Raw genomic sequence first — 57,671 nt, forward strand, 5'->3', positions numbered from 1 at the left:
CATCCCGAACTCAGCAGTGAAACGATGCATCGCCGATGGTAGTGTGGGGTTTCCCCATGTGAGAGTAGGTCATCGTCAAGATTAAATTCCGAAACCCCAATTGCGAAAGCAGTTGGGGTTTTGTTTTGCCCGCGGGAAAGTTCTTACAGCATTCGCGGACGCCGTCTGGCTGTCACAGCCTGCCGACAATGCTAAGGTTCTGCCTTGGCTTTTGTACTTTTCCAAGGAAACCTTTATGCCGGACGCCCAGTCCCTCAATGCTGCATTCATGGTGGTTCAGAGCAATAGCCTGGATGAACTGCGCAGCCTTGTGATCAGCATCATGCGGCGCTATCCATTGGCACCCTTGGAGAATGAAATAGCGCTGGTACAGAGCAACGGTATCGCCCAGTGGCTCAAGCTGGCCTTGGCTGAAGATCCTCAGGAAGACGACCTCGGAGGCTGCGGTATCGCTGCGGCAATCGATGTGCAATTACCTGGCAGTTTCATGTGGCAGCTCTATCGCATGGTCTTGGGACGCGATGAAATTCCAGCCAAATCCCTGCTTGATAAAGCCCCGCTGACCTGGCGCCTTATGCGTCTGTTACCCCAAGTCATCGACCTCCCACATTTTGAGCCGTTGCAGCGCTTTCTCACTCACGACACAGACTTGCGCAAGCGCTATCAACTCTCCGAGCGCTTGGCGGATCTGTTTGATCAATACCAGGTATATCGGGCGGACTGGCTTGAAGATTGGGCAGAAGGGCGACACCAACTGCGCAATGTCAGAGGCGAAGTAAAACCCCTCTCTCTCACCAGTTGCTGGCAAGCCGAATTGTGGCGTGCGCTGCTGGACGACGTAGGCGAACAAGGCATGGCACAAAGTCGTGCAGGTGTTCATCAGCGGTTTATCGAACGCATCAACACCCTTGATCAATCCCCAGCCGGGCTGCCTTCCCGAGTGATCGTTTTCGGGATTTCATCCTTGCCCGCCCAGGTGCTTGAAGCGCTCGCGGGTCTTGCCCGTTTCAGTCAGGTTTTGCTGTGCGTACACAATCCGTGTCGTCATCACTGGGCTGACATCGTCGCTGACAAGGATCTGCTGCGCCATCAATACAAACGCCAATCTCGCAAGAACGGCATGCCCGTAGTACTCGATCCCGATGCGCTGCACCAGCACGCCCACCCGCTCCTGGCGGCATGGGGTAAACAGGGGCGGGACTATATCAACCTGCTCGACAGCTACGATGAACCCACTAGCTATCGTGCAGCATTCCGCGACGGTCGAATCGACCTGTTCAGCGACACTCATCCAGAGAATCTGCTCAATCAACTGCAGGACGACATTCTGGAGTTGCGTCCACTCAAAGAGACGCGAGAGCACTGGCCGGCTGTAGATCTGGCAAAGGATCAATCGATCCGTTTTCACATTGCCCACAGTGCCCAGCGCGAAGTTGAGATTCTGCATGACCAGTTATTGGCGCGCTTCAGCGCCAATCCGGATCTACGCCCCCGCGATGTGATCGTCATGGTGCCGGATGTCGACAGCTATGCGCCGCATATCCGCGCAGTATTCGGTCAGTTTGATCGGCATGACCCGCGCTTCATTCCCTTCACATTGGCGGACCAAGGCCAACGCGGTCGCGACCCATTGCTGATCGCGGTCGAACACCTGCTCAAGCTGCCGGACAGCCGATTCCCGGTCAGTGAAATTCTTGACCTGCTCGACGTTCCAGCGCTGCGTGCCCGCTTCGGCGTGGAGGAGCGCGACCTGCCGACACTGCACCGCTGGATCGAAGGCGCTGGTGTGCGTTGGGGCATGAGTGCCGAGCAACGTGCCGGACTGGGGTTGCCGGATGAGATGGAACAGAACAGTTGGCATTTCGGCCTGCGCCGAATGCTGCTGGGTTACGCGGTCGGAAGCGCAAACGCTTGTGCCGGCATCGAACCCTACGATGAAATCGGCGGGCTCGACGCCGCATTGATCGGCCCCTTGGTGGCCCTGCTCGATGCTCTGGAACTCGCCCACCAGGAACTTATGCAACCGGCCCAGCCGAAAGAATGGGGACATCGTCTGCAAGCATTGATGCAGCTGTTCTTCAAGGCCAGCAATGAGCACGACGACTACTTGCTGACGCAACTTGAAGAGCTTCGTGAAACCTGGCTGGAGACTTGCGAAACCGTAGAGCTGATCGATGAGTTGCCACTGACGGTCGTTCGGGAAGCCTGGCTCGCCGGGTTGGATCAGGGCCGCCTGTCCCAACGTTTCCTCGCCGGAGCAGTCAACTTTTGTACTCTGATGCCCATGCGGGCGATCCCTTTCAAACTGGTCTGTCTGCTGGGGATGAACGATGGTGATTATCCGCGCGCCCAGCCACCGCTGGACTTCGACCTGATGGGTAGCGACTACCGCCCCGGCGACCGTTCCCGGCGTGAGGACGACCGGTATCTGTTGCTTGAAGCACTGCTGTCAGCGCGCAATCAGCTCTATATCAGTTGGGTCGGCCGGAGCATTCGCGACAACAGCGAGCGTCCCGCTTCGGTGCTGATTGGCCAGTTGCGCGATCACCTCGCCAGCGGCTGGCGATTGCTCGATGAGAGCCAGAATCTGCTGAACTCGATGACCGAGGAACATCCGTTGCAGCCGTTCAGCTCGCGCTATTTTCATGAAGGCGATCAGTTGTTCAGCTATGCCAGCGAATGGCAGGTATTGCACCAACAGCAGGTTGTGCAAAGCGCCGCTGAGTTACTCGCTCCCCATGTTCCTGAAGAACCCCTGAGTCTGGCGTTGCTCCAGGATTTTCTGCGCAACCCGGTTCGACACTTTTTTACCCAGCGACTCAAGGTTTATTTCGAAGCCGCCGACGCTCCGTTGGCCGATGAAGAACCTTTCGTGCTGGATGTCCTTCAGCGCTACGCCCTCAGTAGCAGTTTGCTCGAAGCCGCTCTCCGGCAGCCGGACAACATTGAACAGGCGCTTGAGGTGCAGGCTCGACGTTTGCAGAATAGCGGCCTGCTGCCAATGGCCGGGTTCGGGGAGTGTCTGCAACGTGAGTTGATCGAGCCGCTCCCGGACCTGGTGCAACGTTATCAACAGCTCTTGACGCTATGGCCAACACCGCTGACCAGTGCAATCCCGATCAATCTGGAACTGCAGGAGTTACGCGTCGAAGGGTGGCTCTCGGGTTTGCACCAGCGCGCCGATGGGGGCGTCTTGTCGGTCACCACCATTCCCAATAGCATCGGCTCGATCAAAAGCCGGAAATGGCATCGTCTGATCAAGCCTTGGGTCAACCATCTGGTGGCATGCGCAAGTGGAATTACGCTGACCACAGCATTGGTTGCCAGTGACGACACATTGCTGCTCGAACCCTTGAATCATGACCGCGCTATGCGTTTCCTCGATGACCTGCTTCTCGCCTGGCAGGCGGGCATGCGCCAGCCACTGCCCGTTGCAGTAAAAACCGCATTTGCCTGGTTGTCCCAGACTGACCCGCTCAAGGCCGAAGCCGCCGCTCGCAAAACCTATGACGGCGATGGGCAGACCAACGAAGGCGAGCGCCGTGAAAGCCCTGCACTGTCCCGGCAATATGGCGACTTCGATGCACTGCTCGCGGACGAGACTTTCAGTGGTTGGTGCGACGCCTTGTATCGCCCTCTGTTCGAAGCCCCATGGCGTTCGTTGACCACTGAAGGGGCGCGCTCATGACTTCGAAGACACCGCTCGCACTGGCATTCCCGCTGCGTGGCAGCCAGTTGATCGAGGCCAGTGCCGGCACCGGTAAAACCTTTACGATTTCCGCACTGTACCTGCGATTGATCCTCGGCCATGGCGGCGAATCAAGCGGATTTGCCCGTGAACTGTTGCCGCCACAAATCCTTGTGGTGACATTCACCGACGCAGCGACCAAAGAACTACGCGAGCGAATTCGCACACGACTGGCCGAAGCTGCGCGATTCTTTCGCGATGAAACGCCGGCCCCCGACAGTTTGATTGCCGAGCTGCGCGACCTGTTCACTCCTCAGCAGTGGCCTGGCTGCGCCAATCGCCTGGACATCGCCGCGCAATGGATGGACGAAGCGGCCGTTTCGACCATTCACAGTTGGTGCCAACGCATGCTGCGCGAGCACGCATTCGATAGCGGCAGTCTGTTTACCCAATCTCTGGAAACCGATCACAGTGAATTGCTCGGCGAAGTGCTGCGCGATTACTGGCGATTGTTTTGCTACCCGATGCAGGGCGATGCACTGAACTGGGTTCGCAACCATTGGGGTGGGCCTGCAGCGTTGCTGCCAAGGGTGCGGGGCCTGTTCGCCAGTGAGCGTGACAGCGATGAAGGCAAGACGCCGGCGGAGTTGATCGAGGCGTGTCTGCAAGAGCGCCGCACGGCGTTGATCGAACTGAAAATGCCGTGGCGGCAGTGGGCGGACGAGTTACTCGCCATCTGCCATGAAGGCGTTGCGAGTAAAGCGGTCGATGGCCGAAAAATGCAGGCGCGCTATTTCGAACCGTGGTTCGAAAAACTCAAAGCCTGGGCCGAAGACGAATCACTGGAACAACTGGATATCGGCACCGGTTTCACTCGACTGACCCCCGACGGAATGGCTGAAGCCTGGAAAGGTCAGGCCCCGAGCCACCCGGGGCTGGAGGCCATGTCGGGGCTCAAATCGAGTCTCGATGCGCTGCCGACCCCCGATGCTGCGGTGCTGCAACACGCCGCCAAATGGGTGGGTACCCGTTTTGAAGAGGAGAAGCGCCGTCGTGCCGAGATGGGTTTCGATGACATGCTGTTGCGCCTGGATGCCGCGCTGCAGTCCGAGGGCGGCGAACGTCTGGCAACGCTGATCCGCGAGCAATTTCCGGTTGCGCTGATCGATGAGTTCCAGGATACCGACCCGGTGCAGTACCGGATTTTCGAGAGCATCTACCGCATCGAGGACAACTGTCCGGACACCGGCCTGTTTCTGATCGGCGACCCCAAACAGGCGATCTACGCCTTTCGTGGTGCGGACATCTACACCTACTTGCGCGCTCGTCAGGCGACCACTGGCCGCCTGCACACGCTGGGTACCAACTTCCGTTCCAGTCACGGCATGGTCAAAGCGGTCAACCATGTATTCGAGCGTGCCGAGTCCCGCGAGCAAGGACGCGGCGCGTTTTTGTTCCGGGCGAGAAACGGTGATAACCCGGTGCCGTTCCAAGCGGTGGAATCCCAGGGACGCAAAGAACAATTGCTGATTGATGGCCAGGTTGCTGCGGCGCTGAACGTCTGGCAACTCTCCACCGATCAGCCACTGTCCGGGACGGTGTATCGCCTGCAGATGGCGGCCGCCTGCGCCAGTGAAATCACCCGATTGCTCAATGGCGGGCAAACCGATCAGGCGGGGTTTGTTCAGGAGGGCAAGGATTTCAGAGGCCTGCGGCCATCGGATATCGCAATTCTTGTCCGCGATGGCAAGGAAGCACAGGCTGTACGCGGTGAGTTGGCCGCTCGTGGCGTGCGCAGTGTCTATCTGTCGGACAAGGATTCGGTCTTCGCGTCTCAGGAAGCTCGCGACCTGCTGTCCTGGCTCAAGGCCTGCGCCGAGCCGGATGTCGAGCGTTCGCTCAAAGCCGCGCTGGCCTGCGTCACGCTGAATTTGCCTTTGGCCGAGCTGGAGCGTTTGAACCAGGATGAGCTGATCTGGGAAACCCGGGTCATGCAGTTCCGTGGCTATCGTGAGCTATGGCGCAAGCAGGGTGTGCTGCCGATGTTGCGACGTCTGCTGCATGACTTCCATCTGCCGCAAGCCTTGATGACGCGCAGTGATGGCGAGCGGGTGCTGACCAATTTGTTGCACCTCTGTGAATTGATGCAGCAGGCCGCCGCTGAACTCGATGGCGAACAAGCGCTGATTCGTCATTTGGCGGAGCTTCTGGCGTTGTCCGGGCAGGCCGGTGAAGAGCAGATTCTTCGCCTGGAAAGCGATGAGCAACTGGTCAAGGTCGTGACCATCCACAAGTCGAAAGGCCTTGAGTATCCGTTGGTATTCCTGCCCTTCATCTGCTCGGCAAAACCGGTGGACGGTAGTCGTCTTCCGCTGAACTACCACGATGCCTGTGGCAAGGCTCAAATCAGTCTGAAACCGACTCCCGAGTTGATTGCCCAAGCGGACGATGAGCGTCTGGCCGAGGATTTACGCCTTCTCTATGTCGCCCTGACCCGCGCGCAACACGCTTGCTGGTTGGGCGTTACCGATCTCAAACGCGGCAATAACAACAACTCGGTGCTGCACCTTTCTGCGCTCGGCTACTTGTTGGGCGGCGGTAGCTCGCTTGGCGAGTCCTCCGGGCTGAGCCGTTGGTTGCAAGATCTGCGACAGAATTGTCCGGCGATCGATGTCGGTGAGATGCCCGAGGCCACCACCGAACATTACCTGCCGCCGAAAAATGAGGCGGTACTCAGCGCCACGCTGCTGCCCAAGCGCAAGGCCAGTGAAAACTGGTGGATCGCCTCCTACAGTGCTTTGCGCATCAGCGATGTGTTGAGCGCAGGCAGTGATGAAGCGCCGGACAGCCCGCAAGCGCAGAAGCTGTTCGATGACGAACGACTCGACCCTGATGCGCCGCGAGAAAACATTGCCGGCGGTGCCGATATCCATCGCTTCCCGCGTGGACCCAACCCGGGAACCTTTCTCCACGGATTGCTGGAGTGGGCGGGTGATGATGGTTTTGCCGTTTCCCGCGAGCAACTTGAAGATGCGATTGGCCGACGCTGCAACCTGCGTGGCTGGGAGGGCTGGATCGTGACCCTTAGCGACTGGCTGCAGCATCTGCTGAAATCCCCCTTGCCGATTGGCAACGGGCAACCGCCGGTCATCCTTGAGCAACTGAAACAGTACCGTGTCGAAATGGAGTTCTGGTTCGCCAGTCATAAAGTCGATGTGCTCAAGCTCGATCAACTGGTGTGCCAATACACCCACAACGGGGTGGCGCGGGTGGCAGCCGAGCCGGTGCAACTCAACGGCATGTTCAAAGGCTTTATCGACCTGACCTTTGAGCACAATGGCCGTTATTACGTGGCGGACTACAAATCCAACTGGCTGGGCGTGGATGATCTGGCTTACACGGAACAAGCCATGGAGCAGTCGATCCTCGCGAGCCGCTACGACTTGCAATACGTGTTGTACCTGGTGGCCCTGCATCGTCAGCTCAAGGCGCGGTTACCGGGTTACGACTACGACCGGCATGTCGGCGGCGCGCTGTATCTGTTCCTGCGTGGCACCCGGGCCGACAGTCGCGGTGTGTACTTCGCCCGTCCGCCACGGGAATTGATCGAACGTCTGGACCGCCTGTTTCAGGGCAAGCCCGAGCCCAAGGCCGAACCCGCATGGGAACAGGGAGTCTTGCTGTGAACCGTACTTTCGCCGATCTGCTGCCGACTCCGTTGGCCGCCGACAGTCTGTCGCGGCTGTCACCCCTGACCCGTGCCGATGACCTGCTGCTGTTGCTGACCCGCTGGGTCGAGCGTGGCTGGCTACGTGCGCTGGACAAGGCATTCGTCGCGTTCCTTTACGAACTGCAACCGGATACTGACCCGCTGGTGTTGCTGGCTGCCGCGTTGACCAGTCATCAACTCGGCCACGGTCACGTCTGCCTGGATGTGTTCGAAACCCTCAAAGCCCCGGATTTCGCCCTGTCGCTTCCGCCCGAGGGCGATGTGCAGGGCGGAGTGCTGCTGTTACCCTCGCAACTGCTGGAGGCGCTCGACGGCGTTCATTGGTGTAAGGCACTGGCGTGCAGCGACCTGGTCGCCCTGGCTGCCGATAACCATGACTCCGCTCAGGAACGCCCGCTGGTGTTGTCCGGAAAGCGTTTGTATCTGCGGCGCTATTGGGCTTACGAGCGGCGCATCGACTCAGCTTTGCGCCAGCGACTCGCTCAGGTCGAAGTGGCACCGGATGATCTGCCGCAACGACTGAACGAACTGTTTGGATCGGCCAAGGCAGATGAGCTGATCGATTGGCAGAAACTCGCCTGTGCCCTGGCAACGCGCGGCGCGTTCAGCATCGTCACCGGAGGCCCTGGCACTGGTAAAACCACCACGGTGGTGCGGCTGTTGGCATTGCTTCAAGCCCCGGCAATAGAGGCGGGCCACCCGCTGCGAATTCGTTTGGCCGCACCCACCGGCAAGGCCGCTGCGCGTCTGACCGAGTCGATCAGCCAGCAGGTGCAATCGCTGAAAGTCGCCGAAGACGTGCGAGCCAAAATTCCTTGCGACGTCACCACCGTGCACCGCTTGCTCGGCAGTCGTCCTGGCACTCGGCATTTCCGCCACCATGCCGGCAATCGCTTGCCGCTGGATGTGCTGGTGGTCGACGAAGCATCAATGATCGACCTGGAAATGATGGCCAATCTGCTGGATGCCCTGCCGCCTCATGCACGTCTGGTGTTGCTGGGCGACAAGGATCAACTGGCCTCCGTGGAGGCCGGCGCGGTTCTGGGTGATTTGTGTCGCGACGCCGAACAGGGCTGGTATAGCGTGCGGACCCGGCACTGGCTGGAGTCTGTCAGCGGTGAATCGCTGCAGGACAGCGGCCTGCACGAGGACGTCGATGGCACCCACCCACTGGCGCAACAGGTGGTGATGCTGCGCCATTCACGGCGCTTCGGCGAAGGCAGCGGTATCGGGCAGCTCGCACGACGGGTCAATCAGCAGTTGCCGGAAGAGGCGCGGCAACTGTTGGCTGCCGGGCACTATGCTGACGTGTATTCGCTGCCGCTCAAGGGCGAGCACGATCACAAACTGGAACGACTGCTGCTCGATGGCCACGGCGACGACCCTCATGGCTATCGCCATTATCTGAACGTGTTGCGTGATCGGCGCCCACCGCCGGGAAGACCGCTTGAGCATCCGGACTGGATCGATTGGGCCCGCGAAGTCTTGCAGGCCTTTGATACCTTCCAGCTACTGTGTGCCGTGCGCAAGGGGCCGTGGGGCGTTGAGGGGCTGAACCAGCGCATCACGGCGGCGCTGCTCAAGGCACGCCTGATCGAGAACGACCAGCAATGGTACGAAGGTCGGCCCGTGCTGATGACCCGCAATGATTACGGTCTGGGCTTGATGAACGGCGACATCGGTATCGCCCTGAAACTGCCCGAGCGCGAAGGGCCTGAGGCCGGTAAACCGGTTTTGCGAGTGGCGTTCCCGCGCAACGACGGTCGGGGCGGTGTGCGCTTCGTCCTCCCGAGCCGCCTCAATGACGTCGAAACCGTTTACGCCATGACCGTGCACAAATCTCAGGGATCGGAGTTTGCCCACACCGCGTTGATCCTGCCGGATGCCTTGAATCCCGTGCTGACCAAGGAGTTGATCTACACCGGCATCACTCGGGCGAAACACTGGTTCACCCTGATCGAGCCCCGCGCGGGAGTGTTCGAGGAGGCGGTGCAACGCAAGGTCAAACGCTTGAGCGGCCTGATGCTGGAACTGGAGGAGGGCGCCGAGCCTGGGGAATGAAAAATTGATCTCCGGCGGCGATTGTTGACCAGTCAATCAGACCTCGCTGTATCGCTGGTGTTTCAGTGCTGTGCTATCGTTGCGGCATCATTTCGCTACGATCCAAGAGAATCCCCGCATGAAGGTGTCTGTCTGGGCGACAGAGCGCGCAATTGGCTGCAAGCACGCGTTGCTGGTGGGGCTGCTATGGTTATGGACGGGTGTGGCCATCGCGCAGCCGCAAGCGCCTGCGGGCATGGCCGAGCAACGGGCCAGATCGGTCACGCAGGTGGTTCTTGGCATTCTCAGCTATGCCCGCTGGCCGGTGGAGCCCGCGCAATTGCGCCTGTGCATCGTCGGCCCCACCGAATACACCGATAACCTGGTCAAAGGCACCACGCAGGCGACCGGGCGACCGGTCATTGTGCAGCGTCTATTGGCTGACAACCCGGCCATCGTCAGTGAATGCGATGCGGTGTACATCGGCAAGCTCACCCCTGACGAACGCAGCCGTCTATTCGCCTCATTGATCGGCCATCCCGTGCTGAGCATCAGTGAAGGTGGCGATCAGTGCACCGTCGGCAGCCTGTTCTGTCTGCGCGTTGGAAACGATCAGGTGTCCTTCGAGGTTAATCTCGACTCGGTTGCCCGCAGTGGTGTGCGGATTCACCCAAGCGTCCTGCAATTGTCCCGTCGTAAACCGGCGGCGCCATGAAACTGTTCAAATCGCATACCCGCCCAACCCTGGGCTCGGTGCTTGGCCGGGGGCATCTGGCGGTCGCGCTGGTGGCGGTGGCGATGGCCAGTATCTCGCTGACCCTGCTCGGTGTTTTGGCGCTGCGTGTCTATGCCGACCACAACCTGCACCTGATCGCCCGTTCGATCAGCTACACCGTGGAAGCCGCCGTAGTGTTCAACGACAAGGCAGCCGCCACCGAAGCACTGGCGTTGATCGCCTCCACCGAAGAAGTGGCGGATGCCTTGGTACTGGATGCTCAGGGGCAGGTGGTTGCGCATTGGCAGCGGCCTGAAAACGGGTTGTTCTCCGAACTGGAAATGCAGGTGACCCGCGCGCTTCTGGAGCGCCCCATCAGTCTGCCCATCGAGCATCAGGATCGTGAAATCGGTCGCCTCCTGCTCACCGGTCATGGCGGGAGCCTGATGCGGTTTCTGCTGAGCGGTCTGGCCGGGATCATCCTCTGCACCGCCATCAGCGCCTGCGTGGCGATCTATCTGGCGCGCCGACAATTGCGCGAAATCATCGGTCCGCTGCGCAGCCTCGCCAGTGTGGCCCACGCCGCTCGCAGCGAGCGCGCGCTGGACCGGCGCGTGCCGCCGGCGCAGATCGCCGAACTGGATAATCTCGGCAACGACTTCAACGCGTTGCTCGACGAACTCGAGTCCTGGCAAAACCATCTGCAAAGCGAAAACGAAACCCTCGCTCACCAGGCCAGCCACGACAGCCTCACCGGTCTGCCGAATCGGGCCTTTTTCGAAGGCCGGCTGATTCGGGCGTTGCGCAACGGCGGCAAACTCAACGAGCGCGTTGCAGTGCTGTTTCTCGACAGTGACCGCTTCAAAGGCATCAATGACAACTTCGGCCACGCAGCCGGTGACGCGGTGCTGGTGGCCATCGCCAATCGCGTTCGCGCGCAACTGCGCGAGGAAGATCTGGTAGCCCGGCTCGGCGGGGACGAGTTTGCCGTCCTGCTCACACCGCTGCACAAAATCGAAGACGCCGAGCGCATTGCCGACAAGATCCTCACCAGCATGGATATGCCCATTGCACTGCCGGGCGACACCACCGTTGTGACCTCGCTCAGTATCGGCATTGCGGTTTTCCCCGATCATGGCGCCACCCCCGGTACGTTGCTCAACGCTGCCGACGCGGCGATGTACCAGGCCAAACGCTTGTCGCGCGGCGCTCAATTCACGGCTGGGTCGGAGCACCCGGTTGATTCCGTTAAAACCAGGAGCTAATTCCGTGTTCACACTCCCTGTTCGACTGTTTTCCGCTGTGCTGTTGATGGCCGCGCTGGCCCTGACCGGTTGCCAGAGCGCACCGCAAAAAGGCCTGACCCCGGCGCAAGTCGCGGTGCTCAAACAACAAGGCTTCGAGTTGACTGACGAGGGCTGGGAGTTTGGCCTGTCGGGCAAAGTGCTGTTTGGCAGCGACGTCGAAAGCCTCAACCCGAAAAGCACCGAGATCGTCGAGCGTATCGGTAAGGCACTGCTCGGTGTTGGCATCGAACGAGTGCGGGTCGATGGCCACACCGATGCGTCGGGCAAGGAAACCTACAACCAGCAACTCTCCCTGCGTCGCGCCAAAAGTGTCGCTCAAGTGCTCGGGACGGTGGGCATGAAGCAAGAAAACATCCAGCTTCAAGGCCTCGGCAGCAAAGAACCCGTGGCTTCCAACGACACGGCAGCGGGTCGCACCGAGAACCGCCGGGTATCAATAGTGGTCAGCGCCGACTAATCGGCGAACTGCATCGCACGAGTCTCCCCCATCAACAGCCCCTGATTGCGCTCGGTCACTTCACGGATGTAGTCCCACAACAGGGTAATCCGCTTCAACTTGCGCAGATCCTCCCGGCAGTACATCCAGAACTGCCGGGTGATGTTGATTTCTTCCGGCAGCACCGGCAGCAGGCGCGGGTCTTGCGCGGCGAGGAAACACGGCAGGATCGCCAGCGAGCGTCCTTGCTGGGCGGCGACAAACTGCGCGATCACACTGGTGCTGCGCAGATTTGCGCTGGCGCCGGGCAGCACGTTCGCCAGGTACAGCAGCTCCGAGCTGAACGCCAGGTCATCCACATAACTGATGAATTGATGCTTGCCCAGGTCTGCCGGATGGCGGATCGGCGGGTGTTGGTCGAGGTAGTCCTGGGTCGCGTAAAGCTGCAAGCGATAGTCGCAGAGTTTGCAGCACACATACGGACCGTGTTCTGGGCGTTCCAGGGCAATGACGATGTCGGCCTCGCGCTTGGACAGGCTGATGAAGTGCGGCAGCGGCAGGATGTCAACGGAGATCGCCGGGTAGGCGTCGACGAAATGGCTCAACTGCGGCGTGATGAAAAAACTGCCGAAGCCTTCCGTGCAACCCATGCGCACGTGCCCGGACAGCGCCACGCCTGAGCCCGAGACCTGCTCGCAGGCCATGTGCAAAGTGCTTTCGATCGATTCGGCGTAACCCAGCAAACGCTGGCCTTCGGTCGTCAGGACGAAGCCGCTGGTGCGCGACTTCTCGAACAGCAACGTCCCCAATGCCGCTTCCAGCGAACTGATCCGCCGCGACACCGTGGTGTAATCCACGGCCAGGCGTTTGGCAGCAGTGCTGGCCTTGCGGGTACGGGCGACTTCGAGGAAAAACTTGAGGTCGTCCCAGTTCAGCGAGCCTAGAGAGGTGATGTTTTTTTGCATGATGGACGGGCTTATATGTGCGTTCTTATTGGAAGTTTGCACATCTATACTCCAAAAACAGTCCGACAACCAATTCGTGACACACGCCTCATCGCAAGGCGAACCCTTCGCCTTGGCTCCTACGATAAAAACAAGTTCCGGAGACCAGCATGAACGCATCGCTTACGCCCAACGAAACCACGGTCCAGAAGGTCAAACTGCTGATCGACGGCGAATGGGTCGAGTCGCAGACCACCGAGTGGCACGACATCGTCAACCCGGCGACCCAGCAAGTGCTGGCCAAGGTTCCGTTCGCCACCGCCGCTGAGGTCGACGCCGCCGTCGGCGCCGCCCAGCGCGCCTTCCAGACCTGGAAACTGACCCCGATTGGTGCGCGCATGCGCATCATGCTCAAGCTGCAAGCCTTGATCCGCGAACACTCCAAACGCATCGCCGTGGTGCTCAGCGCGGAGCAGGGCAAGACCATTGCCGACGCCGAGGGTGACATTTTCCGTGGCCTGGAAGTGGTCGAGCACGCCTGCTCCATCGGCTCCCTGCAAATGGGCGAATTCGCCGAAAACGTCGCGGGTGGCGTTGATACTTACACCCTGCGCCAGCCGATCGGCGTGTGTGCGGGCATCACCCCGTTCAACTTTCCGGCGATGATTCCGCTGTGGATGTTCCCGATGGCCATCGCCTGCGGCAACACCTTCGTCCTCAAGCCTTCCGAGCAAGACCCTTTGTCGACCATGCTGCTGGTGGAGCTGGCGCTTGAGGCCGGTGTGCCGGCGGGCGTGTTGAACGTGGTTCATGGCGGCAAAGACGTGGTCGACGGTCTGTGCACCCACAAGGACATCAAAGCCGTGTCCTTCGTCGGTTCGACCGCCGTCGGCACCCACGTTTACGACCTGGCCGGCAAGCACGGCAAACGCGTGCAATCGATGATGGGCGCGAAGAACCACGCTGTGGTTCTTCCCGACGCCAACCGCGAGCAAGCGCTGAATGCACTGGTCGGCGCCGGTTTCGGTGCGGCCGGGCAACGCTGCATGGCCACCTCTGTGGTGGTGCTGGTTGGCGCGGCGAAACAATGGCTGCCGGATCTGAAAGCACTGGCACAGAAACTCACCGTCAACGCAGGCAACGAGCCGGGCACGGACGTTGGCCCGGTGATTTCGAAGAAAGCCAAGGCGCGTATTCTCGACCTGATCGAAAGCGGCATCAGGGAAGGCGCCAAGCTTGAGCTGGACGGTCGCGACATCAAGGTGCCGGGCTACGAGCAAGGCAACTTCGTCGGCCCGACCCTGTTCTCGGGCGTGACCACCGACATGCAGATCTACACCCAGGAAATCTTCGGGCCGGTGCTGGTGGTGCTGGAAGTCGACACCCTCGATCAGGCCATCGCGCTGGTCAACGCCAACCCGTTCGGCAACGGCACGGGCTTGTTCACCCAGAGCGGTGCAGCGGCGCGTAAATTCCAGACGGAAATCGACGTCGGCCAGGTCGGCATCAACATCCCTATCCCGGTACCCGTGCCGTTCTTCAGCTTCACCGGCTCGCGCGGTTCGAAACTCGGTGACCTCGGCCCGTATGGCAAGCAAGTGGTGCAGTTCTACACGCAGACCAAAACGGTCACGGCGCGCTGGTTCGATGACGACAGCGTCAACGACGGCGTGAACACCACCATCAACCTGCGCTGAGGAATGGCCATGAAAATCGCATTTATCGGTCTGGGCAACATGGGCGCGCCAATGGCGCGCAACCTGATCAAGGCCGGCCACTCGCTGAACCTGGTCGACCTGAACAAAACCGTGCTGGCGGAACTGGAGCAACTGGGCGGCACCATTCGCGCTTGTGCGCGTGAGGCGGCTGAAGATGCTGAACTGGTGATCACCATGCTGCCCGCCGCTGTGCACGTGCGCAGCGTCTGGCTCGGTGAGGACGGCGTGCTGGCTGGCATTCGTAAAGGCGTGCCGGCGGTGGATTGCAGCACCATCGATCCGCAGACGGCCCGCGATGTGGCCGCGGCGGCGGCCAGGCAAGGTGTGACCATGGCCGATGCGCCAGTTTCCGGCGGCACCGGCGGTGCGACCGCCGGGACGCTGACCTTCATGGTTGGCGCCACCCCGGAACTGTTCGCCACCCTGCAACCGGTGCTGGCGCAGATGGGGCGTAACATCGTCCATTGCGGTGAAGTCGGCACCGGGCAGATCGCCAAGATCTGCAACAACCTGCTGTTGGCGATTTCGATGGTCGGTGTCAGTGAAGCGATGGCGCTGGGCGATGCGCTTGGGATTGATACGTCGGTGCTGGCCGGGATCATCAACAGCTCGACCGGGCGTTGCTGGAGTTCGGAAATGTACAACCCGTGGCCGGGCATCGTCGAAACGGCGCCGGCCTCGCGCGGTTATACCGGTGGTTTCGGTGCGGAACTGATGCTCAAGGATCTGGGCTTGGCGACGGAAGCCGCGCGGCAGGCGCACCAACCGGTGGTGCTCGGCGCCGTGGCGCAGCAGTTGTATCAGGCGATGAGCCAGCGTGGCGATGGCGCTAAAGACTTCTCGGCGATCATCAACAGCTATCGCAAGCCTGCGATAGAAGGACAGCGCTGAACGAACTGCGGGAGCTGATCTGCAAGCGATGGCTGGGGGTGAGGCAATTTTTCTGTGCCAGATCCACCGCAATCACTAGCGGGCTAGCTCTACAGGGCTTTGATTGAACCCGAGACATTTGCCGGGAAATCACGTCGGGTGGTTTCCCGGCTTTTTTGCATCAGGCAAACACGAAGTATTTGCGCACGGTCTCGACCACTTCCCACGTGCCTTTCATGCCCGGCTCAACCACGAAGATATCGCCGGCACGCAGGTGGATCGGCGCCATGCCGTCCGGGGTGATCACGCAGTAGCCCTCCTGGAAATGGCAATATTCCCACTTCACGTATTCAACGCGCCACTTGCCCGGCGTGCAGATCCACGTGCCCATGATTTTGCTGCCGTCTTCGCTGGTGTAGGCGTTGAGGTTGACGGTGTGCGGGTCGCCTTCGAGTTTTTCCCATTTACAGGCATCTAGGACCGGCAGCGGGTGGGTGTCGCGCAGAACGGTGATAGGGGCGGTCGCGGTCATGAGGACTCCGGGCAGTGGACTTGAGAAAGGAACTCGCACCCTATAGCGCCCGGTCGGTGCTCAGTTGTCTGGGGTCGACATCAAACTGCTCAGAAACGCGCGGACCCGTGAGCGTATGCAACAAGGCTTTGGCATAACCCGGCAGTGCGCCGAAATCCCTGGCGCACAGTTTCAGCGTGCGGCGCGCCCACGGTTCGTTGAGCGTTACGCTAATGAAACCGCGTGGCGCTGCGCGTTCGACGGCAGCCAGCGGTACGATGGCGAGCCCCGCGCCGCGGCCGACCATGCGCATCACGCCATCGAAGCCGTCTGCGCGGATTCGCACCTGCATGCGCGCGCCGCTGTGCAGGGCTTGTTCTTCAAGATAGATCGCCAGCGCGCTGTCGGCGCTGAGTCCGACAAAGTCGTGGCGCAACGCGTCGCTGAAACTGATGTCGACAGCGTCAGACAAAGGGTGATCGAGCGGCAGGATCAGCACCAGTGGATCATCGCGAAACGCTTGCGTCTGCAGGTCGGTGGTATCCACCGCGTCGGAAACAATGCCGAGGTCTGCCGCACCTTGGCGCAGGGCGTGGGTGATGCGTGCGCTAGGCAATTCCTGCAGGTCGATGTCGAGGTTGGGGTGACCTCGCAGGAAATCCGCCAGCACCTCCGGCAGGTATTCGGTAATCGCCGTAGTGTTGCACAGCAGTCGCACCTGACCTTTGACGCCTTGGGCGTAGTCGGCGAGATCCTGCTGCATGCGTTCGGCCTGTTGCAGGAGGATGCGGGCGTGGTGGGCGAGGGCTTTGCCGGCGGGTGTCGGCGTGACGCCCCGGCGACCGCGCTCGAGAAAATCAGTGCCCAGTGAAGCTTCCATCGCTCGGATTCTGGCACTGGCTGCAGCGAGGGATAAATGGCTGCGGGCGGCGCCGGCGGTGATGTTGCCGGTGTCGAGGATGTGCAGGTAGAGGCGCAGGTCGGTGAGGTCGAAGTGCATGGGGTGCCCCGGGTTTTGTGGTGGCTGGTCTAGCCTCTTCGCGCGCAAGCCCGCTCCCACAGGTTTCAGTGTTGATCTCAAAATGTTTGAACAACAAAAATTCCGTGGGAGCTGACTTGCCAGCGTTGGGGCCAGAAGCTCCAAAGAAAGTATTAGCCTCTTGTCCAGTGAGAGGCTGCCTCAGTATATGGCAGATTTTCAGCCAACCCCGGCTGGGGCACAGTAACGCCATGCACACACTCACCGACTTCTACCAACACCTCGGTCTGGCCCTGTCTTTGCTGGTCATCGCCACTTTCATCCTCGCCGGCCTGATCAAAGGCGTGATCGGTCTCGGCCTGCCCACCGTTGCCATGGGGTTGCTCGGTCTGGCTATGGCACCGTCGCAGGCTGCCGCTTTACTGATCATCCCTGCCACGTTGACCAATGTCTGGCAGCTGGCATTCGGTGGCTACCTTAAAGGACTGATCAAACGCCTCTGGCCCATGTTGTTGATGATCTTCCTGGGCACCGGCATCGGCACGCTGTGGATCGGCATGGCAGGCGGGCATTGGGTGGTGCGCGGGCTCGGCGCGGCATTGTTGCTGTATGCGTTCAGCGGATTATTGCTGCCGACGCTGAAGGTCAAACCCCGCCACGAAACCTGGCTCGGTCCGGTGTGCGGTTTGATCACCGGTGTCATCACCTCTGCTACGGGCGTCTTCGTGATTCCAGCGGTGCCTTATCTGCAAGCGCTGGGATTGAACCGTGATGAAGGGGTGCAGGCACTCGGTCTGTCCTTCACCGTTTCGACCCTGGCGCTGGCGGGCGGTCTGCTTTGGCGCGGTGCACTCGGCGGCGGTGAACTGAGTGCCTCACTGCTGGCGCTGGTCCCCGCCGTCCTTGGCATGCTGCTCGGCCAATGGCTGCGGCAGCGCATCAGCGCGGTACTGTTCAAGCGGGTGTTCTTCATCGGTCTGGGCGCGCTCGGCGCCCATTTGTTGATCAGCGCTTAGCCGAGGCTTCGCTGAGCATGTCGATGGCGCGGATATCGAAATCGCGCTCCAGGTAGTCCATGCGTCGTTCAAGGAATGCCTTCATGTGTGGCAGATTCGAATGCACGTCCAGGTGCGCCTGGCTCTCCCAGATCTCGTAGAAGATAAACAGCGACGGATCTTCCTTGTCGCGCAGCATGTGGTACTCGATGCAGCCCGGCTCCGCGCGGCTTGGCTCGACATAGGCACGAAACAGCGCCTCAAAGTCTTCGGCTTTTTCCGGGCGGGTCTTGGCGTGCAGGATGAAACCCTGGCGTTCACTCATCGCAACAACTCCTCAAATTCAGAAGGCTGCGGATGCTATTGCAATAATCGGCGTTCTATTCGTGCTTTTCAGTCAAATGTATTTTGCGTAATCACGGCTTATTCCGCGCGAGGCGGACCGTTAACCTGCCGCCATTCCATTTTCCTTCTCCATCCAGCCCCATGGCTGCGCCGAGGTTTTCTGATGAAAAAAGTATTGCTGCTCAATGGCGGTAAAAAATTCGCCCACTCTGACGGTCGCTACAACACCACCCTCCACGAAACCGCGCTGAGCGTGCTGGATCGCGGTGGCGTCGACGTCAAAACCACCTTCATCGATGAGGGCTACGACGTTGCTGAAGAAGTGGCCAAATTCCTCTGGGCTGACGTGATCATTTATCAGATGCCGGGCTGGTGGATGGGCGCGCCGTGGACAGTAAAAAAGTACGTCGACGAAGTCTTCACCGAGGGCCACGGCAGCCTCTACGCCAGTGATGGCCGCACGCGTTCCGATGCCTCGCAGAAGTACGGCAGCGGTGGTCTGATTCAGGGCAAGCAATACATGCTGTCGCTGACCTGGAACGCGCCGCAGCAAGCCTTCGATGATCCAACCGATTTCTTCGAAGCCAAAGGTGTCGACGCGGTGTACTTCCCGTTTCACAAGGCCAACGAGTTTTTGGGAATGACCGGGTTGCCGACGTTCCTCTGTGTCGACGTGATGAAGCGTCCGAACATCGAGGGTGATGTGGCGCGTTATGAGCAGCATCTGACTGAGGTGTTTGGCCTCAAGGGCTGATGCTCGGCTACTATCGAAGGCCTGAGCCTGTGGCGCAGGCCAATCGATTTGAGGACACCCGTGAAAGCCAGATCCGATGAGTTGCAGATTTTCGTCTGCGTGATCGAGTGCGGTTCGATCTCCGCCGCCGCCGAACAGGTCGGGCAGACGCCATCGGCGGTCAGCCGCACACTGTCGCGGCTGGAAGCCAAGCTCGACACCACGCTGATCAACCGCACCACGCGGCGCATGGACCTGACCGAAGAGGGCAAGTATTTCTTCGAGCAGGCCAAGCTGATCCTCGATCAGATGGATCAACTCGAAGAGCGTCTGTCTTCTCGCCAGCAAACACCGTCCGGACGTTTGCGGATCAACGCCGCTTCGCCGTTCATGCTCCACGCCATCGTCCCTTATATCGACGAATTCCGCGGGCGCTATCCGGACATCCAGCTCGAACTCAACAGCAATGATCTGATCATTGACCTGCTGGAACAGAGCACCGACGTCGCCATTCGCATCGGCACCCTTGCTGACTCAACCCTGCATGCGCGCTCGCTGGGTTGCAGTCCGCTGCTGATCGTCGCCAGCCCTGCGTATCTGGAAAAGCAAGGGGCGCCGCAGCAAGTGGCCGATTTGAGCGAACACACCTTGCTCGGCTTCACCCAGAACGAAGGCCTTAACCAGTGGCCGCTGCGTTACGTGCACGGCGATCGCTGGCCAATTACCCCGGCGATCAGCGCCTCCAGCGGTGAGACCGTGCGGCATCTGGCGCTGGAAGGGCAGGGCATCGCCTGCCTGTCGCACTTCATGACCATCGACGATATTCGCGCCGGTCGACTGAAGGTGTTGCTGGCCGAATTCAACAGTGGATATCGCCAGCCGATCAACGCCGTGTACTACCGGAACTCGCAACTGGCGTTGCGCATCCAGTGCTTCCTCGACTTCATCCAGAGCAAACTCGCCGCCTACGCCAGCGCTGACTTCAAAGGCTGATTCGTGAGCCCTGCGCAAGAGTGAATTGGGCGAGGGCGGGTTGAAGTCATTCGCGAGCAAGCCCGCTCCCACACTGAAGAAACGCGATCAACCTGTGGGAGCGGGCTTGCTCGCGAAAGCGATATTTCAATCAACACCCCATGTTGACTGTGCAACCGCCATCCCAGGCAACCCAGCTCCCAAAGGTTTCGTGTTGGCGGCGCAACCGTGTAAATCCCGCCCCGTGATTTTCATTAATCGCGACAAGACATACCCATGAGCGACACGCCTTGCCTCTGCGCGAAAATTACTTTCATGCGGTTTGAAATCTCGATCTCGAAATGATTTATGAGTTTCACAACCCATTCGAACGTGACCCTTTCGAGGAGTACCGCATGACGCCCGACTTCGGCTATTGGCTGCTGGTTTATGCAGCTGTCGCCATCATCGCTTTGATCGTCTTGATCGCTCGTTACCGGCTCAATCCGTTCATCGTCATCACCTTGATTTCCATCGGCCTGGCGCTGGTCGCCGGGATGCCGCCGTCGGCTGTGGTGGGGGCGTATGAGGCCGGGGTCGGCAAGACGCTGGGGCACATTGCGCTGGTGGTGGCGCTGGGCACGATGCTCGGCAAGATGATGGCCGAGTCCGGCGGTGCGGAGCAGGTGGCGCGCACGTTGATCGACAAATTTGGCGAAAAGAACGCGCATTGGGCGATGGTCTGCATCGCGTTCCTGGTCGGCCTGCCGCTGTTCTTCGAGGTCGGTTTCGTCTTGCTCGTGCCGATTGCGTTTACCGTGGCACGGCGGGTCGGCGTGTCGATTCTGATGGTCGGTTTGCCAATGGTCGCCGGCCTGTCGGTGGTGCATGCGCTGGTGCCGCCGCACCCGGCAGCGATGCTCGCGGTTCAGGTCTATCAGGCGTCGGTCGGGCAGACTTTGCTGTATGCGATTGCCATCGGTATTCCGACGGCCATCATCGCGGGCCCGTTGTACGCCAGATTCATTGTGCCGCGCATTCAATTGCCGGCGGATAACCCGCTGGAAAAACAGTTTCTTGACCGCGAGCCGCGCGACAAACTGCCGGGTTTCGGCATCACCATGGCGACCATTCTGTTGCCGGTGGTGTTGATGCTGCTGGGTGGCTGGGCCCAGTTGATTTCCACACCGGGCAGCGGTTTCAATCAGTTCCTGTTGTTCATCGGCAACTCGGTCATTGCCTTACTGCTCGCGACCTTGCTGAGCTTCTGGACGCTGGGCATCGCCCAGGGTTTCAACCGCGAATCGATCCTCAAGTTCACCAACGAATGCCTCGCACCGACTGCCAGTATCACGTTGCTGGTGGGCGCTGGCGGTGGCCTCAACCGGATTCTGGTCGATGCCGGCGTCACCGATCAGATTGTCGGCCTCGCTCACGAATTCCACCTGTCGCCGCTGGTCATGGGCTGGCTGTTCGCCGCGTTGATGCGCATCGCCACAGGCTCGGCGACCGTGGCCATGACCACCGCGTCCGGGGTGGTCGCACCTGTGGCCATTGGTCTGGGTTATCCGCACCCTGAGCTGTTGGTGCTGGCGACCGGCGCCGGCTCGGTTATCTTTTCTCACGTCAACGACGGCGGCTTCTGGTTGATCAAGGAATACTTCAACATGACGGTCGCGCAGACGTTCAAGACCTGGACTGTGCTCGAAACGCTGATTTCGCTGGTCGCGTTCGGTCTGACCGTCGGCCTCTCTTGCCTGCTGTAACCGGAGCCCACCGCCTATGGACATCCTCTACCAGATCCGCGCCCGCCAGGATTCCTTCAGCGCCGGCGAAGGGCGCATCGCCCGGCTGATGCTCGACGACGTCGGCTTTGCCGCGAGCGCTAGCCTCGAAGATCTGGCGCAGCGGGCCGAAGTCAGCACCGCCACGCTGTCGCGGTTTGCCCGCAGCGTTGGCTGTCGCGACCTGCGAGATCTGCGCCTGCAACTGGCGCAGGCCAGCGGCGTTGGCAGCCGCTTTCTCGACCCGGCGGGCACGCCGGAACAATCGGCGTTCTACGGACAAATTGTCGGCGACATCGAAACCACCCTGCGTCAGCATCTGACCGGATTCGAAGAATCCCGCTTCGCCGACGCCGTGAAGTTGCTCGGCCAGGCGCGGATGATTCACGCTTTCGGCATGGGCGGTTGCTCGACCCTGTGCAGCGATGAATTGCAGGTGCGCCTGGTGCGCCTCGGCTATCCGATTGCGGTCTGTCATGACGCGGTGATGATGCGCGTCACCGCCGCCAGCCTGAACGCCGAGCAGGTGCTCATTGTCTGCTCGCTGACCGGCATCACCCCGGAGCTGTTGGAGACGGTGGAGCTGGCACGCAACTACGGCGCACACATTCTCGCCATCACCCGCGCCGATTCACCGCTGGCCGAACTCGCCGACATCGTCCTGCCGCTGCAAGGCGCGGAAACTTCGTTCATCTACAAACCGACGGCGGCGCGCTACGGCATGTTGCTCGCCATCGACGTGCTTGCCACCGAGCTGGCGCTGGCCAGTCCTGAAGACAATCAAGAGCGTCTGCGGCGGATCAAACTGGCCCTCGACGAATACCGTGGCGGCGACGATCACCTGCCGCTGGGAGACTGACATGCTGTACGACACCCTGATTCGCAACGCGCTGATCATCGACGGCAGCAACACGCCGGGTTACAAGGCCGACGTGGCGATCCGTGAGGGCCGCATCGAGCGCATCGGCGACTTGCATGATGCATCGGCGAGCGAAGACATCGACGCTGGCGGCCGTGTGTTGGCGCCGGGTTTCATCGATGTGCACACCCACGATGACACCGTGGTGATTCGTCAGCCGGAGATGTTGCCCAAGCTCAGCCAGGGCGTGACCACGGTCATTGTCGGCAACTGCGGGATCAGCGCCTCGCCCGTCACGCTGAAGGGCAATCCGCCTGACCCGATGAACCTGCTCGGCACTGCCGGGGCATTCGTCTATCCACGCTTCAGCGATTACCGCGCGGCGGTTGAAGCGGCCAATACCAGCCTGAACGTGGCGGCACTGATTGGCCACACGTCGCTGCGCAGCAATCATCTGAACGACCTGTTTCGCACCGCTACGCCGGATGAAATTGCCGCGATGCGTGCGCAGTTGCGTGAAAGTCTCGAGGCCGGTGCGTTGGGTTTATCCACAGGTCTGGCCTACGCCAGCGCCTACAACGCGTCGACCGATGAAGTGATGCAACTGAGCGAAGAACTGACGGCATTCGGCGCGGTGTACACGACCCATTTGCGCAGCGAATTCGCACCGGTTCTGGAGGCGATGGATGAAGCCTTTCAGATCGGTCGTCACGCCAGATCACCGGTGATCATTTCCCACCTCAAGTGTGCCGGTGTCGGTAATTGGGGGCGCAGTCCGCAGCTGCTCGCCTCCTTGGAGGACGCGGCCAAAAACCATCCGGTTGGCTGCGATTGTTACCCGTATGCGGCGAGTTCATCGACGCTGGATTTGAAGCAAGTCACCGACGCCCACCGCATCACCATCACCTGGTCGACACCACACCCGCAGGTCAGCGGTCGCGACCTCATCGACATCGCCGCTGACTGGAACCTGCCGCTGCTCGACGCCGCCAAACGCCTGCAACCGGCGGGCGCGGTGTACTACGGCATGGACGAGGCGGATGTACGAAGAATCCTCGCGCACCCGCTGTCGATGGTCGGTTCTGACGGACTGCCGGAAGACCCGTTCCCGCATCCACGTCTGTGGGGCGCTTTCCCACGGGTGTTGGGACATTTCAGTCGCGACGTCGGGCTGTTTCCGCTGCACACCGCCGTGCACAAGATGACCGGGTTGTCGGCGGCGCGGTTTGGGTTGAAGGCGCGCGGTGAAATTCGTGAAGGCTATTGGGCGGATCTGGTGCTGTTCGATCCGGCGACGGTGCGTGATGTGGCGGATTTCAACGATCCGCAACGCGCCGCGCAAGGTATTGACGGGGTTTGGATCAACGGTGTTTTGAGCTATCGCGATGGGCAGGCGAATGGTCGGCGGGAAGGGCGTTTTCTTGCGCGCCAGGGCGATCTGCGCGACGGCTTTCGTTGACGTTTCGCGCAGTGCGTCACAGTAGTGGCATATTGCGACTAAAGAAAACCATCAACAAGCCGAAGTGCTGACATCAAGCCCGGCTACACTCTTGGGCCAATCAGTCAGGGAGCACCCCATGAGCTTCGGCAAAACCACCCCGATCCTGCGGATCTTCGATGAGGCCAAGGCTGTCGAGTTCTACATTGACTTTCTCGGCTTCAAGATCGACTGGCAGCACCGTTTCGAGGCAAATTTTCCGTTGTATCTGCAGGTGTCGCGTGGCGAGTGTGTGTTGCATCTGTCCGAGCATCATGGCGACGCGACGCCCGGGTCGGCGCTGCGCATCGAGACCGATGAGCTGGAGGCGTTTCAGCAGCAATTGATCGCCAAGGACTACACGTTTTCGCATCCGCAGATTCAGGCGATGCCGTGGGGCAGTCAGGACATGACGATTGCCGATCCGTTTGGCAATCGGTTGGTGTTTACCAACGCGATTTGTCTCTGAACTGAACAGCCCCTCACCCTAACCCTCTCCCAGAGGGAGAGGGGACCGATCCGGGGATGCTTGAGCGATACGCCGACCTGAAGCTGCTCGGTCGAATCCATAATCGACTCGGTCATTCAGGTCGATGCATAGCGCCAGACGCCTCACCCCAGCCCTTCGGGAGAGGGCTGGGGAGAGGGGAAAATGGCCCACCGCAAGAAGAAGTCCGCGCCGCAAGGATTTGGGAGCTGTTTCGCGTAACGCTGAGCCTCCTCAATCACCCGCGATGCATCTGCCGAAACTCACCGGGCGGCATCCCGCGTCGACTCTTGAACGTGCGATGAAACGACCTCGGTTCGGTAAACCCCAGATACTGCGCAATGTCCTGAATCGGCAGCGTGCTGTTGAGCAGATAATGTTCAGCCAGTTCCTGGCGCAAATCATCGAGAATCTGCTGATACGACGTCCCCGCCTGATGCAACTGGCGCTGCAATGTTCGTACTGAAACCGCCAGATGCTCGGCCACCTGTTCCTTGCGCGGCAAACCTTCCTTGAGCAATTGCCGCAGGATGTTCTTCACCTGCTGCTCCAGCGACGCATCCGCAAGCGTCGCCATCAACCCCAGGGCATGTTCTTCCAGCGTTCGTAGCAACTGCGCATCGGCCTGGCGCAACGGTAACTGCAAGTACGCCAGCGGCACGATCAGCGCCGAATAAGGCTGATCAAACAGCACCGGGCAATCGAAAAACGCTTCGTACTGCGCCGGCGTAGCCTCCGCCGGGCATGGATGTTCGAGCCAGACACCGGCCGGCGACATCTGTGTATCGGCAATCCAGCGCGCATAGTGCAGCCACGAACCCAACACGTTTTCCACCAGATGCCGACGAATCCGTGGGCGCTGATAACGGCAGGTCCAGATCAGATGCACGTGGCCGTCCTGCACTTCGGCGCGGCTGACGCCCATGTCGCCGACCAGTTTTTCGAACGGCATGATCCGGCTCATCGCATCGCCCAGCGTCGCGCAGTTCATGGTGATGTAACCGAGCACGCTCCACGAATTGGGCAGGACGAAATTCGCCGCATTGAGGCCGAACAACGGATCGCCCGAGTATTCGCAAAAGTAATCCAGCAAACGCTCATGGGCCTCACCGGGCAAACGCAGGGTGTTATCGCTCAACTGCTGCGCCTGCAAACCCGCCGCCGCCAACGCCGGCTCGATCGCCATGCCCAGGTGTTCGGCATGACGCAGGTATTTGAGCAGCGGCGGAACCGAGGTGAAGCCGAGCGATTGCATGATCCCGTTCCTTTGATCGACGGCCGCGTGGGCGGATAAATGCCTGAAAGGTAATTTGAAACCACGACTAAAGTAAATGGCTGACGCTTGCGCGACGTTTGACTCAATTGGCTACACGAACTGGCCGGATGCGACCGTGACACGTTTGCGCGGCTGGTTAGTATGAGGGCCTGAAATATCACTGATCTGACGGCAAAAAAGGACACACGCATGCGACGCTGGAATGGCTGGGGAGATGCAACCACGGTGGTCGAACTGCCGGCCCAAGGCGCGGAATTTCTCCATGAGCGGCTAGGCGAGGGGCGTGCGCTGCCCGATGCCACGCTGGAAGCGGCATTGGCGCGCGTGCCGGCGTCGCGATTGCAGTCACACAGGCTCTACAGCGTCGATGCCCATGACCGCTTGCTGCATGCGCGCGGCCAGAGTTTGCCGGACTGGTTGGCGCTGCGTGAAGGTGCGCTGGGCAACTATCCCGATGCGGTGGCATTCCCCGAGACCGCCGAACACATTCGTCAATTGCTGGCGCTCGCCCATGAACAGGATGTGTGCCTGATCCCTTATGGCGGCGGCACGTCGGTGGCCGGGCACATCAATCCGCCGGAGTCGGTGCGACCGGTGGTAACGGTGTCGCTGGCGCGGATGAATCGCCTGATCGAGCTCGACGAGCACAGTCTGCTGGCGACCTTTGGCCCTGGTGCGAGCGGCCCGCAGGTGGAAAGTCAGTTGCGTGCGCGGGGCTACACGCTCGGGCATTTTCCGCAGTCGTGGGAGTTGTCGACGCTGGGGGGCTGGGTCGCCAGTCGGTCCAGTGGTCAGCAGTCGTTGCGCTACGGCCGGATCGAGCAATTGTTCGCGGGCGGGACGCTGGAAACCTTCGCCGGGCCATTGCAGATTCCAACCTTTCCGGCGTCTGCCGCGGGCCCCGATCTGCGCGAAGTGGTACTCGGTTGCGAGGGGCGGTTCGGGATCATTTCCGAAGTCAAGGTACGGGTCAGTGCATTGCCTGCGGATGAGCGTTTCTATGGCGTGTTCCTGCCCAGTTGGAGCAAGGCGCTGCAAGCCATCCGGCAATTGGCGCAGGCGCGGGTGCCGCTGTCGATGCTGCGTTTATCCAACGCTGTGGAAACCGAAACGCAACTGGCGCTGGCCGGTCATCCGCAACAAATCGCCTGGCTGGAAAAGTATCTGAAGCTGCGTGGCGCCGCTGAGGGCAAATGCCTGCTGACCTTTGGCGTGACCGGCAATCGCCGGCAAAACGCACTTTCCTTGCGCCAGGCGCGGCAGCATCTGAAGGCCTTCGGCGGCGTTTTTACCGGCACGTTGCTCGGCAAGAAGTGGGCGCAGAACCGCTTCCGTTTCCCTTACCTGCGCGAGAATCTGTGGAACGCCGGGTACGTGGTCGACACTCTCGAAACCGCCACGGACTGGAGTAACGTCGACCACCTGCTCAACCTCATCGAGAACAGTCTGCGCGAGGCCTTGGCAGCGGAGGGTGAGCGTGTGCATGTGTTCACTCACCTGTCCCACGTTTACGGCGAAGGTTCGAGCATCTACACCACTTACGTGTTTCGCCCGGCGGCGGATTATCCGGCGACGCTGGCGCGTTGGCAGGCGCTCAAGCATGCGGCCAGCCAGACCATCGTCGACAACCACGGCACCATCAGTCACCAGCACGGCGTGGGCAAGGATCACGCGCCGTACCTGCTGCGTGAAAAGGGCGCTTTGGCGATGGATACGTTGCAGGCGCTGAGCAAACACTTCGATCCGGCCGGGCGCCTCAACCCCGGCACGCTGTTGCCGGAGTGATGGCCATGAGTCAGGACTGGAACGCCGCGTGGCGCGAGCAAATATTGCCGACGCTGGCCGAGGACACCTGGGATCTGATCGTGATCGGCGGCGGCATCAGCGGCGCCGGCATTCTGCGTGAAGCCGCGCGGCGTGGCTGGCGCTGCCTGCTGCTGGAGCAACGGGATTTTGCCTGGGGAACCTCCAGCCGCTCTTCGAAAATGGTCCATGGCGGTTTGCGTTACATCGCCAAGGGCCAGTGGCGTTTGACCCGCGATTCGGTGCGCGAGCGACAGCGCTTGCTCGACGAAGCGCCAGGGCTGGTCGAGCCGATGAGTTTCATGATGCCGCACTATCGCGGCGGCTTTCCCGGGCCACGGGTGTTGGGTGGTTTGCTCAGTGTTTACGACGCCTTGGCGGGACGCCGCAGCCATGGTTTTCATGATGCGCAACAGTTGCGTTATCGGGCGCCAGGGCTGAAGGAACGCCACTTGCTCGGCGGCACCTGTTTTGTCGATGCGCTGACCGACGATGCACGATTGGTGATGCGCGTTTTGAGCGAAGCGCGGGCCGATGGCGCCGTCGTGGTCAACGGCATGCGTGTCGAACATCTGCTGCGAGAAAACGGGCGAGTGTGCGGTGTTCAGGTCGAGGATTGCGAGGCCGGTTCGTCACTGCAATTGCGTTGTGGCGTGCTCGCTGTCGCCACCGGCGCCTGGGCTGAGCGCTTGCGCCCGCCAGCGGCGCCACGGCAACTGCGCCCGTTGCGCGGCAGTCATCTGTTGCTGCCGGGGTGGCGTTTGCCGGTGGCCCAGGCGTTGACGTTTCTGCATGAGCGGGATCGGCGTCCGGTGTTTGTTTTCCCGTGGGAAGGGGCGACAGTGGTGGGCACCACCGATCTTGATCATCGCGAAGATCTGGATCTGAGCGCGAGCATCAGCGCTGAGGAACTCGACTATCTGCTGGCGGCCTGTACACAACAGTTCCCCGGCGCAGAAGTGACGGCGAATGATGTGCTGTCGACCTGGTCGGGCGTGCGTCCGGTCGTGGGCAGCGCAGGTGCGACTCAAGACAAACCGTCGAACGAAACCCGCGAACATGTGCTCTGGCAGGAACCCGGCTGCGTGACACTGGCCGGCGGCAAACTGACGACGTTCCGCCCGCAAGCCATCGAAGTGCTCAAGGCCTGCGCAGCGATGCTTGATCGTCCTTTTGTCGATGACGCGGCAGCGGTGTTCGCAGCGGTGCCTGCATTGAATATCCAGTCGCTCAGCGCCGGCCAGTGGCGACGCCTCGCCGGACGCCATGGCCGCGATCTGCCGAGGCTTGCGCAATTGATCGCCGACATCGGCCACGACACCGTCGGCGCCACGGACACGTTGTGGGCGGAACTGGCGTTCGCCTGCGAAGCGGAAATGGTCCTGCACCTTGATGACCTGTTGCTGCGCCGCACCCGTCTCGGCCTGTTGCTGGCGCAGGGTGGCGAAGATTATTTCCCCGTCATCCGCGAACTCTGTCAGCCACGACTGGGCTGGAGCGACGAGCATTGGCAGCAGGAACTGCAGCGCTACCGCGCGTTGTGGCAACGCCATCACGGGTTGCCGGAGACCGCGCCTTGATGCCCCCTGAAGAGAGCTCCATGGATAACCACCCGAACAAGCGTTACCTGCTGGCGATCGACAACGGCACCCAGAGCGTGCGCGCGCTGCTCTTCGATTTGCAGGGCAATTTGCTGGGCAAGGGCAAGGTCCAATTACAGGCTTATTACTCGACGCAACCGGGCTGGGCCGAGCAGGACCCGGAATATTACTGGGCGAAATTGGGTGAGGCGTGCCAGCAGGTGTGGGCGCAGACCGGCATTGATCGTGCGCAGATTGCCGGCGTTTCCCTGACCACTCAGCGCGGCACGGTAATCAACGTCGATGTCGAGGGCCAACCGTTGCGCCCGGCAATTTTGTGGCTCGATCAACGCCAGAGCGAAGTCGAAGGCGCAATCAAAGGGCCGTGGGGCTGGCTGTTCAAACTGGCGGGCGCGCAGGGCACCGTGGATTATTTTCGCGCCCAGGCTGAGGCGAACTGGATCGCTCAGCATCAGCCAGACGTGTGGGCGGCGACGCACAAGTTTCTGCTGCTGTCGGGGTTTCTCTCTTATCGTTTGTGCGGGCGTTTTGTCGACTCGGTGGGCTGCTGCGTCGGCTATCTGCCGTTCGATTTCAAACGCCTGAAATGGGCCGCGCCGAGTGACTGGAAATGGCAGGCGCTGGCGGTGCGGCCGGAGCAATTGCCGAGCCTGCACAAACCCGGTGAAACCCTCGGCTACATCACCGCCGAGGCCGCTCGCCACACCGGCATTCCCGAAGGTTTGCCGCTGATTGCCGCCGGCGCCGACAAGGCGTGTGAAGTGGTCGGTTCCGGCGTGGTCGATGCGAGCACGGTGTGCCTGTCCTATGGCACCACGGCGACGATCACCAGCACGCGGTCGCGCTATCTGGAAATCGTCCCGTTGATCCCGCCGTACCCCTCGGCAGTACCGGATCAGTACAACTGCGAGGTGATGATTTATCGCGGTTACTGGATGGTCAGCTGGTTCAAGAACGAGTTCGGTCTGCGCGAAATACAGCAGGCTCAAGCGCAGGGCATCGAGCCTGAGCAACTGTTCGATGCGCTGGTGGATGCGGTGCCGCCGGGGTCGATGGGCTTGATGCTGCAACCGTACTGGTCGCCGGGGATTCGCGAGCCGGGTGTCGAGGCCAAAGGCGCGATGATCGGCTTCGGCGATGTGCACACTCGTGCGCATGTTTACAGGGCGATTCTGGAAGGGCTGGCGTATGCCTTGCGTCAGGGCCTGGAGAATATCGAGCGGCGTTCGAAGGTCTCGATCAAGCGTTTGCGCGTGGCCGGTGGCGGCTCGCAGAGCGATGCGGCGATGCAGCTGACGGCCAATGTTTTTGGTCTGCCGGCGGAGCGTCCGCATGTGTATGAAGCGTCCGGTCTGGGGGCGGCGATTTGTTGTGCGGTGGGGTTGGGATTGCACGCGGATTTCCCTGCGGCCATCGCGGCGATGACTCGACCCGGGACTGTCTTCACCCCACAACCCGAGGCGCAGAAGGTCTACGACCAACTGTACAAAGAGGTCTATCTGCGGATGTACCGCCAACTCAAACCGCTGTACCAGAGTATCCGCAAAATCACCGGTTACCCCGCCTGAAAAACCACACCACAAATCCCCTTTGTGGGAGCGGGCTTGCTCGCGAATGCGGTGTGTCAGCCTCATTCATTTCACTGACACGCCGCCTTCGCGAGCAGGGGGACGCTGGCGTTTTTTATATTGGGTAAATGGCGCCATCGGAGACTTTTTCTGGTGAGATCGGACAGTGTCAGCGTCGGGGGCGGTTGTTAGGCTCATCCCCCACGGCACCTCCAATAAGAACGACAAGCAATGAAGCTGACTTTCCTCCTGTTGCTGCTTTGTGCAACGGCCCCAAGCGCCTGGGGCTGGTCGAACCATACGGTGGGCAGCTATCTGGCGTTGCAGGATCTGCCGGCGTTGCGCGATGGGTCGCCAGTCGAAGTGGAGCCGCTGGAACGTTTTCTTTCGCAGCAATACCCGGCCGTGCGTGCGTTGCTGGAAGAGCAGGAAACCTTCGCCCGTGAGCACTTCGCGCAATACCCGTCACGCCCCGACAGTCTGAAATTGCCGGCCACGCCCAGCGACCGTTTGCGCCACGACTTCCTCACGGCGTTGCGCATCAATCCCGAGATTCATCTGGCGATGGTGATCCAGCCGTTGCCGGGCAAGGACCTGCCCGCACGCCCGCATCTACAGGCCGATCAAGTCATGGTCGAGCAAACCCTGTCACCGTGGAATCGCCAGCGCTTCATCGTCGTCACCGAGCACGAAAAAGTCGCCCCGCTGGCCGTGCTCGCCAGCGCCGCTGATGAGCCGGATTACGGCCATGACATCAACCTGTTCAGTGACAATCCAGGCAATGTTGGCGCGCTCTACGGCTTCGGCCCGCAGCCCTTTGGTGACGAGCGTTTCCAGTACAGCTCGCAGGCGCCGTTCCACATGGGCTTTTTCCATGAGAGCGCGGTGGTGTATGCCGCTGCCGGTTTCCTTGAACGCAGTTGGCCGGATTGGCGCGCGTATCAGTACATGGGCTTGGCGCGCTTGGCATTTGCCAACGGCCATCCTTACTGGGGTTATCGCTTCCTCGGCTGGGGCCTGCATCACATTCAGGACCTGACCCAGCCCTATCACGCCAAGCCGTTGCCCGGTGTCGATCTCGCCAGTCTGTTGTTGCTGGAGGGCAAGGCGCTAGCCGGTTTTGCCGCTGACAAACAGATGTCCATCGAGCGCGTCGCGACCCGGCATACGGAAGTCGAAAAGTATCAGTCGACCTGGCTGCGGCGCTTGCTGCGTGCCGGTCAGCCGCATCCGATGCTCACCGCCTACGTCGACACTGCCCAGGATCAACGCTACCCGCCTTACTCCGTGAACTACCTGCGCAAAGTGGTCAGCGCCGAGTCAGTCGATGACTCCGCCGCTTTCGATGAGGCCATCGGTCAGTGGCTGGAAACGGCACCCGCGACCAGTGACTTCAGCCGCGGCAATCAGTTGCACCGCGAAGATTTCGACCACCCGGCACTCAACCGGCAGTTGTTCAGATTGCTCGGCCATTTCGGTGCGCACAGCCGGATCTATGTCAGCGCGGGGTTGGCGCCGTAGCGCGCGGTAACGCACATCAAAACAATAAAAACAGGGAAGGAGGAACACATGATCAACACTCGATTGCGCCTGTCTGGCGCGGCGCTCCCCGGGCTCGGTCTGGCCGGGTTGCTGCAACTCGGCGCGGTCGATGGTGCGCATGCGGTGGAGTTCAGCCTGATGGACAAGCAGATCACCGGCGCCATCGACACGACCTTGTCCTATGGACGCATGTGGCGGGTGCAGGGCCGTGACAAAACCAACGATGACGTCAACACCAACGACGGCAATCGCAACTTCGACACCGGGCTGGTTTCCGAGGTGTACAAGATCACTTCCGAGCTGGAAGCCAACTATCAGAACTATGGCGTGTTCATGCGCGGCACCGCGTTTTACGACACGCAGCTGATGGACAAGCGCAACCACTACTACGACAACAACAGCCCTTCGCAACCGAGCCAGAGCTATCCGCAGGACGACCATTTCACCGGCCAGACCCGCGACATCGCCGGCAGCCGCATCGAGATGCTCGACGCCTATGTGCACGGCAGTTGGGACGTCGCGCAGATGCCGTTGACAGCGCGGCTAGGTCGACAAGTGTTCAACTGGGGGGAAGGGATTTTCTATCGTGGCGGGATCAACACCACCAACCCGGTGGACGCGGCCAAGTACCGCTTGCCCGGCGCGGAAGTGAAGGAAGTGCTGGTGCCGGTGGAAGCGCTGAGCTTCAACATCGGCCTGACCGATGCGCTGACCCTGGAGAGTTTCTACCAGACCAACTGGAAAGAAACCCGTATCGATCCGGTCGGCACCTTCTATTCGCAAACCGACCTGTTCGCTGACGGCGGCAACACCGGCTACAACAACTTCAGCGGCACTGCCCTCGACACGCCGGTGCCGGGTTTCGGTAACGTCATCGGGCTGTACAGCGCGTTGGGCAACAATCCGTTGCTCAGTCCGGTGCTGCAAACCACCGGTTTGTACGCCAACGGTGTGACACCGGCCTATGGCAATACCTTGAAAGTGGCGAGCATCGGCAAGGACTACAACGCGCGCAACGACGGCCAGTTCGGCTTTGCTTTTCGCTACATTGCCGAACAGCTCAACAGCACCGAGTTTGGTTTGTATCTGGTCAACTACCACGCCAAGGAGCCGACCATTGCGGCGGATCTGGGCGGGTACAACGGCATCGACATGAATGCCCTGACCAATCTGCTGTCCGGGGTCGCAGGCGATCAGGCCGGCGCGCTGGCCAACGGTCTGGCGACTGCGGATGTGATGGGCAGCATTCAGGCCCATCGTCGCTACGCCGAAGACATTCGCATGTATGGCTTCAGTTTCAACACCACGCTGGGCGAGGCCTCGGTGTTCGGTGAAATCGCTTATCGACCGAACCTGCCCATCGGCGTCGCGGCCACCAACGATTTGATCGGCGACCTGGCCAACGGCGCCGCCGCGGCAGTCACCGGCCAGTCGATCAATGTTGGCGGGCAGAGGGTCAACCTCAATAGCGAGATCAACAACGCCGAGCGCGTCGAGGCGTTCAACACCTCGCTGGGGACTATCTACAACTTCGGCCCTACGGCTTCGTTCGACTCATTGTTCGGCATCTTCGAACTGGCCTCCGAACACTTGCGCGGCAGCAGTCTGCAATACACCGCCTATGACGGCACGAATCGCTATTACGCTGGCACCGGTAATTTTTCCTATGTGTCCGGCGGTGATCGTGACGATCAGGTCAACCGCGATTCCTACAGCTACACGGCAATGCTCAATGGCACCTGGAACGACGTGTACGCCGGGGTCAACGTCTCGCCTTACGTCGTTTACAAGGACGACTTCAAGGGCAACAGCTATCAGGCAGGCAATGCCATCGAAGGTCGCAAGGCCTACACGCTGGGGATCAAGGCCAACTACCAGAACAAGCTCGAAGCGGAATTGCAGTACACCGAGTTTTACGGCGGCGGGCAGAACAACGGCATCCGCGACCGCGATAACGTCGGGTTCAACCTCAAGTATTTCCTTTAAAGGCTACACAGATCACCTGTGGGAGCGGGCAAGCCCGCTCCCACAGGTGAGACCTCACTCCCGTTTCGGAGATTGCTCATGTTTCACATGTCACGATTGACCAAGACCACGCTGGCGCTCGTCATGGGGTTGACGGCCAGCAGCACTTTCGCCGCCATCACCCCGCAACAGGCCGAACAACTGAAAACCACCCTGACCCCCATGGGCGCCGAACGTGCCGGCAACGCCGCCGGCACCATTCCCGCGTGGACCGGGGGTATCACTCAAGCGCCCGCCGGCTACAAACCCGGCCAGCATCACCCCGATCCGTTTGCCGCAGACAAACCGCTGTACACCATCACCAAGGCCAATCTCGACCAGTACAAAGCGCACCTCAGTCCCGGCCAGATCGCGCTGTTCAACAGCTACCCCGACACCTTCCAGATGCCGATTTACCCGTCCCGCCGCTCCGGCTCGGCGCCGCAATGGCTGTACGACAACACCCTGAAAAACGCGACCTCGGCCAAGCTGCTCGAAGGGGGCAGCGGCTTCTCGGATGCCTATGGCGGTGTGCCGTTTCCCGTGCCCAAGGACGGCATCGAAGTGCTGTGGAACCACATCACCCGCTATCGCGGCATCTATGTCGTGCGCCGCGCTTCCGAAGCGCCGGTGCAGCGCAACGGCAGCTTCGCGCTGGTGACTTCGCAACAGGAAGGCCTGTTCAATTATTACCGCCCCGGCGGCCAGTTCGCCGACCTGAAAAACATCCTGTTCTACTACCTCGCCTTCGTGAAAAGCCCGGCGCGTCTGGCCGGTGGCGCAGCGTTGGTGCACGAGACCCTCGATCAGCTCAAGGACCCACGCCAGGCCTGGATCTACGATGCCGGCCAGCGCCGTGTGCGCCGCGCGCCGAACCTCGCCTACGACACCCCAATCGCTTCCTCCGATGGCCTGCGCACCGCCGACGATACCGATCTGTTCAACGGCTCGCCGGATCGCTACGAGTGGACGCTCAAGGGCAAGCAGGAAATCTACATCCCCTACAACAACTACAAAGTCGCCAGCTCCGACGTGAAATACGCGCAATTGCTGACGCCGGGCCACCTCAATCCGCAATACACCCGTTATGAGCTGCACCGCGTGTGGGTGGTCGAAGGCAAGCTGAAACCGGGCGCGCGGCACATCTACTCCAAGCGTGTGCTGTTCCTCGACGAGGACAGTTGGGGTGCGGCGCTGGTCGATCAATACGATGGGCGAGGGGAGTTGTGGCGCGTGTCGATGGCCTACCTGAAAAACTTCTATGACCTGCCGACCACCTGGAGTGCGCTGGACGTGTTCCACGATTTGCAGGCGCGGCGTTACTACGTGCAAAACCTGGATAACGAGGAGGCGCAGACCGTGGATTTTGCGCAGCCGGTGCCGGAGGATGCGTACTTTATGCCGTCGGCGTTGCGCCAGCGTGGCACACGCTGAGAGCGGCGGGCAGTTTCCAGGCAAGGCCAGATTGGTATTGCCAGCCATAACGCAATCGCGGGCAAGCCCGCTCCCACAGAACATGAGTCGAACACAACCTCTGTGAACGACTGAAAATACTGTGGGAGCGGGCTTGCCCGCGAATGGTTTTTTGCTTCAGCGCCGATTCGGGATCAAACGCGGAAGTGGCTGACCATCTGCTGCAACTGACCACCCAGGCGCGCCAGTTCAACGCTCGATGCAGCCGTCTCATCACTCGCCGCGGCGGTCTGTTCCGACACGTCGCGGACGTTGATGATGCTGCGGCTGATCTCTTCGGCCACGGCGCTTTGCTGCTCGGCTGCGGCGGCAATCTGCTGGTTCATCGACTGGATATTCGACACCGTGCGGGTGATGTTTTCCAGCGATGCACCGGCCTTGCGTGTCAGGGCCACGCTGCTGTCGGTCAGCGCACGGCTGTTGTTCATCACGGCCGAGACTTGCTGGGTGCCGTTCTGCAGACCGGCGACCAGACCTTCGATTTCTTCAGTGGATTTCTGCGTGCGCTGGGCCAGGCCACGGACTTCGTCGGCGACCACGGCAAAACCACGACCGGCTTCACCGGCACGGGCGGCCTCGATGGCGGCGTTCAGGGCCAGCAGGTTGGTCTGTTCGGCCACGGCCTTGATCACGTCCATGACGCTGCCGATCTTGTCGCTTTCCTGCTGCAGCACGCTCATCGCTTCGGTGGAACGTACTACCTCGTTGGCCAGACGTTCGATCTGGGCGATGGCTTCATTGACCACTTTGTCGCCTTCACGGGCTTCGCCGTCAGCCGCGGCTGCCGCTTGCGAGGCTTCTTCGGCATTGCGTGCGACTTCCTGCACGGTGGCAGTCATTTCATGCATGGCGGTGGCGACCTGATCGGTCTCGACCTTCTGGCTGTTCACGCCGGCGCTGGTCTGCTCAGTCACCGCGGAAAGTTCTTCGGCGGCGCTGGCGATCTGGGTGACGCCGTCGCGGATGCCGCTGATCAGGTCGCGCAGGGTCACGCCCATGCGCGCAATGCCTTGTTGCAGCACGCCGAGTTCGTCGCGACGGGTGACGGTCACGTTCTGGCTCAGGTCGCCGCTGGCGATGCGCTCGACCACGGCCAGGGTTTCTTGCAGCGGGCGCGTGATCTGACGGGTGATGATCACCGCAGCAATCACGCCGACCAGCAGGGCCAGCAAGGTGCTGATCAGTTGCAGGGTCCGGGCCTGGGCGCTTTCCGCGTCGCGACGGTCGAGCTGGATCTGGTACAGCTGTTCGCTGGTGGTGACGATAGCGGCACCCTGGTCGGTCATTTCCTTGCGCGCCTGCACGGCGTCTGTGCTGGCGTTTTTATAGGCCATCAATGCGCTGCGATAGTTGAGCAGAGCGGTTTCCAGTTGACGCAGGGCGTCTTGCTGACTGTTGGCGAAATGCACGTTGAGTGACTTGAGGCTGGCGATGGCCACGTCGAGTTGGCCGACGGCTTTGCGCTCGGTCTCGGCGTTGGTGGTGGCGGTGTAGCCACGCACTTCGTAGCGCGCCAGGATGAAGGCTTCCTTGGCGGCGGTGATGGCCTGGAACTGCTCGTAACGCTGTTCGCTCATCTCCATCTGCTGCACGCGCTGGCTGATCGAGTTGATCAGGTTGTACGCGGTCTCGGCATTCATGCTCATGGTGTCGCGAGCGCTGTTGCCGGTGCGATAGGCATTGCGCATTTTGTTCAGTGAGGTCTGGTATTCGGCAATGGTCGCGGCCTGCTCCTTGAGCAGTTTGACGTTTTCCGGGCTCTTGAAGCTGTTGATCAGCTCTTGTTGTTGGGCAGCGAAACTTTCAAGGGTGGTCTGCACATTCTGCGCAGCGGTTTCGTCGCCGTTGGTCAGCATGTATTGCAGGCGCACCACGCGCAATTTGGTCAGGCCGGCGTTCAACTGAGTGATATCGCTCATCCAGTTGCTGCGGTCGATCAGGCCACCGAGGCTGGTCCAGCCGGTCAGCGCCAGGATGCAGGTCAGTGCCAGTACCAGGCCGAAGCCCAGTCCCAATTTCATGTTCACGCTGATGTTGCCGAACCAGCTATTCATCAAAAATCCTCCAGAAACATTGGGTTTCTTGGTCGTCAGTTAGGCTGGAAGATTGTTGTTTTTTTGAGCCAGCAAGGGTGTTAGCAGGTCTGTATCGGCCGCAAACCCGAGAGCTGAAAGGATTTTGTCAGACGGAATTTGTAACAAGCCGTCCCCCAGGTCTTTTTAGTGACCAGTGGGTTCTTGTCGATGCTGGAGATGCCTCAGTAGCCGACGAAGTAATACGCCTGGCGCCCGACCTTCATGGCCTTGAGCACTTTCAATGGGGCGAGGGGCTCAGCGTCGGAGGCAATCACCGCTACGTGGGTTGGCGCAGCGCCGAGAAAGTCCCGCAGCTGCGCCGGTGTATCCAGGCCTTCCAATACGCTCTGCGTGTAGAAAACGCTGGCGCCGCCCACCCGCTCGTTGGCCTGATACAACGCGATCTGATGACCGCTGGCCTGCAGAGATTGAATGTGTTCGGTCAGCGGCAGGAACGACAGGTGTTTATCGGCGTTTGGCAGTGCCCATTGCGCAGCGCCGAGATAACTGGCGATTACGACAGTCAGAACACTGGCGGCCAATGCCTGACGATAACGAGCGATTCGGCCGACAAACCGATTGACCGATTCGTACCCTTGCAGCCTTTTGAACAGCACGCCTGCATATTCAGCGGCGATCACCGCTGCCGCCGGGGTCATCGACATCAGGTACACCGTGCGTTTGCTCGACGCCAGGGTGAGCATGATGAATTGCGCAATCATCCACAGGCTGAAAAACAGCAGATAACGATTGGCCCGTAATTGCTTACGAAAATGCCAGAGCCCCAGGTACACCAGCATATTCCACGGCAGGAACGCCTCCGGCAGTTTGGCGAGGTAGTAATAGAACGGTTCATAGTGCCCGGCCTCGACGAACGAGCCGCTGAAACGTCCGACGCTGTTGGTCAACAGCACTTCCTTCAGCGCTTGCGCACCGTCATGCTGGTACAGCACGACCAGCCAGATCAGCAACGGAATCAGGCCGACTACGGTCAGGTATCCCGGGCGCAGCCAGTCGCCAATCCTCAGGCGTTTTTCGAGCAGGCTGTCTGCCAACAGGTAAGCGAAAATCACCACGCCGGGCATCGCCAACCCCAGCACACCTTTACTCAAGGTGGCGATGGCAATGCCGACGACGAACAACAGCGAATTGCCCGCGCTCGATGCACGTTGCCACTGAAAAAACGCCAGCAGCGCCGCTGTCACGCCGAGCGCGAGCAGTGCATCTTCACCGACGCCACGCACATTGCTCCAGTAACTGGCCATGGTTGCCAGCAGCATTCCCGCTGTCCACGCGACGGCTTTCGGTCGTCCGAAGCGACGCAACATGCCGTACAACATCAGCACACTGAGCAGTCCGGCCACTGCCGAGGCCAAGCGCACCGCCCATGGCGACGCGCCGAACACGCGCATGGCACCGGCATCCAGCCACAGGCTCAGCGGCGGTTTTTCCAGAAAGGGTTCGCCGAACAGACGTGGCGTCACCCAGTCATTGTCCAGGTGCATTTGCATGGCGATCCCGGCAACGCGGGCTTCGGTGGAGCCTTGTAATTGATGGCCTCCCAGCGCGAAGAAAAACAGCAGGGCGGCAAGCAGAAACAACGAAGTGACGGCGCGCGACATGGGTTTCAGGCAACCGGAAGGGGCGGAAGGCTTGAGCTTACGTCGTCAATGCTGAATAAATTGTGAACTCAGCCAAGACGTCGCGACCAACGTTTGTCCGGCGTTTCGAACAGCGGATTGACCCGCGCGGTCAGCACATGATCCTGCCAACGCCCGGCAATGTTCAGATACGCCTTGGCATATCCCTCACGTTCGAAGCCCAATCGCTCAAGCAATCGCGCACTGCGCTCGTTGCCGGGAATGTAATTGGCCATGATCCGGTGCAGGTTCTGGGTCTCGAACATATAGCCGATGCCGGCCTCCAGCGCCTCTTGCATCAAGCCCTGACCCTCATGGGCCGCGTCAATGTGATAACCCAGATAGCACGCTTGAAACGCACCGCGAATAACTCCGCTGAAATTGCATGCGCCGATCATCTGCTGACCGTCTGTCGTCAGCACAGCGAAGTGCATGGCCAATCCAGCCTCGAAAGCGCTGGCCTGGATTTCCAGGCGTCGGCGTATCTGTTCGGTGGAAAAATAGTCGTGGGCGCGAATCGGCGACCACGGCGCGAGGTGGCGCTGATTGCGTTGGTAGAAAGCGCTTTCGAGTGCTGCCTGATCCGGGGCCAGAATCGCGAGCGTGAGGCGTTGGCAAGGCAGGGAAAGCAAGGGCATCGGGTGCTCCGGTGTGTGGAATCCAGGGACAGGATTGACCGATGCGGCGGAAAATACAAACCGGTTTTACCGACGCGCAAGATCTTCTGAAGGAGCAGCCTTCGGCAGCTGCTGCATGAGGAGCGCTGGCGGTAAACGACAGGCAAAAAAAGCCCGCGGGAGAGCCGCGGGCGAACCGTAGTTTCTTGAATGAGCGGGTGGAATGTACAGGTTTGCTTGTGCAGAGGCTGTGAAGAAAAATTCATCTCGTCACCGCCGCATCCATGCTTGTTCATGGCACGTGAGATCAGCCCCCGCTGTGTCAGTTCACTGCTCCGTCACCTTGGCTTCGCGCAAGATCCATCCCGCCTCTCCAGCGGTCAGTGTGTACTGAATCTCTCGAATTTTCCCGGTCCGGCCAGCGCCGGCATCGTTGCTGTCATACATCGGGAAACGCCGAACCAGAGTATTTTCCACTACGGCAAATGAATCCTCGCCCTGATAACCCTCGGCGTTTTTCGGGTTGTCACTGACCGGAGGCAAATAGATCTGGCTCAGTGATTTCTTGTTATTGGCCGAATAGGCAATCAGCTCGCCCGGCATGCCGCGCCCGGGAGCGCGGGTGAAGACGTAGATCTCGGGAGAGCCATCGTTGTTGAGATCACCGACTTCGGCACGGACGATGGCACCGCTGAGCGGTTGGGTGAGCACCGCGTTGTCGATTTCCAGGCCTTTGGGCTCGATCCGTACAACCGCTTGGCCATCGACCGTAGTGCGACTTACGTGAAAATCGATGCCCTGCAATTGCAAGGTCTGGTCGAACGGCTTTTGGTCTTGCGTCGAATCTCCCTGAACAAGATTCAGTGATAGCGCGTAACTGGCCACTTCATCACGCCGCGCGGCGTTGCGCATCAGGTAGACCTGAACCGTGTATTCACCGTCGGCAGGCAGCGCGCCCAGGAAGTGATTGCCCATGATCGAACCGTTGAACAGCGCGTAATCGGCGCCCTTGGCAGCAATGTTGAAATAGGCCGAGGTGTTGGAAGGTTTGAAGTCGACTGTCAGCATCTGCCCGGCTTTGGCGGTGAACGTGTACTGCGCCGTTTGATCGCCCCTGATCGATTGTCTGCGTTCAATTCGCTCGTTTTTGAACGTGATCGGCTCGACGCGCGAAGCGGGTACTTGCGCCGCCAGGGCAGGCAGTGACATCAGTGCGGTCAGTAGGGCAGCGATCCAGATGTTCATGTTCAACCTCATGACTTCGATGTTCCCAGCATAGAGCCCGCGCCGAAAGTCGCCCATCGACAATGTCGATTAAGTGTTGCCGGATTTGAGCGGATGCCTGCAAATGATCTTGAGCGGGCGAAGGACGGTGTTCATTGCCGGCAGCCAAGGTCTGATATGGACGCTTGAGACCCCAACCGTGAACCGCAATTGAATCTGCAGGTTGCACTAAACATATGGATATCCGTATATTCGTTTATCCATATGTTTTGAGCGTGCCGCATGATCACTCCACCAGACGTATTCAAGAGCTTGGCCGACGAGACTCGTGTCCGCGCGATCCTGCTCATTTCCGATCAAGGTGAACTTTGCGTCTGCGAATTAATGTGCGCACTGGACGACAGCCAGCCAAAAATCAGCCGTCATCTCGCCCAACTGCGCGGCAGTGGCCTGCTGCTCGACCGCCGTCAGGGCCAATGGGTCTACTACCGCCTCAATCCGGATCTGCCTTCGTGGATTCGCGAGATTCTGCAGGTGACCTCAAAGGCCAACGCCGGCTGGCTCAACGAAAACATTGCGCGCCTGCACAGGATGGATGGACGACCTGTCCGGGACGCCGCCTGCTGCTGAATCCTGATCGAGTGAGGCCACAATGTTTATTGCTGTTGCAGTTTTTGTCTTTACCCTGGTTTTAGTCATATGGCAGCCCAAAGGTCTCGGCGTCGGCTGGAGCGCCACGCTGGGTGCGCTGATTGCGTTGGCAGTCGGTGCCGTTTCGCTTCAGGACATTCCCACGGTATGGGCCATCGTCTGGAACGCGACCGCCACGTTCATCGCGGTGATCGTCATCAGTCTGTTGCTGGATGAGGCTGGCTTCTTCGAGTGGGCCGCTTTGCATGTGGCGCGGTGGGCGAAGGGGAGCGGGTATCGGCTGTTCGCCTTCTGCGTGTTACTGGGGGCAGCGGTGTCTGCGGTATTTGCCAATGACGGTGCGGCGTTGATCCTGACGCCAATCGTCATGTCGATGTTGTTGGCCCTGCGGTTCTCGCCGGCCGCAACGCTGGCGTTCGTCATGGCCGCCGGTTTCATTGCCGACACGGCGAGCTTGCCTCTGGTGGTTTCGAACCTGGTCAACATCGTGTCCGCCGATTACTTCGAACTGGGTTTTGCCGAATACGCGTCAGTCATGGTGCCAGTGAGTTTGGTCAGTGTCGCCGCGACTCTGCTGGTGCTGTTTCTCTACTTCCGGAAAGATGTACCTCCTGACTATGCGCTGGAGGTTTTGCAGGAACCCAAAGCAGCCATACGCGACCGCGCCACGTTCATCGTCGGGGGCTGGACGTTGTTGATTTTGCTGATAGGGCTGTTTGCACTCGAACCGCTAGGCATTCCCGTTAGTGCGGTTGCGGCAGTGTGTGCGGCGACACTCTTCGCCGTTGCCGCCAAGGGGCACAAGATCTCTACACGACGGGTGCTGCACGACGCTCCCTGGCAAGTCGTAGTGTTCTCCCTGGGCATGTATCTGGTGGTCTATGGCTTGAAGAATGCCGGCTTGACCGATTACCTCGCCCGCATGCTCGACATTCTCGCCGGGCAGGGTTTGTGGGTCGCCACTCTCGGCACCGGCCTGATCTCTGCGTTGCTGTCGTCCGTGATGAACAACATGCCCAGCGTGCTGGTCGGCGCGCTGTCGATTCAGGCCAGTGGCGTGGAAGGCCTCATCCGCGAAGCCATGATCTACGCCAACATCATCGGCTGCGACCTTGGCCCGAAGATCACCCCCATTGGCAGCCTCGCCACGCTGCTCTGGCTGCATGTGCTGGAGCGCAAAGGTGTGCGCATCACTTGGGGTTACTACTTCAAGGTAGGCGTCCTGCTGACCTTTCCGGTTCTTTTGATCACCCTCTCGGCTCTGGCACTGCGCCTGAGCCTCTGAAGCCCGCTGCAAGCGGCAGGAGCAACCTATGCGTTTCCTGTTCATGTGTACCGCCAATAGCTGCCGGAGCGTGCTCTCCGAAGGCTTGTTCAACCACATGGCGCCGGATGGAATGAGCGCAATCAGTTCCGGAAGCTTCCCGAGTGGACGCCTCAACCCACGCGCAGTCAGCACCTTGCAAGGTCTCGGCGTGGACACTTCAGCGCTCTACAGCAAAGGCTCTGAAAGTTTCGCTGAAAACCCGCCGGATATTGTGATTACCGTGTGTGACAAGGCTGGGGGCGAGCCTTGTCCCGTTTACTTCGGATCTGCAATCAAGAGCCATTGGGGCTTGTCTGACCCATCAGATGCACAAGGCAGCGACGAGGCGATACAGGCGGCATTTGACGCGACGGTTGAGATAATCCGCCGACGATTCGCCGCGTTGTTTTCTCTTGATTTGGCCTCCCTCAACCACATCGAACTCAAGCAGAAACTGGACGAGATAGGAGAGATTCGATGAACGAGTCCGCCAGCGAAAATCCCGCTGACTTTCCGGGGCTTGACCTGTCACTGCTTGAGATACCAACCCCCGAAAGACTTTCCGAACAGGGCGTGCCTGAGCACAAACCGCGCATTCTTTTGCTCTATGGATCGACGCGGGAACGCTCGTTCAGCCAGCTGCTAACACGAGAGGCCGCGCGTCTTCTGGAACTCATGGGCGCAGAAACGGCTATTTTCGATCCCTCAGGATTGCCATTGCCAGACGACGCCCCCGTCGATCATCCCAAGGTGCAAGAACTACGTGATTTGGTGATGTGGTCAGAGGGGCAGGTCTGGTGCTCGCCAGAGCGTCATGGCTCGATGTCGGCGGTGTTCAAGGCACAGATCGACTGGATTCCCTTGGCGCTGGGCGCGGTCCGGCCTTCACAAGGAAAGACATTGGCGTTGATGCAGGTATGTGGTGGTTCACAGTCATTCAACACGGTGAACCAGCTTCGTATCCTTGGCCGCTGGATGCGCATGATCACGATACCCAACCAATCATCCGTGCCAAAAGCATTCCTCGAGTTCGACGAAACGGGGCGAATGAAACCCTCCGCTTACTACGACCGGGTTGTCGATGTGATGGAAGAGTTGATGAAGTTCACCTTGTTGGTGCGGGGGAGAGAACACTATCTGGTTGATCGTTATTCAGAGCGCAAGGAGAGCGCTGAAGCACTGTCCAGGCGAGTTAACCAAAAGTCCATTTGAGTAATGTGCATCGCCATGCAAGCGGCGGTGGCGGGATAGGGGGGAGGAACTCTGACCACCCATTGCATCAGAGCTGACCGGCGCGCTTCGTCACCATGATCGCCAGTGAACTGCCTATAGCTGCCGGTGGCGATAGGCAGTAATCACCTGGTAGCGGTCGTACTAAAGACCCTCCTGGAACACGATTAAGGAGTCGGCCGGCCAAAGTCTCTCGGCTCAGATAACATCGCGGTGGTCGATTGCCTTCGCAGTGCAGTCCTGCCCGAAGCGACCTGACAGAAGGTGTATCAGTATCGTGTGACTCATGGCCGCGCAATTGGTCAGGGCCAGGCTTTTTGCCCAAGCTCTGCTTTTTGCTGCGCTGAAGCGATCAACTGCCGCTTGTTATCACGTATTTCTGGTTGATTTGCGGCACCAGTCCGCGCGTCAAAGGCATGGCCAATGCAGTGCAGACCAATGCCATTAGCAAGAGCGCCGTTAGGCAGCTTTGCGAAATGATCCCCGCATCATAAAGCGCGCGAAGCACCACGATCTCCATCAGTCCCTTGCTCTGCATGAGCGCCCCCAGTTGCAGCGATTCACGCCAACTCCAGCCCCACGCGCGCACAGGGATTGCGGTGCTGATGATTTTCAAGCCGCTGCCCACCACGACGCTAAGCACGAAAAACGTCCACAGAGGGCTCGCTGTAATATCAAGGCTGAGCCCCGCCGAAACGAAAAAGAATGGCAGCAGTACTGCGTTGCTGAACGGGGCCGTCAGTTTGGTGAAGTGCCGACGGAGTGCCCGTGGCAGGAGCATTCCGAAAATGAAAGAGCCGATCACCGCATGCATGCCCAGCATCTCGCTGATGCTGGCGGACAAGAACAGGCCGACGAGCACAACGCTTAGCGCGCTCCTCGATAGCTCCGTGGCGTGAGTCAGGCTGTCCAGCCATTTGCGCAGATGCGGACGAAGCATGAACCCGATCGCCACCAGCACTGGGCCAAGCAGCCAGACCCAGCGGCTGTGCGAGGCGCTCGACTGTGAGGTTGCCAGCATCAGAACTGTCAGGCAGCTCCACAACAGCAGGTCGTTTATGGCGGCCAAGGTCAACGACATGCGGCCAAGCCGACTCCCGGACAGGTTCATCTCGTGCAGGATGGCCGCCAGGACGGGCAGGGCAGTCACACCGAAGCAGATCGAACCTGCGACGGCGAAGACCCATAGCGTTGTACGCTCACCCATCAACTCCGGCCACTGGTACCCCGCCCACAAGGCAAACAAACCGCCTCCCACCGCGGGAACAAGATAACTCAAGAAGCCGACGCGCAATACCTGACGAGCCTGGTGCTTGAGTTCATCGAGCTCCAGTTCCAATCCTGCGATAAATCCGACGCAGACAATCGCCAACGCCGAGAGGCTTGATAAGGCGACTGCCGTGTCGGGCGGAAACACTGCGCTGTAGAGTTCCGGCGCCACGCGCCCCAAAAGGCTCGGGCCGATCAGCATGCCGCACAGAATCTGTATCAGTACCAACGGCATGAAGCGACGCAGCGGCAACCAGAACAACAATGGCAGGCTGAAGATCAGTGACGCCTGAATCAGGAAGTTCATGATAAGTATCCTGTTAATGAGGCGACGTGCCTGAGTGCCGGGGGGCAGAACATGTCAGGCATGGGCCATGCTCTGCTAATGGGGCAAACGCAAGTCATACAGGTACTGGGTTTCAAGTTCTGCCAAGGCTGCACATCGCTCGATCAAATCGCGACGACGAACTTTGCCGGTGATCTGCGCCATCACCATCAAGCCTTTAAGTACGCCGGCCTCTTTGGCAAACAGAGCAACCCGTTCCTGGGTCGCCTCGGGCGCACCGGTCATCGATAAATAGCGGGAAAAGCAATCACGCGAGCCGGCCAAGAGCGTGAATACATCATGCAGCGCCCGAAACTTGGTCGCGTCGCAGGCCAATGGGTTATCCAGCAGGTGCTCAAGGTTGTAATAGAACCAGGGATCATTATTGAAGTCGTTTAAAAATGCCTGGTGACGCTGGGGGAATGACGTCTCGACAGCGCTAATTGGCGTCGGCGTCCACTCCAGACAAAACATGCGCCGGGCACCCTCATTCTGGAAGAATTGCTCAAGCACTTGCTGCGGATAACGGTACTCGCACAGCACACTGGCAGCATTATCATCAACGATGTCCCAGGTGCCGTCCGCGTTGGCTTGACGAAGTACCACGACATGTTGGGCATGGGCGCTGCGGTATTCGGGACAGTGGGCAAAGTAGTACACATCCCCCGAAAGAAAAGCGCAGCCATTAGCCTGAATTTGCTGGTGGATAATCTCAAGGAGGTCATCCAGATGCTCGGCCTGCCGCTCATAAAAGCGTACACCCAACAGGGCCAGATCATCTTCGGAGAAGTAACTGCTTTGCAGTGCGTACTTGGCTTTGTTTTGCACCACCATTTGCTGAAAAATATCGTTCGCGGCTGGCAAGGCATTATGGAAAAGCCAGTCCACTTCAATGCCCAGGCGCTTCATGAACACAACGGCATGACGCTGGAAACAATTGAGGAAACGACGGTCGTACAGTTGCACGTCGTAGGGAAACGGTTGTTCTTTCATGAGGGCAATCCTTCGCCTAAACAGCCAGGTAATGATCCACAAGAAGACCGGCGACGGACGCCGGGCTGCCCAGAAACTGCGGCGCCAGATGGTCAGTCTCGAACTCGATCTGAAACGTATCTTCCAGGCGTGTCACCAAAAGAATCAGCTTCATCGAATCGACACCAGCCTCCAGAAATGAGATGTCCGGATTCTCCTGCACGCTCTGAGGTGCGACTTCCCTCATCAGGTTGAATATTTGCGCAAGCACACGGTGACGATCGACCTCAAGGCCTTCGGAACTCATCGGTTTTCTCCATTCATCACTTATAAGCGCGCCATCGGAAGGGGCTGCGGCGGTCGGCGCAAGTGGGCAAGCCCCAGCAGCCCAATGGCGGTAAACAGACCGGTACCGATCATCAATGCCGGGCCGGAAGTGGGGCCGAAGACCGACGCGGAAGTCGCAAAAGTCAGAAACAACGGGGCTGTGGCCTGCATCGAATACGCGCAGAAGGTGCTGCGACTGCCTACCCGCGCGGCCTGGGCATCATTGTTCGCGCTACGCATCAATTGACTGCGCACGATGATCCGCAGGTGGTTGGTGATGAACCCGACCAAAAAGGCCCCCACCAGCGAAAGCAGCACCTGGGGTGCCAGGACCATCAGTGCATCGACCACTATCAGACAGATCGCGAACATCACCAGTCGATGTTTGCCCAGTGGCATCAAAGCGGCCATGAAAGCCCCGATGCCCGCGACGCCGGAGGCAATGCCAAAGCTGGTAGGGCCCCAATGATTAACCTGCTGATAAACGACGGGCATCATGCTGTTGAATGCACCGATGTGCAGGGCAATCAACCCTAGGCACGCCATCCAGCCATAGGGCATCTCGAACGTGCTGTCATTGGCTTGATTGTCCTGCCGATGGTCGTGGCTATCTGCGGCAATCGGCGCGCTGCGTTTCATACGTCCCGCCAACAACGTCGGGCTGAGCGCCGCACCTGCCAATGCCACGCACAACAGGAAAGTCGAGTCGCTGAGCATGCCCAACAACCCTCCACCCGCCAGCGACCCGCTGAAACCGCCGACCTGTATGGCCGTTTGCATATAGCGCGCGGCGTTGTCGGCGGGTATCCAGCCTGCAACCACACGGCGCGTATTTTCGATTTCCAGGGAGCTGGCCGTCAGAAAGTCGACCGTACCAACCATCAGCGCGATCAACAAAAAGCCGCTCAGCGTCGTGGCCAGTCCAAACCATGCGCAGAGTGCAGCGAAGACGAATACAGCGATGCGCAATACGACCAGCCAGGTAGCACCGATGTTCGCGGCCCGTCCCCGGCTCACAAGGTCCAGCAGGAACGGCACCACGACCGAGAAACACAGAACCACTCCCAGGGGGATGGTCGAACCGGACAATTTGAGCGACATCCAGATGACGCCGGTCAACACCGCCTGATCGCAAGCCGTGGCCAGCGCAACGACGCCGTAGAACAAATTGTTTCGTGATGACATTGATGAAGCTCCGGTGGGCCAATCGCGTTATCAGCGAATGCCATGGGCCGTCGAAATGTTGCCTCGCAGCAGAAGATCAGCAGCACATAACGTTCTGTATCGGGGGGGCGTGCTGCACCGCGAAGACGTCTGAAAATACCCAGACCCCGATCAGGATCGCAACCTGCGTTAGTAAAACTAAAGCCCCCCGCAAAAAGCTAACGCAATGCCACCAGCGCCGTCGCCGGTAGTAGGCTTAAAACGACCGACGCCATCGGACGCAGGAGCGAGCAGCGTGAAGAGTGAAGGACTGGCAACACTGATTTCCAAACTCAAAGACAATCAGCGCAACACGGTTGTGTTTGATGAAAGTACCGAAATGGAGCGTGTACGGTTCTCTGATATATACGAAACGGTTTCTCTTGTTTCGCAACAGCTCCGTGCTCTCGGCGTAGATATGGGCAAACAGGTAGCCGTCATTGCCGAGAACGGCAAGTCAGCGTTCATTGTTGATCTGGCGTTACTGAATATCGATTGTACGGTCTTACAGATTCCTGAAAAAAACGCGAAGAGTGCGCTGGATGTTATCGGACAGGACAACATTGCCTACCTGCTTGCCAGCGCTCTATATGAAGATGTCGTGGAAAGTGACTCATGGGAGCCCTTGGGGAAGATCTGTGGGTTGAGTCTGTTTAAGAACAGAGCGTTTTTGAACGCCTCCAATGCGGTCCCCGGCCCTGTCATTTTCTCTTCCGGAACCAGCGGTAAAGAGAAAAAAATCAGGGTGAACAACGCGACGGTCCTGCCCAACGCCAAGCAATTTTTTTCAGCCATTGGCGCAAGGCAAGACGATAGTTTTTTGATCTTTTTGCCACTGTCCAACTATCAGCAGAAGTTGCTGATCTATGGATGCATTGACGCCGGTGTCGATATCGTTTTGAGCGATATGCAACAGGTGATGCAGGCACTCAAGCGGGCGTCACCAAGCCTGTTCCTGGCCCCTCCGCTTTTTTACGATGCGATGTGGCGCCTGGCAGACGGAGACGAGGAAAAACTGCGCGTGGCGTTTGGTGCGAACATGCGGCAAATGTGGAGCGGCATGGCCGCGCTGCCACTGGCCATTTTGACTGGCTATCGCGCTGCGGGCCTGCCGCTTCTCGAAGCGTATGGTATGACCGAATACGGCCCGGTCGCCGTCAATACCCTCCATCACAATCGACCTGGTTCGGTTGGACGGGCGCTCACTCCTGGCAGCGTGACGTTAGAAAGCGATGGGGAAATACGGCTCAAATCAAGTCTTCGACTGACCTGCGGTTATGTAGACCAGCCAGCGGAGGTGGAACAAGCGGTGTATCTGGACGAAACCCTCATCGCCACAGGCGATGTCGGACATATGGATGCCGATGGATATATTTTCATCGAGGGCCGTAAAAACGACACGATCATTACCTCCGGTGGACAGAAAATCCATCCCACTTCCGTCGAGCAGTCATTCAATAGTCTGCCCTTTGTTCAGCACGCTGTAGCGCTGGGTGCCTGCAGGCCGCACTTGGGGATGTTGCTGATTGTCGAACAGATTGATTCGAGTGCAAGACAGCTCATTGAATCGACCATCAGCGAATACAATATTTATGCCTCGGTTCCGATACGCAGTTACTTCTTGTCCACTGAACCGTTCACGCCAGAGAACGGTTTGCTGACCCGAAACTTAAAACTGCAACGCAAGAATATATCTTCACGATACGAAACTTCCGTATTCAGCTGAGTAGTTACGGGAACAGCGTTCTTCCACACTAAGAAGGCAAGGAGATTTACCTTGAATCAGTTAAAAGAAGATTTCGGGCTTAGCGATGAAGAAATAGCTTTTTTCTTCAAGAATGGATATGTAAAGCCGTTCAAGGTCTATGAACCGGAAGAGATGGAGCAGCAATGGCGATCTGTTCGACTGCAGACACTGGATCGCAGTCATGCTGTTTATTCCGACAATACCATCTCCAATGCCGGCAATAATAATCTGGCGAACTACGACAGGCATCTGGATATTCCGTTTCTCGGGAGCCATGTCTGCAATCCCAAGATAGTGCATAAAGTGCGCAGCCTTATGGGCAAAGACCTGCTTTGCTGGCGAACCGAGTTCTTTTCGAAATACCCCGGCGATGCGGGCACTGATTGGCACCAGGCGAATACGTTCGCCGGGGTGGCGGGGCGCCCTCATATCGTCTGGCCTGATGATTCAGGGCGGCGCGGTACGTTGACCGCCTGGACCGCGTTCACCGATACGATGAAAGATACCGCTTGCATGGCCATCGTTCCCGGCACCCACAACATGATGCATTACGATGAAGAGAAGCGTCTGATCTTCAGTCCTGAAAAAAATAACGACGTTGTCAAAGATGGTGTACGTCGCGGGTTGTGGGGGTACGACTATCGCGATCTGCAAATTGACCCGGACTGGAAGCCTGACGAGTCAAAAGCCGTCTACTTCGAGATGAAAGCCGGCGAGTGCGTGATTTTCTGGTCTACGGTCCTTCACTCCTCGCTCCCTCATCTGGGCCTGACCGACAAAATGCGCCTGGGTTACTCCGCTCGTTATGTTCCGCCAGAAGTCCTTATCCATCCCGATACCGACATGCTTCACGAGTTTGGCGGTGAGGTCAGCCTGGAGAATTACGGGGCGGTGGTGGTTTCAGGCGAAAACCGCTATTCGCATAACCGTATTCGCGACAAGAACATGCGGGGCGACCCTTTCATTCCAGCCTGACAACCTTTGGGCCGGATAACTTCCGGCCCTGTTCTGTAAAAAGGAAGGATGCGGATGCGCATAACAATCGATGCCTGTTCTTACGTCTTGGGTGAAATTGAACGTCCCTATCGCGATGTGCCCGACTTCGAGAACATGCTTGGCCGCTATGGTTATCCCGATGAGCCCACGGTATTTGGCTGGGGATCCTATTTCAAGACCGACGACGATATATTCGATCTTGGAATCAGGTCAGCCCGCCAGACTCTGGCCCAGAGTAGTGTGTCTGCGGGCGATGTCGATTTCGTCATGTTCTGCTCAACCTGCTTCCCCGGAAATGAAATCGAGTACATTAATTACAATGCACGGATTTATGAAAGTCTCGAACTGAAAAAAGCCTTTCCGATTGGCATCACTCTGAACAATTGTATTAGTTTCATGAGTGCGATCGTGATGGCTGAAAACATGATCCGCAGCGGGGCTTACAATAATATTTTGATCATTACCGCTGATAAGGTGTACGACGAGTCGATACGCTTCAATAACTTCGCCTTGCTTAGCGATTCGGCAGCAAGTTGTCTGGTGACTCGTCGTGACGTTCCAGGTCTGGAAATCATGTCTGCTCGTTTTGGTGTCAGCCAGGACCCGATCACCTCAAATCACGGTAAGGATGAGCCCGAACTCTATGGGCGCATCTTGAACGAAGTATTGGAATGCTCCACAACAAGCTTGAGCGATATAAACAAAGTGTTTTGCAACAACATTTTTCGTCCAGTGACACAGCTCAAAGAAACCCGTCTGGGGTTTTCTCGCCGGCAACTGTACCTGGATAACGTCGCGCGATGCGGGCACTGCTTCTCGGCCGATACGTTAATTAACTATGTTGATTACGCCAGACAGACTTCACCCGCTGAGGGCGAGAAATTTCTGTTTTCAGTCGATGCTCCCAACCTGCGTGCCAACATGCTTGTTCAATACAGGCACTAACCGCATTACTCAAATATCCGCCCTCGGAGGAACGCCATGAACATGCCAACCCAGGAACTTCAATCGCAGACCGACACCAGCCCTTTGCTGGTGATCCACACCATTTGGGCAGAAGTTCTCAAGCAACCAGCGCACAACGATCAAACTGACTTTTTCGATGCCGGAGGCAACTCGATGTTGCTGATTGCGTTGCTGAATCTGATCCATGAGCGACTTGATCGCGAGATCAACCCGGCCGCACTGGTCGACGGTATCAATCCAGCCAGGCTCGCTGAACTGGCGGCCTGAGAATGAACAGGCCCGGGCATTCTCAGTGGACCAGGCAGAGACCGACAGGAAGGATTTTGTATGATCGAGTTCATTGATTCTCGCGGCGTGCCTGTACGAGTGCAGGACGTTGCCGAAGCAGACGAATTGGAGATTGCCCTCACAGGCATTCTTGGGATGGAGTTCGATCCACTTCCATTGCTTCAACAGCGCGAGGTTCGTTGCCCGATTTCTCAATTGATCGAATGCGCCGTCAGGCTGTCGAGCATGGAAGACCGGCAGATCCACCAAGCCACGATGCTCTTGGGCAATCTTGACCAGGCGTTCCTGGATCAACGCGAACAGGGTCACCTGGCAGCCTGCAATCACTGGATAAATCAGGAATATGAACTCGCCCATGTCTGCTGGCGCGAACTGCTGGCTCAACACCCGCGAGACGTGGTGGCGCTGTTCAGCTTGCACATGCTGGAGTTCAACATGGGCTGGACTGAGCGGATGCGCGAAACCATTGTGACGGTAAGACCCTTCTGGGGCGCCGCACATCCTCTGTATGGTTATGTGCGGGGTATCGAAGCCTTTGCCCTGGTGGAAAATGGCGACTACGACGCCGCCAGTGTCGCGGCCGAGTGCGCGTTGGCCATCAATCCCCGGGATATTTACGCAATTCATGCGGCCTGTCATGTGGGGTACGAACGCGGGCACTATGCTCAAACGCTGAAGTGGTTGGACGACACCGAAAGTAATTGGGCCGGCAACCTCTGTATGCGCATCCATTTGTGGTGGCACCACGCGCTGTTCAATCTCTACATGCAGCGCCCGGATGCGGTACTGCAGACCTTCCATCAAAAAATCAGGATCAAGAACGACCCCGACGGGTACGAAGATCTGGACGCCGTCAGCTTACTGTGGCGCTTGTCGCTAACCGGTATCGATGTCTCCGAACTCTGGCAAGAAGTCGCACAGCACTGGATGCCATCAATCGATCAATCGCAGTACTGGTTCAACGACGTTCATTCGATCATGGCGATGGCCAGCTCGAATCACCAGGTATTGGTTCAGCGTATCCTGCGGCGCATTGATGCCACTTACGCCAAAGTCCCGGTTATTGCCAATGTGACACGTACCGTTTGTCGAGGGCTGATTGCCTTCCAGCAAGGTGACTACGACAGCGCTTGGGATTTGTTAAGCAAGATCCTGCCCACGGTACGTGCGATTGGTGGCAGCAATGCACAACGCGATCTACTTGAACTGACTACGATTGAAGCGGCGATACGTGCCCGCCAATTCGACCATGCACGGCAGCTGATCCAGCACGGGCGTAGCTTGCGTCACCCGTCACCCTTCCGTACCTTTTTTGTTGATCGTTTGCAGAACCAGGAACCCGTTCATCTGCGGGCATGACCGAATCGAATCTGTCCCGTGCATTACGTTCCAGGGCGTAATGCACAATGACGCGAGTGATCCCATGAGCGCCTGTCAGCGACGCTTTATGCGTTGCGCGACGCCCCATTCAACAATCGCCGCATGTTCCCGGAAAGAATCAGCCCGGCATCGTGACTGTAGACGGCTTCGCCATGATCCAGGATGAATGAGTGCAGACGTTTGTTGATCGCCTCATGATTGTTGATTGGCCAGTCTGTACCGAAGATGATCTTGTGACTGATTTCACTTTCAAACAATGTCGCCAGTGAGGGCGCGTTACCGCGAGGATCTATCGAGTGCTGGGCGCCGCTTAGATCGAGATAAACATTAGGGCGGTATTTGCATAGCTGGATGCACTGCGCCTGGTCATTGACTGCCCCATGCGCGAGGATGAAAGGGGTGTCTCGATAGCGGTGTGCCGGTTCGTCCACCCACATGGCCTGAGCCTGGGCAAAAGAAAGCGCCGGAGACGTTGGGCCGATGTGCAGCAGTACCGGAAGGCGATAAGCGTTGCAATACTCATAGAAGGGCGCCAGCGCCGGGTCATTGGCTTGGTATCCGCAGGGCGGATAGAGCTTTAAACCCTTGAAGCCGTACTCCTCGATCCCGCGAATGAACAGATCCAGTCCGTCCTTCCCCCAGCGTGGATCTACGCCGGCAAAGACTTCGAAGCGTCCCGGATGACGCTGGAGAATGGCCTGGTGCTCCTGAAACATCTCGTCAATGCTCAGTTCCGTATCCGGCAACGCGAAGGAAAAGTCCGGCAGTAGCAGGACGGAGCGGCTGATCCCGGATCTGTCCATGGCAGCGATCTGCGCATCACCCTGGTGGTCGCAGAGCTCACGCTGAAACTGGTCAATAATCCGGGTTCTGGAAACCGGGAATCCGCTGGCCCGAAGTCTCACCTCGATATTGTCTGCCACGCCTTCAAGGAAACTCAGGGGAGTGAAGTGCGTCGAAGCAATGTGACTATGGCCATCGATAATTGTCAGTCCGCTGGTGCTCTCGGACTCGTCATTCATCGCCCACCCGCTGCTTGCGCAGGAAGCGTGAGTAACGCTCCATCATTTGCCTGACAACACCATTACTGTTGCGGTCGACGCCAAAAACATAGCGGGGGAAATCCAGTTCTTTCTGTACGTTCCAGATCTGCTTGTGCTGGTCGGGGGAAAAGTATTGCGCCGGATCGCCCACGGCGACCCAGCCAATCGGCAGTGTCGCGCCGTCTTCTACCCTGGTTTTGATATGAACCACAGCGTTGATGCGCACCTCCGCGCCTTTGCCAATGCAAGCACCGTTGAAGACCGAGGCGCCGGTCGCGACAAACACTTCATCGTCGATCCTGCAGCCGGTCAAATGAGTGTGCGGCCCCACCATCACATGGTTACCGATGTGGCAATCATCATGGTTCGTGCTGCGAATTACCGCATTTTCCATGATGATGCAGTTCTCCCCGATCATCAGCGTACCCCCTTCTGCAACGAGCATCGCGCCATGGCGTACAACGGTACCAGCACCGATCGAGATGTTGCCTTCCAGGATAGCGCTCGATGCAATCCAGGCCGTGGCGGCGATTTGCTGGCGTACAGCGGAGTTCGGTTCGGCTTTGTCAGGCATACAATGCTCCCGTGATTCCATTCAGTTACTGTTTTTCTCCAGAAACGAAGAATACCCCGATCCCCGCCCAGCCGCCTGGGCTCTCGATACTTTCCTTGATCGCAGCCATTTCACGCTGAGCCTGTTCGAGTTCGGCTTGCGGGATCACTTCCATCTTGTAACCAAAGACCAGGTCACAAAATGCCGTTGCACCAATCAGCGACGTGGACACCAGTAACATGCTGCAGCGGATGTCACTGTAGCCGGTTTGCTCAAGGTAATTTGCCAGCTTGCTGCCCACATGGCGATCACCGCCGCGAGCGGCCTGAGCCCGTGCAACTCGGGCCAGGAAAGATTGCAGCTCGGGAGGTTGAGGCGCTGCGCCGAACCAGCGGTCGTCGATGTCGCAAATGCAGAGTCGTCCACCGATAGCGAGACTCCGGTGAATGTTGCGCAACGCACGCAACGGGTCCGATAAATGCTGGAATACCATCCGCGCATAGCTGAAGTCGTACTGTCCTGGTTCGGTCAGGACGTCGTCATAGAGATTGCATTGACGAACCTGTGCGTCGTTGACTCCCGCGCTGGAGAGCTGCGCACGCGTTTCCTTGATACTGGTTTCATTGCAGTCAAGTGCCAGCAATCGACTGGGAAGTGTACGAAGCGCAATCTGAGTCGTGATTATTCCCGGCCCGCAGCCCACATCCAGCACCCGCTGTCCCTGGGTTAATCCCGCATGCCGGAGGTTATCGAACTCCAGATCCAGTGCGATACCAGCCTGGGATTTCAGGCGCCGCAAGGAATCCTCGTTGTCACGAAAGGTTCCCAATTGATACGACTCGTCAACGATCAAAACCATGAGTGTTCCCTTCCATTTTTTTCTGTAACCAGACTATGTCGACCAGGTTGTTTTCCAGCCTTGCGATCTGAGGAATCCTTACGCGTTCCGAAAATCCCTGCGAAATACATCCGCGGGCGCTGGCGTGGTTTGGCCCCAGAATAATTGCAACCAGCGATTCGAACCCCGCCTCTCGTGCAGAGGCTTCAAGCGCACGCAACAATCGAATACCTACCCCGCGCGCTCTCATGTCACGCCGCACATACACCGCGACTTCAGCCATGGTTTCATCGTCAGGCCGGGCGGAAAACGGCTTCAGAGCCCCCCAGGCAATCGTGTCACCGTTGCTGGACAAATAAACCAGAACGGCAAAACGCCGATTATTTCCGAAATAGGTCAACGCAAACTTTTCAGTGTCGCGTTGTGGGACGTCACAATTGGCAAATACCTTATCCGCAATTGCCTGATTGTAAGTTTCCACCATAGATGGCAAGTCGTCAGGAATGGCCAGGCGAATCATCTAAAATAACTTCCTGTAAAAGACTTGCAGCGTCGAATCTTCTTTGGCTTCAACTGCGCCGCCGAGCATGAAAGGGCTGCTTGAAAACCATGAAGCATGGGTCTTCATATTGCTGTCGACCACACTGATCAACGTATGAACACCCTGTTCCACCCCCTGTGAAGCACACGCCGAAGAAAGAACATCGAATATGCCAGGGCTGCACTCATCGTTAAGACTATGAAGTACCAAATTCATGCTTCCGTCATATCCGGAACGCTCGTGAAAACGAAAATACACGGCCCAACCTAATGGGGTGCCGTCTACCCCGACACAACAATAAGCACCGCCGGGACGGTGGGCGTTGAATGCCTCGGTGACGCATTCATCAGGGGTGGAAAATCGCTGTGCCAGTACTCGCTTCCAAGTGTCGCTGGCCATGCTGTCAGTCAAACATTTCAATAGGGTAACGGGCGACATGAGTTGTGCGTAGTAAGCATGTAGTGCAGTACTTTTCACAATGACGCCCCCGAATCACCTTATCTCGATTTCACCTCATTCTACGCCCAAGCATTCAAGCCGAACGGAGCGTTAGATTTTTTAAAGCGATGCGAGTAACACTTAACAAGCTTGACGTCGTTGAGAAGTCACTCAACCAACTGTGGGCTGAAGGGACTTGCTGGCAG

General features: G+C 59.0%; 49 protein-coding genes, 1 rRNA gene and 1 pseudogene (1 of these 51 running past the window's edge). 31 read left to right on the forward strand and 20 right to left on the reverse strand.

Features of this window, described 5'->3' with window-relative positions:
* The 7 genes from rrf to AACY19_RS08030 all read left to right on the forward strand — a co-directional run.
* Positions 1-81 (forward strand): 5S ribosomal RNA (rrf, locus tag AACY19_RS27885); the annotation flags it as partial.
* Positions 82-235: 154 nt separating this feature from the next.
* Positions 236-3,688, forward strand: coding sequence for an exodeoxyribonuclease V subunit gamma (gene recC, locus AACY19_RS08005; protein ID WP_339449636.1), 3,453 nt, complete (start codon positions 236-238; stop codon positions 3,686-3,688).
* Complete coding sequence (recB, locus tag AACY19_RS08010) at positions 3,685-7,374, forward strand: exodeoxyribonuclease V subunit beta (RefSeq protein ID WP_339449638.1); 3,690 nt, start codon at positions 3,685-3,687, stop codon at positions 7,372-7,374. Before recC ends, recB begins: the two co-directional genes overlap by 4 nt.
* Positions 7,371-9,479 carry an exodeoxyribonuclease V subunit alpha gene (gene recD / locus AACY19_RS08015; RefSeq protein ID WP_339449640.1) on the forward strand — a complete coding sequence of 703 codons (2,109 nt, stop codon included), beginning with the start codon at positions 7,371-7,373 and terminating at the stop codon, positions 9,477-9,479. The genes recB and recD overlap by 4 nt, the downstream gene beginning before the upstream one ends.
* 118 nt (positions 9,480-9,597) lie before the next feature.
* Positions 9,598-10,173, forward strand: coding sequence for a YfiR family protein (locus AACY19_RS08020; RefSeq protein WP_339449642.1), 576 nt, complete (start codon positions 9,598-9,600; stop codon positions 10,171-10,173).
* Positions 10,170-11,438 carry a diguanylate cyclase domain-containing protein gene (locus tag AACY19_RS08025; protein WP_339449644.1) on the forward strand — a complete coding sequence of 423 codons (1,269 nt, stop codon included), beginning with the start codon at positions 10,170-10,172 and terminating at the stop codon, positions 11,436-11,438. Before AACY19_RS08020 ends, AACY19_RS08025 begins: the two co-directional genes overlap by 4 nt.
* A 46-nt stretch (positions 11,439-11,484) precedes the next feature.
* Positions 11,485-11,937: an OmpA family protein gene (locus tag AACY19_RS08030; RefSeq protein WP_339450044.1), complete on the forward strand. Its 453-nt coding sequence runs from the start codon at positions 11,485-11,487 to the stop codon at positions 11,935-11,937.
* Here the strand turns inward: AACY19_RS08030 and AACY19_RS08035 are convergent.
* On the reverse strand, positions 11,934-12,881 hold the full coding sequence (locus AACY19_RS08035) for a LysR family transcriptional regulator (RefSeq protein WP_339449646.1): 948 nt from the start codon (positions 12,879-12,881) through the stop codon (positions 11,934-11,936). The genes AACY19_RS08030 and AACY19_RS08035 overlap by 4 nt on opposite strands.
* 149 nt (positions 12,882-13,030) lie before the next feature.
* Between AACY19_RS08035 and AACY19_RS08040 the strand changes: the two genes are divergently transcribed.
* Together AACY19_RS08040 and mmsB are read left to right on the forward strand one after the other, a co-directional pair.
* Positions 13,031-14,557, forward strand: coding sequence for a CoA-acylating methylmalonate-semialdehyde dehydrogenase (locus AACY19_RS08040; protein WP_339449648.1), 1,527 nt, complete (start codon positions 13,031-13,033; stop codon positions 14,555-14,557).
* Positions 14,558-14,566: 9 nt separating this feature from the next.
* The gene (gene mmsB, locus AACY19_RS08045) at positions 14,567-15,469 is read left to right on the forward strand and encodes a 3-hydroxyisobutyrate dehydrogenase (protein WP_339449650.1); all 903 of its coding nucleotides are present in this window, start codon (positions 14,567-14,569) and stop codon (positions 15,467-15,469) included.
* A gap of 160 nt (positions 15,470-15,629) precedes the next feature.
* Here the strand turns inward: mmsB and AACY19_RS08050 are convergent, their stop codons facing one another.
* Positions 15,630-15,980, reverse strand: coding sequence for a cupin domain-containing protein (locus AACY19_RS08050; RefSeq protein ID WP_122589396.1), 351 nt, complete (start codon positions 15,978-15,980; stop codon positions 15,630-15,632).
* A gap of 40 nt (positions 15,981-16,020) precedes the next feature.
* Positions 16,021-16,959 carry a LysR substrate-binding domain-containing protein gene (locus AACY19_RS08055; protein WP_339449652.1) on the reverse strand — a complete coding sequence of 313 codons (939 nt, stop codon included), beginning with the start codon at positions 16,957-16,959 and terminating at the stop codon, positions 16,021-16,023.
* Positions 16,960-17,189: 230 nt separating this feature from the next.
* Between AACY19_RS08055 and AACY19_RS08060 the strand changes: the two genes are divergently transcribed.
* Complete coding sequence (locus tag AACY19_RS08060) at positions 17,190-17,954, forward strand: sulfite exporter TauE/SafE family protein (protein ID WP_339449654.1); 765 nt, start codon at positions 17,190-17,192, stop codon at positions 17,952-17,954.
* On the opposite strand, the gene AACY19_RS08065 is transcribed toward AACY19_RS08060, so the two are convergent.
* Positions 17,944-18,258: a putative quinol monooxygenase gene (locus tag AACY19_RS08065; protein WP_339449656.1), complete on the reverse strand. Its 315-nt coding sequence runs from the start codon at positions 18,256-18,258 to the stop codon at positions 17,944-17,946. The genes AACY19_RS08060 and AACY19_RS08065 overlap by 11 nt on opposite strands.
* A 183-nt stretch (positions 18,259-18,441) precedes the next feature.
* Between AACY19_RS08065 and AACY19_RS08070 the strand changes: the two genes are divergently transcribed.
* From AACY19_RS08070 to AACY19_RS08095, 6 genes are all read left to right on the forward strand, one after another.
* Complete coding sequence (locus tag AACY19_RS08070; RefSeq protein ID WP_339449658.1) at positions 18,442-19,032, forward strand: NAD(P)H-dependent oxidoreductase; 591 nt, start codon at positions 18,442-18,444, stop codon at positions 19,030-19,032.
* Between the two features lie 60 nt (positions 19,033-19,092).
* Positions 19,093-20,004: a LysR family transcriptional regulator gene (locus AACY19_RS08075; RefSeq protein WP_339449660.1), complete on the forward strand. Its 912-nt coding sequence runs from the start codon at positions 19,093-19,095 to the stop codon at positions 20,002-20,004.
* Positions 20,005-20,378: 374 nt separating this feature from the next.
* Positions 20,379-21,728 carry a GntP family permease gene (locus AACY19_RS08080; RefSeq protein WP_339449662.1) on the forward strand — a complete coding sequence of 450 codons (1,350 nt, stop codon included), beginning with the start codon at positions 20,379-20,381 and terminating at the stop codon, positions 21,726-21,728.
* Between the two features lie 16 nt (positions 21,729-21,744).
* Positions 21,745-22,605, forward strand: a complete 861-nt coding sequence (locus AACY19_RS08085; protein WP_339449664.1) for a MurR/RpiR family transcriptional regulator — start codon at positions 21,745-21,747, stop codon at positions 22,603-22,605.
* A 1-nt stretch (position 22,606) separates the two neighbouring features.
* Positions 22,607-24,064 (forward strand): N-acyl-D-amino-acid deacylase family protein, encoded by a 1,458-nt coding sequence (locus tag AACY19_RS08090; protein WP_339449666.1) that lies wholly within the window; start codon positions 22,607-22,609, stop codon positions 24,062-24,064.
* A gap of 118 nt (positions 24,065-24,182) precedes the next feature.
* Entirely contained in the window at positions 24,183-24,551 is a 369-nt protein-coding gene (locus AACY19_RS08095) for a glyoxalase superfamily protein (RefSeq protein WP_339449668.1), read from the forward strand.
* A gap of 256 nt (positions 24,552-24,807) precedes the next feature.
* Here AACY19_RS08095 and gliR read toward each other — a convergent pair whose 3' ends face one another.
* Positions 24,808-25,824, reverse strand: a complete 1,017-nt coding sequence (gene gliR / locus AACY19_RS08100) for an AraC family transcriptional regulator GliR (RefSeq protein ID WP_339449670.1) — start codon at positions 25,822-25,824, stop codon at positions 24,808-24,810.
* A 210-nt stretch (positions 25,825-26,034) separates the two neighbouring features.
* Between gliR and AACY19_RS08105 the strand changes: the two genes are divergently transcribed.
* The 6 genes from AACY19_RS08105 to AACY19_RS08130 all read left to right on the forward strand — a co-directional run bounded on the left by AACY19_RS08105 (position 26,035) and on the right by AACY19_RS08130 (position 35,797).
* Positions 26,035-27,630, forward strand: coding sequence for an FAD-binding oxidoreductase (locus tag AACY19_RS08105; RefSeq protein WP_339449672.1), 1,596 nt, complete (start codon positions 26,035-26,037; stop codon positions 27,628-27,630).
* A gap of 5 nt (positions 27,631-27,635) precedes the next feature.
* Positions 27,636-29,228: a glycerol-3-phosphate dehydrogenase/oxidase gene (locus tag AACY19_RS08110; RefSeq protein WP_339449674.1), complete on the forward strand. Its 1,593-nt coding sequence runs from the start codon at positions 27,636-27,638 to the stop codon at positions 29,226-29,228.
* Positions 29,229-29,248: 20 nt separating this feature from the next.
* Entirely contained in the window at positions 29,249-30,817 is a 1,569-nt protein-coding gene (locus tag AACY19_RS08115) for an FGGY-family carbohydrate kinase (protein ID WP_339449676.1), read from the forward strand.
* A gap of 231 nt (positions 30,818-31,048) precedes the next feature.
* On the forward strand, positions 31,049-32,338 hold the full coding sequence (locus AACY19_RS08120; RefSeq protein ID WP_339449678.1) for a phospholipase: 1,290 nt from the start codon (positions 31,049-31,051) through the stop codon (positions 32,336-32,338).
* A gap of 48 nt (positions 32,339-32,386) precedes the next feature.
* Complete coding sequence (locus AACY19_RS08125; protein WP_339449680.1) at positions 32,387-34,345, forward strand: DUF1302 domain-containing protein; 1,959 nt, start codon at positions 32,387-32,389, stop codon at positions 34,343-34,345.
* 78 nt (positions 34,346-34,423) lie between these two features.
* On the forward strand, positions 34,424-35,797 hold the full coding sequence (locus AACY19_RS08130) for a DUF1329 domain-containing protein (protein ID WP_445262295.1): 1,374 nt from the start codon (positions 34,424-34,426) through the stop codon (positions 35,795-35,797).
* Between the two features lie 173 nt (positions 35,798-35,970).
* Here the strand turns inward: AACY19_RS08130 and AACY19_RS27890 are convergent, their stop codons facing one another.
* From AACY19_RS27890 to AACY19_RS08150, 5 genes and pseudogenes are all read right to left on the reverse strand, one after another.
* Positions 35,971-36,834: a methyl-accepting chemotaxis protein gene (locus AACY19_RS27890; RefSeq protein ID WP_445262297.1), complete on the reverse strand. Its 864-nt coding sequence runs from the start codon at positions 36,832-36,834 to the stop codon at positions 35,971-35,973.
* A 42-nt stretch (positions 36,835-36,876) separates the two neighbouring features.
* Positions 36,877-37,890, reverse strand: a pseudogene (locus AACY19_RS27895) (methyl-accepting chemotaxis protein); the annotation flags it as partial.
* Between the two features lie 203 nt (positions 37,891-38,093).
* Complete coding sequence (locus AACY19_RS08140) at positions 38,094-39,533, reverse strand: ArnT family glycosyltransferase (protein ID WP_339449684.1); 1,440 nt, start codon at positions 39,531-39,533, stop codon at positions 38,094-38,096.
* 68 nt (positions 39,534-39,601) lie between these two features.
* Positions 39,602-40,189, reverse strand: coding sequence for a GNAT family N-acetyltransferase (locus tag AACY19_RS08145; protein ID WP_339449686.1), 588 nt, complete (start codon positions 40,187-40,189; stop codon positions 39,602-39,604).
* A gap of 306 nt (positions 40,190-40,495) precedes the next feature.
* Positions 40,496-41,413 (reverse strand): hypothetical protein, encoded by a 918-nt coding sequence (locus tag AACY19_RS08150; RefSeq protein ID WP_339449688.1) that lies wholly within the window; start codon positions 41,411-41,413, stop codon positions 40,496-40,498.
* 261 nt (positions 41,414-41,674) lie between these two features.
* Here AACY19_RS08150 and AACY19_RS08155 point away from each other — a divergent pair, with 261 nt between their 5' ends.
* The 4 genes from AACY19_RS08155 to arsH are packed head-to-tail and all read left to right on the forward strand — an operon-like array spanning position 41,675 to position 44,561.
* Entirely contained in the window at positions 41,675-42,022 is a 348-nt protein-coding gene (locus AACY19_RS08155; RefSeq protein WP_339449690.1) for a metalloregulator ArsR/SmtB family transcription factor, read from the forward strand.
* A gap of 22 nt (positions 42,023-42,044) precedes the next feature.
* On the forward strand, positions 42,045-43,328 hold the full coding sequence (locus tag AACY19_RS08160; RefSeq protein ID WP_339449692.1) for an arsenic transporter: 1,284 nt from the start codon (positions 42,045-42,047) through the stop codon (positions 43,326-43,328).
* A gap of 28 nt (positions 43,329-43,356) precedes the next feature.
* Entirely contained in the window at positions 43,357-43,830 is a 474-nt protein-coding gene (locus tag AACY19_RS08165; RefSeq protein ID WP_339449694.1) for an arsenate reductase ArsC, read from the forward strand.
* Positions 43,827-44,561, forward strand: a complete 735-nt coding sequence (gene arsH / locus AACY19_RS08170; protein ID WP_339449696.1) for an arsenical resistance protein ArsH — start codon at positions 43,827-43,829, stop codon at positions 44,559-44,561. Before AACY19_RS08165 ends, arsH begins: the two co-directional genes overlap by 4 nt.
* Before the next feature lie 370 nt (positions 44,562-44,931).
* On the opposite strand, the gene AACY19_RS08175 is transcribed toward arsH, so the two are convergent.
* The 4 genes from AACY19_RS08175 to AACY19_RS08190 all read right to left on the reverse strand — a co-directional run bounded on the left by AACY19_RS08175 (position 44,932) and on the right by AACY19_RS08190 (position 48,657).
* Positions 44,932-46,155 carry a cation:proton antiporter gene (locus AACY19_RS08175; protein WP_339449698.1) on the reverse strand — a complete coding sequence of 408 codons (1,224 nt, stop codon included), beginning with the start codon at positions 46,153-46,155 and terminating at the stop codon, positions 44,932-44,934.
* A 75-nt stretch (positions 46,156-46,230) separates the two neighbouring features.
* Positions 46,231-47,166, reverse strand: coding sequence for a hypothetical protein (locus tag AACY19_RS08180; protein WP_339449700.1), 936 nt, complete (start codon positions 47,164-47,166; stop codon positions 46,231-46,233).
* A 16-nt stretch (positions 47,167-47,182) separates the two neighbouring features.
* Positions 47,183-47,452, reverse strand: coding sequence for an acyl carrier protein (locus tag AACY19_RS08185; protein ID WP_339449702.1), 270 nt, complete (start codon positions 47,450-47,452; stop codon positions 47,183-47,185).
* Between the two features lie 20 nt (positions 47,453-47,472).
* Positions 47,473-48,657: a hypothetical protein gene (locus AACY19_RS08190; protein ID WP_339449704.1), complete on the reverse strand. Its 1,185-nt coding sequence runs from the start codon at positions 48,655-48,657 to the stop codon at positions 47,473-47,475.
* Positions 48,658-48,931: 274 nt separating this feature from the next.
* On the opposite strand from AACY19_RS08190, the gene AACY19_RS08195 reads away from it, so the two are divergent.
* From AACY19_RS08195 to AACY19_RS08215, 5 genes are read left to right on the forward strand one after another with little or no spacing between them, the layout of a single operon-like run.
* Positions 48,932-50,401: an AMP-binding protein gene (locus AACY19_RS08195; protein ID WP_339449706.1), complete on the forward strand. Its 1,470-nt coding sequence runs from the start codon at positions 48,932-48,934 to the stop codon at positions 50,399-50,401.
* A 51-nt stretch (positions 50,402-50,452) separates the two neighbouring features.
* Complete coding sequence (locus AACY19_RS08200; RefSeq protein ID WP_339449708.1) at positions 50,453-51,397, forward strand: chlorinating enzyme; 945 nt, start codon at positions 50,453-50,455, stop codon at positions 51,395-51,397.
* Between the two features lie 54 nt (positions 51,398-51,451).
* Positions 51,452-52,363 carry a hypothetical protein gene (locus tag AACY19_RS08205; protein ID WP_339449710.1) on the forward strand — a complete coding sequence of 304 codons (912 nt, stop codon included), beginning with the start codon at positions 51,452-51,454 and terminating at the stop codon, positions 52,361-52,363.
* A 36-nt stretch (positions 52,364-52,399) separates the two neighbouring features.
* Positions 52,400-52,651, forward strand: a complete 252-nt coding sequence (locus tag AACY19_RS08210; protein ID WP_339449712.1) for an acyl carrier protein — start codon at positions 52,400-52,402, stop codon at positions 52,649-52,651.
* A 60-nt stretch (positions 52,652-52,711) separates the two neighbouring features.
* Positions 52,712-54,031, forward strand: a complete 1,320-nt coding sequence (locus tag AACY19_RS08215; protein ID WP_339449714.1) for a tetratricopeptide repeat protein — start codon at positions 52,712-52,714, stop codon at positions 54,029-54,031.
* An 86-nt stretch (positions 54,032-54,117) separates the two neighbouring features.
* Here AACY19_RS08215 and AACY19_RS08220 read toward each other — a convergent pair whose 3' ends face one another.
* The 6 genes from AACY19_RS08220 to argP form a co-directional block, all read right to left on the reverse strand.
* Positions 54,118-55,074 (reverse strand): amidohydrolase family protein, encoded by a 957-nt coding sequence (locus tag AACY19_RS08220; RefSeq protein WP_339449716.1) that lies wholly within the window; start codon positions 55,072-55,074, stop codon positions 54,118-54,120.
* Positions 55,067-55,669 (reverse strand): gamma carbonic anhydrase family protein, encoded by a 603-nt coding sequence (locus AACY19_RS08225; RefSeq protein WP_339449718.1) that lies wholly within the window; start codon positions 55,667-55,669, stop codon positions 55,067-55,069. The genes AACY19_RS08220 and AACY19_RS08225 overlap by 8 nt, the downstream gene beginning before the upstream one ends.
* 25 nt (positions 55,670-55,694) lie before the next feature.
* Positions 55,695-56,507 carry a class I SAM-dependent methyltransferase gene (locus AACY19_RS08230; RefSeq protein WP_339449720.1) on the reverse strand — a complete coding sequence of 271 codons (813 nt, stop codon included), beginning with the start codon at positions 56,505-56,507 and terminating at the stop codon, positions 55,695-55,697.
* Entirely contained in the window at positions 56,491-57,006 is a 516-nt protein-coding gene (locus AACY19_RS08235) for a GNAT family N-acetyltransferase (RefSeq protein WP_339449722.1), read from the reverse strand. The genes AACY19_RS08230 and AACY19_RS08235 overlap by 17 nt, the downstream gene beginning before the upstream one ends.
* Complete coding sequence (locus tag AACY19_RS08240) at positions 57,007-57,426, reverse strand: hypothetical protein (protein ID WP_339449724.1); 420 nt, start codon at positions 57,424-57,426, stop codon at positions 57,007-57,009.
* A 210-nt stretch (positions 57,427-57,636) separates the two neighbouring features.
* Positions 57,637-57,671, reverse strand: the 3' end of a protein-coding gene (argP, locus tag AACY19_RS08245) for an HTH-type transcriptional regulator ArgP (protein ID WP_339449726.1). The gene runs 862 nt beyond the window's last position; the window shows 35 of its 897 coding nt (coding positions 863-897); its start codon lies beyond the right edge, outside the window — the gene reads right to left on this strand; its stop codon occupies positions 57,637-57,639.

The sequence above is a fragment of the Pseudomonas sp. EA_5y_Pfl2_R50 genome, assembly GCF_963970475.1.
Classification (GTDB): Bacteria; Pseudomonadota; Gammaproteobacteria; order Pseudomonadales; family Pseudomonadaceae; genus Aquipseudomonas.

What these genes read in the sequence shown, in the direction of transcription:
- recC (WP_339449636.1), top strand. Translation starts at nt 236, where the DNA reads ATGCCGGACGCCCAGTCCCTCAATGCTGCATTCATGGTGGTTCAGAGC.
- recB (WP_339449638.1), top strand. Translation starts at nt 3,685, where the DNA reads ATGACTTCGAAGACACCGCTCGCACTGGCATTCCCGCTGCGTGGCAGC.
- AACY19_RS08020 (WP_339449642.1), top strand. Translation starts at nt 9,598, where the DNA reads ATGAAGGTGTCTGTCTGGGCGACAGAGCGCGCAATTGGCTGCAAGCAC.
- AACY19_RS08025 (WP_339449644.1), top strand. Translation starts at nt 10,170, where the DNA reads ATGAAACTGTTCAAATCGCATACCCGCCCAACCCTGGGCTCGGTGCTT.
- AACY19_RS08030 (WP_339450044.1), top strand. Translation starts at nt 11,485, where the DNA reads ATGGCCGCGCTGGCCCTGACCGGTTGCCAGAGCGCACCGCAAAAAGGC.
- AACY19_RS08035 (WP_339449646.1), bottom strand. Translation starts at nt 12,881, where the DNA reads ATGCAAAAAAACATCACCTCTCTAGGCTCGCTGAACTGGGACGACCTC.
- AACY19_RS08040 (WP_339449648.1), top strand. Translation starts at nt 13,031, where the DNA reads ATGAACGCATCGCTTACGCCCAACGAAACCACGGTCCAGAAGGTCAAA.
- mmsB (WP_339449650.1), top strand. Translation starts at nt 14,567, where the DNA reads ATGAAAATCGCATTTATCGGTCTGGGCAACATGGGCGCGCCAATGGCG.
- AACY19_RS08050 (WP_122589396.1), bottom strand. Translation starts at nt 15,980, where the DNA reads ATGACCGCGACCGCCCCTATCACCGTTCTGCGCGACACCCACCCGCTG.
- AACY19_RS08055 (WP_339449652.1), bottom strand. Translation starts at nt 16,959, where the DNA reads ATGCACTTCGACCTCACCGACCTGCGCCTCTACCTGCACATCCTCGAC.
- AACY19_RS08060 (WP_339449654.1), top strand. Translation starts at nt 17,190, where the DNA reads ATGCACACACTCACCGACTTCTACCAACACCTCGGTCTGGCCCTGTCT.
- AACY19_RS08065 (WP_339449656.1), bottom strand. Translation starts at nt 18,258, where the DNA reads ATGAGTGAACGCCAGGGTTTCATCCTGCACGCCAAGACCCGCCCGGAA.
- AACY19_RS08070 (WP_339449658.1), top strand. Translation starts at nt 18,442, where the DNA reads ATGAAAAAAGTATTGCTGCTCAATGGCGGTAAAAAATTCGCCCACTCT.
- AACY19_RS08080 (WP_339449662.1), top strand. Translation starts at nt 20,379, where the DNA reads ATGACGCCCGACTTCGGCTATTGGCTGCTGGTTTATGCAGCTGTCGCC.
- AACY19_RS08085 (WP_339449664.1), top strand. Translation starts at nt 21,745, where the DNA reads ATGGACATCCTCTACCAGATCCGCGCCCGCCAGGATTCCTTCAGCGCC.
- AACY19_RS08090 (WP_339449666.1), top strand. Translation starts at nt 22,607, where the DNA reads ATGCTGTACGACACCCTGATTCGCAACGCGCTGATCATCGACGGCAGC.
- AACY19_RS08095 (WP_339449668.1), top strand. Translation starts at nt 24,183, where the DNA reads ATGAGCTTCGGCAAAACCACCCCGATCCTGCGGATCTTCGATGAGGCC.
- gliR (WP_339449670.1), bottom strand. Translation starts at nt 25,824, where the DNA reads ATGCAATCGCTCGGCTTCACCTCGGTTCCGCCGCTGCTCAAATACCTG.
- AACY19_RS08105 (WP_339449672.1), top strand. Translation starts at nt 26,035, where the DNA reads ATGCGACGCTGGAATGGCTGGGGAGATGCAACCACGGTGGTCGAACTG.
- AACY19_RS08110 (WP_339449674.1), top strand. Translation starts at nt 27,636, where the DNA reads ATGAGTCAGGACTGGAACGCCGCGTGGCGCGAGCAAATATTGCCGACG.
- AACY19_RS08115 (WP_339449676.1), top strand. Translation starts at nt 29,249, where the DNA reads ATGGATAACCACCCGAACAAGCGTTACCTGCTGGCGATCGACAACGGC.
- AACY19_RS08120 (WP_339449678.1), top strand. Translation starts at nt 31,049, where the DNA reads ATGAAGCTGACTTTCCTCCTGTTGCTGCTTTGTGCAACGGCCCCAAGC.
- AACY19_RS08125 (WP_339449680.1), top strand. Translation starts at nt 32,387, where the DNA reads ATGATCAACACTCGATTGCGCCTGTCTGGCGCGGCGCTCCCCGGGCTC.
- AACY19_RS08130 (WP_445262295.1), top strand. Translation starts at nt 34,424, where the DNA reads ATGTTTCACATGTCACGATTGACCAAGACCACGCTGGCGCTCGTCATG.
- AACY19_RS27890 (WP_445262297.1), bottom strand. Translation starts at nt 36,834, where the DNA reads ATGGGCGTGACCCTGCGCGACCTGATCAGCGGCATCCGCGACGGCGTC.
- AACY19_RS08140 (WP_339449684.1), bottom strand. Translation starts at nt 39,533, where the DNA reads ATGTCGCGCGCCGTCACTTCGTTGTTTCTGCTTGCCGCCCTGCTGTTT.
- AACY19_RS08145 (WP_339449686.1), bottom strand. Translation starts at nt 40,189, where the DNA reads ATGCCCTTGCTTTCCCTGCCTTGCCAACGCCTCACGCTCGCGATTCTG.
- AACY19_RS08150 (WP_339449688.1), bottom strand. Translation starts at nt 41,413, where the DNA reads ATGAACATCTGGATCGCTGCCCTACTGACCGCACTGATGTCACTGCCT.
- AACY19_RS08155 (WP_339449690.1), top strand. Translation starts at nt 41,675, where the DNA reads ATGATCACTCCACCAGACGTATTCAAGAGCTTGGCCGACGAGACTCGT.
- AACY19_RS08160 (WP_339449692.1), top strand. Translation starts at nt 42,045, where the DNA reads ATGTTTATTGCTGTTGCAGTTTTTGTCTTTACCCTGGTTTTAGTCATA.
- AACY19_RS08165 (WP_339449694.1), top strand. Translation starts at nt 43,357, where the DNA reads ATGCGTTTCCTGTTCATGTGTACCGCCAATAGCTGCCGGAGCGTGCTC.
- arsH (WP_339449696.1), top strand. Translation starts at nt 43,827, where the DNA reads ATGAACGAGTCCGCCAGCGAAAATCCCGCTGACTTTCCGGGGCTTGAC.
- AACY19_RS08175 (WP_339449698.1), bottom strand. Translation starts at nt 46,155, where the DNA reads ATGAACTTCCTGATTCAGGCGTCACTGATCTTCAGCCTGCCATTGTTG.
- AACY19_RS08180 (WP_339449700.1), bottom strand. Translation starts at nt 47,166, where the DNA reads ATGAAAGAACAACCGTTTCCCTACGACGTGCAACTGTACGACCGTCGT.
- AACY19_RS08185 (WP_339449702.1), bottom strand. Translation starts at nt 47,452, where the DNA reads ATGAGTTCCGAAGGCCTTGAGGTCGATCGTCACCGTGTGCTTGCGCAA.
- AACY19_RS08190 (WP_339449704.1), bottom strand. Translation starts at nt 48,657, where the DNA reads ATGTCATCACGAAACAATTTGTTCTACGGCGTCGTTGCGCTGGCCACG.
- AACY19_RS08205 (WP_339449710.1), top strand. Translation starts at nt 51,452, where the DNA reads ATGCGCATAACAATCGATGCCTGTTCTTACGTCTTGGGTGAAATTGAA.
- AACY19_RS08210 (WP_339449712.1), top strand. Translation starts at nt 52,400, where the DNA reads ATGAACATGCCAACCCAGGAACTTCAATCGCAGACCGACACCAGCCCT.
- AACY19_RS08215 (WP_339449714.1), top strand. Translation starts at nt 52,712, where the DNA reads ATGATCGAGTTCATTGATTCTCGCGGCGTGCCTGTACGAGTGCAGGAC.
- AACY19_RS08220 (WP_339449716.1), bottom strand. Translation starts at nt 55,074, where the DNA reads ATGAATGACGAGTCCGAGAGCACCAGCGGACTGACAATTATCGATGGC.
- AACY19_RS08225 (WP_339449718.1), bottom strand. Translation starts at nt 55,669, where the DNA reads ATGCCTGACAAAGCCGAACCGAACTCCGCTGTACGCCAGCAAATCGCC.
- AACY19_RS08230 (WP_339449720.1), bottom strand. Translation starts at nt 56,507, where the DNA reads ATGGTTTTGATCGTTGACGAGTCGTATCAATTGGGAACCTTTCGTGAC.
- AACY19_RS08235 (WP_339449722.1), bottom strand. Translation starts at nt 57,006, where the DNA reads ATGATTCGCCTGGCCATTCCTGACGACTTGCCATCTATGGTGGAAACT.
- AACY19_RS08240 (WP_339449724.1), bottom strand. Translation starts at nt 57,426, where the DNA reads ATGGCCAGCGACACTTGGAAGCGAGTACTGGCACAGCGATTTTCCACC.